The organism is Maricaulis maris MCS10, assembly GCF_000014745.1.
Classification (GTDB): domain Bacteria; phylum Pseudomonadota; class Alphaproteobacteria; order Caulobacterales; family Maricaulaceae; genus Maricaulis; species Maricaulis maris_A.
The window spans coordinates 1,414,123-1,471,793 of the sequence record NC_008347.1 but is presented as its reverse complement, the minus strand read 5'-3'; the positions used below and the strand labels follow the sequence as shown (position 1 = coordinate 1,471,793).

The window sequence follows — 57,671 nt, the reverse complement described above, 5'->3', positions numbered from 1 at the left end:
CCACCGCCCCCACCCGGGTTGCGTTGTCAAAATAGGCCGCAAAAAAGTACGTCGCATTGCTCATGAAACGGAGATTGGCCGCCCCCGACTGCACGGTCAATCCACTTTCTGCGCTTCGGGGCCGGATTTGCGCACAAAAATGGCCGGAGACGACGCCTCCGGCCAATATTGTTTCAAATGAAACCAGTTTCAGATGCTAGTGCGCAATCGCCTGTCCGGCTCCGCCATCACCACCCGGCTGTGAGGCAATCGCTGCCAGAGCCGCCTCGTCAGCCTCGGTCCATTCGACCGGCTCGACCGGTTCAACCAGCGCCCGCATCAGGACTTCATCAGCGGTCTCGACCGGAATGATCTCCATGCCCTCTTTGACATTGTCCGGGATCTCGGCGAGGTCCTTTTCATTGTCCTTGGGAATGAGCACGGTCTTCACACCGCCACGAAGGGCCGCCAGCAGCTTCTCCTTCAGCCCGCCGATCGGCAGGACACGACCGCGCAGGGTGATCTCGCCGGTCATGGCGATATCCTTGCGGACCGGTATGCCGGTCAGGACCGAGACGATCGCAGTCATCATGCCAACGCCGGCGGACGGTCCATCCTTGGGAGTCGCGCCTTCCGGCATGTGGACGTGAATGTCTGCGGCCCGGAAAATGGTCGGCTTGATACCCAGTGACGGGGCCCGCGACTGGACAAAGGAATTGGCCGCCGAGATCGACTCCTTCATCACGTCGCGCAGATTGCCGGTTACCATCATCTTGCCACGGCCCGGCATGCGGACGGCTTCAATGGTGAGCAGGTCGCCGCCGACTTCAGTCCAGGCCAGACCGGTAACAATGCCGACCTGGTCATGGTCCTCGGTCTCACCGAACCGGAATTTCCGGACGCCGGCAAACTCACCAAGATTATCGCCTGAAACCGTGATCGAGCTGGCCTTGCCGCGTTCGATCTGAACGACGGATTTGCGGGCCAGATTGGCGATCTCACGCTCGAGGCTACGGACACCGGCTTCGCGGGTGTAATAGCGGATCAGATCGCGCAGGCCGTCTTCTGTCAGAGACCATTCGCTCTCCTTGAGCGCATGGTTCTTCATCTGCTTGGGAATCAGGTGGCGCCGGGCGATCTCGACCTTCTCATCCTCGGTGTAGCCAGCGATACGGATGATCTCCATCCGGTCCAGCAGGGGCTGCGGCAGGTTGAGCGTGTTGGCCGTGGTCACGAACATGATGTCTGACAGGTCGTAATCGACCTCCAGATAATGATCGTTGAAATTGGCGTTCTGTTCCGGATCGAGCACTTCAAGCAGGGCCGAAGCGGGATCGCCGCGATAATCGGCACCCAGCTTGTCGATCTCGTCGAGCAGGAAGAGCGGATTGGACGAATTCACCTTCTTCATCGACTGGATGATCCGGCCCGGCATGGAGCCGATATAAGTGCGGCGATGGCCCCGGATTTCGGCCTCGTCACGCACCCCGCCCAGGGACATGCGTACGAAATCGCGTCCCGTGGCCTTGGCGATCGAGCGGCCAAGCGAGGTCTTGCCGACGCCCGGCGGGCCAACGAGGCACAGGATCGGTCCCTTCAGCTTTTTCGTCCGCGCCTGGACGGCGAGGTGCTCGAGGATACGCTCCTTGACCTTGTCGAGGCCATAATGATCCGTCTCGAGCACGCCTTCAGCGCGCTCCAGATCGTTCTTCAGGCGTTTGCGCTTGCCCCACGGGACCGACAGGATCCAGTCGAGATAATTGCGAACAACGGTGGCCTCCGCCGACATCGGGCTCATATTGCGGAGCTTCTTGAACTCGGCATCGGCCTTGGTGCGGGCTTCCTTGGAAAGCTTGGCCTCGGCCAGCTTTTCTTCCAGCTCGGCCAGCTCCTCGCGGCTGTCATCGCCCTCACCCAGCTCGCGCTGGATCGCCTTCATCTGCTCGTTGAGATAATATTCGCGCTGGGTCTTTTCCATCTGGCGCTTGACGCGCGAACGGATTTTCTTCTCGACCTGAAGAACGCCGATCTCGCCTTCCATCATGCCAAGGATGCGCTCGAGCCGGCGATTGACGTCCGGCTCTTCCAGCAGTGACTGTTTTTCCTCGATCTTGACGGCGAGGTGGGCGGCAATGCTGTCCGACAGCTTGCCCGGTTCGCGGATCTGCGACAAAGACGCCAGCGCTTCCGGCGGAACCTTCTTGTTCAGCTTCACGTAGTCATCGAACTTGGCCGAGACGGTCCGCATCAGCGCTTCCAGCTCCGAAACGTCACCGGGATCCTCATCAAGGACGTCGCACACGGCTTCGTAATAGTCGCTGCGCTCGGTGAAGGCGCTGATCTCGACGCGAACACCACCCTCGACCAGGACTTTGACCGTACCGTCAGGCAGTTTGAGCAATTGCAGGACAGATGCGATCACACCGGTCTTGTGGATGGCGTCGGCACCGGGCTCGTCGTCGGACGCAGTACGCTGGGTGGCCAGCAGGATCTGCTTGTCAGCCTTCATCACCTCTTCCAGAGCCTTGACCGATTTGTCGCGGCCCACGAAGAGCGGCACGATCATGTGCGGAAAGACGACGATGTCGCGCAGGGGAAGAAGGGGAAGGGTCTTCGTCGTGGACATGTTTTCTCCAAGCGCGCTCACTCGGGGGAGCGCGGGCAGACCTGTTACAGCGTTGGCCTACAATTCGTGACTGAACGGCTCACCGGACCGTCACGTCGAACGTGAGGCCCGGAGATCCGGCTTGCTACAGGAGGTGGCGATGCGACCTCGAAAGGTCAAGCGCCCTCCCGCTTGTCGTCCTTGCGCTCTGCATAGATGGACAGCGGTTTGGCATTGCCATCAACCACTTCGCCATTGACGACGATCTCTTCCACGCCTTCCAGACTTGGCAGATCGAACATGGTTTCGAGCAGAATGCCCTCCATGATCGAGCGCAGGCCGCGGGCACCGGTCTTGCGGGCAATGGCGCGATTGGCGATCGCCTTGAGCGCATCTTCGGTGAAGGTCAGGCCGACGCCTTCCATCTCGAACAGTCGCTGATACTGCTTGACCAGAGCGTTTTTCGGCTCGGTCAGAATCTGGACCAGGGCGCCGATATCAAGGTCTTCAAGGGTCGCAATGACCGGCAGACGACCCACGAATTCCGGGATCAGGCCGAAGCGCAGCAGATCGTCCGGCTCGACTTCGCGCAGGATCTCACCGGTGCGACGGGCATCCGGCTCACGCACATCGGCGCCAAACCCGATCGAGGACCCCTGGCCGCGCTGGGAAATGACCTTGTCGAGACCGGCAAAGGCACCGCCGACGACAAACAGGATATTGGTCGTGTCCACCTGCAGGAATTCCTGCTGCGGATGTTTGCGACCACCCTGAGGCGGCACAGAGGCAACCGTGCCTTCCATGATCTTCAAAAGCGCCTGCTGGACACCCTCGCCCGACACGTCGCGGGTGATGGAGGGATTGTCCGACTTGCGCGAAATCTTGTCGATTTCATCGATATAGACAATGCCGCGCTGGGCCCGCTCGACATTGTAATCGGCGGCCTGGAGCAACTTCAGAACGATGTTCTCGACATCCTCGCCGACATAACCGGCTTCGGTCAGCGTCGTGGCATCCGCCATCGTGAACGGCACATCGAGGATGCGGGCCAGCGTCTGCGCAAGCAGCGTCTTGCCGCAACCGGTCGGTCCGATCAGCAGGATGTTGGACTTGGCGAGCTCCACGTCGGAATTCTGCGATGCATGGTTGAGCCGCTTGTAGTGATTGTGGACCGCCACGGCGAGCACGCGCTTGGCATGCGCCTGGCCGATCACATAATCATTGAGGACGTTGAAAATCTCCTGCGGAGACGGAACGCCTTCCTTGGATTTGACCAGCGAGGATTTGTTTTCCTCGCGGATGATATCCATGCAGAGCTCGACGCATTCATCACAGATGAACACCGTGGGGCCGGCGATCAGTTTGCGAACCTCATGCTGGCTCTTTCCGCAAAAAGAGCAGTAGAGGGTGTTCTTCGACTCGCTGTCTCCGCCCGTCGTCTTACTCATGACCGCTCCATTTCAACCCGCAAGCATCGTTATGATACCTGCTTTCGCTTTCAGCCTCGTGCAAAATCAAGGCCGAACTTTAGCGAAAGGTTTCTGCCGCTGCGTATTCGATCACATGGATGCAGTTGCGATCAAGCACCAAGCCTGCATCCAGAATCATCGCTAGCTGTCAGAACCTTCCTTCTCGTCCTCGGCGCGACGCTCGATAACCTTGTCGACCAGGCCGAATTCCAAGCCTTCCTGCGCCGACATGAAGTTATCGCGGTCGAGTGCGCTTTCAATCTCGTCATAGGTGCGACCGGTGTGGTGCACATAGATTTCATTCAGGCGCCGCTTGATTTTCTGGATATCGGCCGCATGACGCTCAATGTCCGATGCCTGACCGCGGAAGCCACCCGAAGGCTGGTGCACCATGATGCGCGCGTTCGGCGCCGCAAAGCGCATGTCCTTTTCACCGGCCGTCAGCAGGAGCGAGCCCATCGAGGCGGCCATGCCCAGGCACATCGTCGACACCGGCGAGCGGATATACTGCATCGTATCGTAGATACCGAGGCCGGCGGAGACCACGCCACCCGGCGAGTTGATATACATCGAGATCTCTTTTTTCGGGTTCTCGGACTCGAGGAAGAGAAGCTGGGCGATGATCAGGCTCGCCATGTGGTCCTCGATCGGACCAGTGATGAAAATGATGCGCTCCTTCAGGAGCCGCGAATAAATGTCGAATGAGCGCTCGCCGCGGCTCGTCTGCTCGACGACGATCGGAACCAGATTCATCATTACGTCCTGGGGATCATGCATATCGCGCTCCTTGGGGTGACGGCACCAGGATCGGGCCGATTCTCATCAGACGGGACAGGGAACTATCGCGGGCGTCGAAGTTTCAGGCAAGGCGCGCGCTGCAGCGATCTCTGCCAATTCGTCCTGAAATGAAAAGCGCCGGCGCTTCTGGGAAGCACCGGCGCTGTATCAAAGCGAAACGCGACTGTGTCTACGCGTCTTTCTTGGCAGCAGCCTTCTTGGCCGGAGCCTTCTTCTTCGCCGCCGGCTTTTTGGCAGGTGCCTCATCCTTGGCGGCGGCTTTCTTGGCCGGAGCCTTCTTGGCCGGAGCCTTTTTCGCGGCCGGCTTGTCGTCGGACTTGGCAGCCGCCTTCTTGGCCGGTGCCTTTTTCTTTGCAACGGCCTTTTTTGCCGGCTTGGCGGGCGCTTCGTCCTCGTCAGCGTACAGCGCTTCCTTGGACACGGTGGTCTCGGTCACGTCAGCCAGCTCGAGGATGTAATCAACGACCTTCTCTTCGTAGATCGGCGCACGCATCTGGGCGACGGCGTTCGGGTTCTTCTGGTAGAATTCGACGACCTGACGCTCCTGGCCCGGATACTTCACCGCTTCCTGGTTGATGGCGCGGGACAGTTCTTCCTGGGTCACGTCGATATTGTTGCGGCGGCCGATCTCGGCCAGCACCAGACCAAGGCGCACACGGCGTTCGGCGATCTCGCGGTATTCCGACTTGAGCTCGTCTTCCGACTTGTTCTTGTCTTCGTCCTCGAGTTGGTCCTGCTCGATGGCGTGAGCCACTTCGCGCCAGATATTGTCGAACTCGGCGCCGACCATTTTCGGCGGCAGATCGAACTTGTGTTCCGCGTCCAGCTTGTCGAGCAGGTCACGCTTGACCTTCATGCGCGACTGCTGACCGTGCTCACCGGCGAAACGCTTCTTCAGCGCATCTTTCAGCCCGTCGAGGTTTTCGAGGCCGAGGCGCTTGGCCAGCTCGTCATCGACTTTTGCCTCCTGGGGAGACTCCAGTCCTTTGACAGTCACGTCGAACACGGCGGCCTTACCGGCCAGCTGAGCGGCCTGGTAATCTTCCGGGAAGGTGACGTTCAGCTCGCGCTCTTCGCCAACCTTGGCGCCAAGCAGCTGCTCTTCAAAGCCCGGAATGAAGGCGCCGTCACCGATCGCGACGCGCGCATCCTCGGCGGACCCACCTTCAAAGACTTCGCCGTCCAGCTTGCCAACAAAGTCGATCACGACGACGTCGCCGTCTTCAGCCTTGGCATTCTTGCCGCCCTTCTTGGCGGCAAATTCACGGCTCTCATTGGCCAGACGCTCGAGCGCCTCATCGACTTCCGCATCCTCGACTTCGGCAACCGGGCGCGTGACCGACAGCTTGGCCGGATCGGCCGGCTCGAAATCAGGCATGATTTCAAGGGCGATCTCGAACACGAAGTCGGCCTTGCCGGCGAGCACATCCTTGGCTTCGCTGGTCACCGAGATGTCAGGCTGGGACGCCGGACGCAGCTTCTTCTCGTCGAGCGTCTTCTGGGTGGTGTCCGGAACCAGCTCATTGAGCAGATCGCCCATGATGCTTTCGCCGAACATCTTGCGGATGTGGCTGGTCGGCACCTTGCCCGGGCGGAAGCCCTTCAGGCGGACTTCTGGGCGGATCTCTTCGATCTTCGCCGCCAGGCGAGCTTGCAGGTCGTCAGCAGGGATGACGATCTCATAGGTGCGGCTCAAGCCTTCGGAAGCTTTCTCGATGACGTTCATGGGTTAGCCTTAGATTTTCAAACAGACGGGCGGTCGAAACCGCGTGCAAAATCGAGCGCGCGTTATGTCACGCGGATTCGGCGTGTGCAACGCTGTGGAGCGGTTGGCCCGCATCACATCACACAGTTCGCTGCGTGCCGACCTGAAATCGACGTCCCGCTCTCAGTCAACAGATGACTTGCCACTCCAGAGAGTTGGCCAAGAAGATGGTGCGGATGGAGGGACTCGAACCCCCACGCCTCTCGGCACCAGAACCTAAATCTGGCGCGTCTACCAGTTCCGCCACATCCGCAGGTCGGGCGGGCGTTATGGCTTGGGTTTCGTGGCTGTGCAAGCGTCCCTTGTGCATGACCGGACGCGGGTGACCGGCGGATGCAGCGTGGTCAATCCTGCCTTAAGCATTGGGCGCCACCATGATCGGGACGCCAGCTGCCAGGACGCCCACGGATAGAGCATTCATGACTGCCGACCTCAAAACCTTCATCCGCCGGGCCCTGACACGCGGAGAGCGCATTGATGCCGGCCAGTTCCGCCTGCTCAATCTGGACGCCGTGCGCGAGCAGGCCGGTGACAATTGGCCGTCGGCGAAAAAGAAGATCATGACGGCCGGACAGCAATTCCTGTCCAAACGCCTACACGAGGATGACGCTGTGATCCCCTGCGAGGAGGGATTCCTCGTCCTGTTCGCAAGCCCGCCCGACGAACCGGCCGCCTTCCTGGCCGAGCTTGGCGAGGCGTTGATGACCTTTTTCCTCGGCAGTCCCGAAACCCAGTCAATGGCCGTGGAATCCCAGGCGTCGCGGGTTGATGCCAGCGAGATTTCGCAACTCGCCGCTACGACAGCAACAGCACCGCCAACGCCCGCAGAAAAGCCGTCACGCCCGGTCAAGTCCGAAGAAGACAGTCGCCCCCTGCCCCGCTCCCGCCCGGTTGCGGAGTGCGAGGAGGAAAGCGTGATCGCCCAGTATCGCCCGCTCTGGGACGCCCAGCGTCAATTGTTGGCGGCGAATGCCTGCCTGGCAAAGATCGTTATCGGCGGACGCGCCCTGGAGGGCCGCCGGGCCATTTCAACCCGGATGTCCGCAGCCCGTCAGTTCGACCTCGACCAGTGCGCACTCGGGGCCGCGACGGAAATGATCACGGCACTGGCCCGCAAACAGAAGCGCATGACACTGCGCACCGCCATCCATGCCTCCAGCTGGCAAGACCGGGACCAGCGCGCGGCCCTTACAGATTTCATCGAGCAGTTGCCGCAACCATTGAGGAAGTCCCTCCTCGTTCGGGTTGACGGCCTCAGCGACCAGCCGCGCGTGCAAGCTGACGCCCTGGCTGGTCTGGCGCCGCTGGGCGTTGGCCTGATGGCGGAAATCCCCTTCGGCGAATGCGAGCTGGGCCAATTTGCCGGCAAGGGCGTCAGCCTTTTTTCCTGCGCCTGCCCGCCACCGACCAATGCCAATTCCGAGGGCATGATGGACCATGACGCCCGCGCCCTGAATCTGATGGTGAAGGCAGCCGCCGAGCTGAAGGCCGCGACCTATCTGCATGACGTGCGCGACCTGCTCGTCCTCAAGGCGGCGATGGCCAGTGGCGTCCGCTTCTTTTCCGGCCAGGCTGTAGTCGCGGACCGGGCAACTCCCGCCCCGTCACAATCCCTCTCCATGGTCGACCTCTACCGCATGAACAAGGCAGCCTAGACGCGCCCTTTTGCGTCCCCGATAGTGCCGCCATGACACATGACGAAAACCGGTCCGCGTTTGATTGGGAAGCCCGCTTCATCGACGGCAATACGCCTTGGGAGCGCGGCGCATTGCACCCGGCGTTCGAAGCTTGGCAACATCAATCCGCATTCGCTGCCGGCGACCGCGCTCTCATTCCAGGCTGTGGCCGTTCTCCGGAACTCCTCGCCCTGGCACAGGCTGGCTTGGCGGTGACCGGCGCCGACCTTTCCGGGACGGCGATGGCATGGCAGAGAAAACTGTTCGCCGATGCCGGGCAACAGGTTGAGCTGATCACTGGCGACGTCTTCGATTGGCAACCGCAGCAAGCACTCGACCTGGTCTACGAACAGACCTTCCTGTGCGCGATCCACCCCCGCCTGCGAACGCGCTATGAGGAAGCCCTGGCCCGATGGTTGAAACCCGGCGGGCGGCTCTATGCGCTCTTCATGCAAAAGCCCGAGCGTGGCGGACCGCCCTTTGACTGCGCGCTCGACGCCATGCGCGCCCTCTTTCCCGCCGAACGCTGGACCTGGCCGGCTGAAGCGGACATCCAGCCCTGGCCTCATCCTCAGCTCAATGGCAAGGCCGAACTCGGCGCGGTCCTCATCCGCCGCTAGGGCGTATCCTGGGCCGCAACCGGATCGGCCTGCGGGTCAGCGCGACGTTTGCGCTGACGCCCATGCTTGGCGGTCATCGGCGCGCGGAGCAGCACGAAAAGCGCCGTCGCGGCTCCGGCAAGAACATTGGCGAAGGCGACACCCCAGATCACGCCGACCGGTGCGTCGAGATAGTAGGCACCAATAATGACCGCCGGGATCATCAGACCCAGCGCTCGACTGGCCGTGATCACCATGCCATGGGCCGGCCGGCCCAAACCGTTGAAGCCGGCAGAAGCGGCTATCGTGATGCCATAGCCGGCTATGGTCACCGGCACGATGCGCCAGTAGGCGATCGCCGCCGACTGACCGGCTTCACTGGGCAGGAACAGGTCAGCCAACCAGGGCGCCGTGATCCAAAGGATGGCGGCGATCGAGACGCTCCAGCCGATGCAGAAGAGGAAACTGGACCGGAAGGCCTCGCGGACCCGGTCCAGTCGATCTGCGCCGCCATTCTGGCCCGTAACCGCGCCGATACAGGCCGACAGCGCAAACAGGGGCACAATCGCAAATGCCTCGATCCGGCCCGCCACGCCAAGCCCGCCGACCGCCGCATCACCGAAACGCGCCATGGCCAGCCCGGACATGGCAACCGTCATCGCCAGGGGATTGAAAATATTCGACAGACAGGCCGGCAGACCGACCCGGGCCACATCCACCCAGTGATGCCAGACTTCACCGAGGTCTTCGGGTTTGAAGTCGATCAGCTTTTCCTTGAATACCAGATACCAGGCCACCATCAGGAAAGTCATGGCATTCGCCGCCACAGTCGCCAGCGCCGCGCCGGACACCCCCCAGCCAAGTCCGGGGAAGAGGCCAAAGACGTCATCCAGGATGAAAATCGGATCCAGCACCAGATTGACGACAGCAGCAGCGATCATCATCAGGCTTGGGACGATTGCATGACCCAGGGCCCGCAGGATATTGCCGGCAACCATCGGGCCGACGATCAGGACGATCCCGGCGAACCAGACCGTCATGTAGTCGACGACATGGGGCATCATGGTTTCGCTGGCACCGAGCCCGGCGAAAATCGGCTCGACAAAGATAACGCCGAGTAGCGAAACAGAGCCTACGGAGATCAGCGCCAGGGACATTGCGTCGGTGGAAATGCGGGCAAGGGTCGAACTGCCATCCTTGCGACCAGCCGCCCGTGACACGGCCGAAACCGCGCCGGCCCCCAGCCCGATCGACACGCTCATTACCAGCATGGTGACCGGAAAGCTCATCTGGACTGCGGCCTGCTCGGCCGTACCCAGCGTGCCGACCCAATAGGTATCGACAATGCCGACCAGCATCATGGCGAGGATGCCGAAACTCATCGGCATGATCATGCGCAGGATATGTCCGAATACCGGACCTTCCGTCATGTCATGGGCTGCACGTCCGGCCATATTGTCCCCTCTTCACTCACGCCGGAGCATAGATAGGAAGTGTCGGGCCTGTCTGCACTGCCTCGCTGTCAAATCGCTGTGAAGGGCCGGGCTTCGATTATCGCGTCCGCGTGACCGTCCAGACGATTTCGGCCTGAACACCGTCCATCGGCGGCATCGCACAGCTCGGCTCAGCGAGTTCCGCGCCGATCTGCGGCACCGAGAAGCCGGAACAGCGTGTGTCTCCGCTGGCACTGCCCCGCAAGCGAAGAAAGTCATTACGCCCGGCAAAGCTGGCAAGGTGGGGAATTCTTCTCAGACTTAGCGAGCTCCTGGCTGTCCCTCCGGATTCGCTTCGTGCAACAGCCTATCCCGCCAAACACTAAATTCGCACTCACAGTGAGATGGATGTCGCGTCTTCAGCCCGGGACCTTGTTCAGGTCGAAGGCCGCGATACCCGCCAAATTGACGATGTCGGTCACATTGGCTCCCAGTCGCGCGATCTGGACCGGCTTTTCCAGACCCACCAGCATCGGGCCGATCACCGTCGCTCCGCCGGCTGCCTTGAGTAGCCGGACCGCGATCGAGGCCGAATGAATGGCCGGCATGATCAGCACATTGGCCGGCTGGGTGAGACGTGAAAACGGGTAGAGTTTGTGGTGATCCGGGTCCAGAGCGACGTCGGCCGCAAGCTCGCCTTCATACTCGAAATCCGCACCCTGGGCGTCGAGGATCTCGACGGCTTGCTGGATCTTGGCGGTGCGCTCACCCGGTGGATTGCCGAAACTGGAATAGGACAGGAATGCGAGATGCGGGGTTATCCCGAAACGGCGTGCCGCATTCGCGGTGACCTCCGCAATTTCCGCGAGAGCCTGCGCATCCGGAAACTCCGTCACCGACGTATCCCCGATCACCAGGCTGCGACCACGGGTGATGGCGATCGTCACGCCAACCGGTCGGCTCCCCTCGATCGGGTCCAGAACCAGCTCGACATCCTTCATCACGACATTGGAATGGCGGGTCACACCGGTGACCATCCCGTCGGCATGACCCATTTTCAACATGCAGGCCGAAAACACGTTTCGGTCGTTATTGACCCGGCGCTGCACGTCCCGACGCAAATAGCCTTTGCGCTGCAAGCGCTCATAGAGATAGTCGGCGTATTCCGAATTGTGCTCCGACAGACGTGCATTGCACACTTCCAGCGAACCGGCCGGAATGCCCAATTCCTTCATGTTCGCGGCAACCACGTCTTCGCGTGCCACAAGGATGGCCTTGCCCAACCCCTGGACCTGGAAGGCATGGGCTGCCCGAATGACCGCCTGTTCCTCGCCCTCCGCGAAGACAATTGTCTTCTGGGCAGCGCGGATCGATGCCGTGATGCGCTGCTGGACAGCCGCGGTCGGGTCGAGCCGACGGGCCAGGACCTGCTTGTAGGCTTCGCTGTCCTCGAGGGGGCGCCGGGCGACACCGCTCTCGATTGCTGCCTGGGCGACAAAGGGCGGCACCCAGGAAATCAGGCGCGGATCGAAGGGCGTCGGAATGATGTAGTCCGGCCCGTACTGCAGCCGGTCGACCTTGTAGGCTTGCGCCACCTCGTCGGGAACATCTTCGCGGGCCAGCGCCGCCAGTGCCTGCGCCGCTGCAATTTTCATCTCTTCATTGATCGTACGCGCCCGCACATCCAGGGCGCCCCGAAAAATATAGGGGAAACCGAGGACGTTGTTGACCTGATTGGGATAGTCGGATCGACCGGTCGCCATGATCACATCATTGCGGACTTCCTTGACCTCTTCCGGCGTGATCTCCGGTGTCGGGTTGGCCATCGCGAAAATGATCGGGTTAGGCGCCAGAGACGCGACAATGTCCTTGGTGAAGACACCCGCAGCGGACAGGCCGAGCAGGACGTCAGCACCCTCGGCAGCGTCCGCCAGCGTCCGCTTGTCGGTCTTGATGGCATGCCTGTTCAGACGCTCATGGCCACCTGGCCGGCCCTCATAAACAACACCATCAATGTCGACCACGATCGTGTTTGCCGACTTCACGCCCATCGACTCGATCAGTTCGAGCACGGTCAGACCGGCAGCGCCGGCACCACAAAGCACGACCTTGAGATCTTCCATGCGCCGGCCGGTCAGGTCGCAGGCATTGATCAGCCCGGCCGCCGCAATGATGGCGGTGCCGTGCTGGTCGTCATGAAAGACCGGGATGTCGAGTTCCTCGCGCAGGCGCGTCTCGATTTCGAAGCATTCCGGCGATTTGATATCTTCCAGATTGATGCCGCCGAATGTGTCGCCGAATCCGCGCACGCAGGCGATGAATTTTTCCGGATCGGTGTAGTCGACCTCGATGTCGACAGCGTCGATATCCGCAAAGCGTTTGAACAGGACAGCCTTGCCTTCCATGACCGGTTTCGATGCCGCGGGACCGAGATTCCCCAACCCGAGAATGGCCGTCCCGTTAGACACGACGGCGACCATATTGCCCTTGGAGGTATAGTCGTAGACCGTGTCCGGATCGGCTGCGATGGCCCGAACCGGCGCGGCCACGCCCGGGCTGTAGGCCAGCGCCAGATCACGTTGGGTCGCCATTGGCTTGGTCGAGGCCACAGACAGCTTGCCAGGCGTCGGCTTCATATGAAAGGCGAGTGCATCCGCATCGAGTTGTGTGTCTGCGCGATAGGTCGATTCAGCCATGATTCATCCCGGGAAGTGTGCGGTTCCGACCATGTACCGCTCCGCGTCAGGTGCCAAGTCCCGCTAACGCCTAGCTTCCATGCGACAGGAGATGGCTCAGCGCTGCCGTTTGGCGCCTTCGTCGTTGCAGGGCTTGCAGCGCGCCTGGCAAGGCGTCGGGAAGGTCCTCGGCGGTCATTCCTGCCCCCTGGCGCAAGGCGGCATCTCCGTGCAGCCAGGTCGCGCCGGCCGCCGCGTCATGCGGCGACATGCCCGCCGCCAGTCCTGCCGCAATGATGCCGGCCAGGACATCCCCGCTCCCCGCCGTGGCCAGCCAGCGGCAGGCATGTCGGTTTATCCATGGTGTCAGCCCCGGCGTTGCGATGATGGTCGCCGGACCTTTGAGCAACACCGTGCAGCCACACCGGTCCGCCGCAGACTGGGCTTGCTCGAGCTTGTTCCAGTTCGGTCTGCCCTCCCCGAACAACCTGGAAAACTCGCCATGATGCGGTGTCAGGACGCACCGATCATGCAATTGGTCGACAAGACTATCCGCATCGTCGGCAAAACTGGTCAAAGCATCCGCATCGAGGACCAGAGGGACATTGGCCTCCAGGGCACCCAGCACGGCTTTGCGCGTGGCCGGACCAACACCCAGGGCCGGCCCCAGGACGGCAGCCTCGGCACGCAAGCCGGTCAGTACTTCACCAATCTGATCGTCACTACCCCACCTGGCCAGCATGATGGCGGTCAGATGCGCCGCATTGACCAGGCTGGCCGAGGGCGGCGTACAAAGTGTCACCACGCCGGCGCCGGCGCGTAGCGCGCCGGCCGCTGCCAGACGCCCGGCGCCTGAGGACTGGCTGCCCCCACTGAACACCGCCACGCGGCCGCGAGCATGTTTGTGCAAGCTGAGATATCCGGAGGGCTCGACCGGTTTCCAGTCGGGATTGTCGACCTCTCGCGCCACTGGCGTTACCCGGGCTTCCCAACCGTCCGGGATACCAATATCGACACAGACAGTTTCACCACACATTTCCGCAAAAGGCTCAACCAGGTGCGCCAGCTTTCTGCAATGAAAGGTGATTGTCAGATCGGCCGTCAGGTGGGGCGCTGCCAAGGGGCGCGCATCCCCGTTTATCCCGCTGGGCAAGTCGACTGAGACCACCGGCAGGCCACTATCACGAATTCGGACCAGCCAATCTGCCGCGCTTCCCTCGACAGGTCTCGACAAACCTGCGCCGAACAGGGCGTCGATCACGAGCGCTGCATCCCCCAAAAATCCCGAGGCTGGGGACTCAACCAGGCCGCCCCATCCCTCCAACGCTCTGGCTGCGTCTGTCGAAAGACCTTCCCGCGCTGCCAGCAACATCACGCGTACAGGCCAGCCCGCTTCGCGCAGGACCCGCGCGGCGACCAGCCCATCGCCACCATTATTGCCCGGCCCGGCCAGCACCAAGACAGGGACAGGCGCCCAGCGGGCCCGAATCGCATTCGCAACCGCGCGCCCCGCTCGATCCATAAGGGTTTGAACCTCAACGCCATTCTCAATAGCGAAGTGATCACAAACTGCGCTGTCAGCGGTTGCAAGGATAGCGGTGGTCATATGCGCCCCATTGTGTAGCAATCCTGCCCGATTGTGGGGCATATCTTGACCGGCCTGTCGAGGAGTCCGGTTTCTGTCTTGTCACCGGCCACACCGCGCCTAGCGTCCCGTCGAGATCATGGAGTCCGTGATGAAGAAAATCGAAGCGATCATAAAACCCTTCAAGCTTGATGACGTGAAGGAGGCCCTGCAGGAGATCGGTGTGCAAGGCCTGACTGTTATCGAAGCCAAGGGTTTCGGTCGACAAAAAGGGCATACCGAACTCTATCGCGGCGCTGAATACGTCGTCGATTTCTTGCCCAAGATCAAAATCGAGCTGGTCCTGCCTGCTGACCGTGTCGAAGCGGCCGTGGAAGCCATCCAGACCGCAGCCCAGACCGGGCGTATCGGGGACGGCAAGATTTTCGTCAGCCCGATCGAAAGCGTTATCCGCATCCGGACCGGCGAGACCGGTCGCGATGCCCTTTAGTCCAATCTGATCAAATATCTGGAGCCTGGCCCATGTCAGACGCAATTCTCAAAAAGCTCAAAGACGAAGACATCAAGTATGTCGACCTGCGCTTTACCGACCCGCGCGGCAAGCTGCAGCACGTCACGTTCGACCGCTCGGAAGTCAACGAAGACTTCTTCGAGGACGGCGTCATGTTCGACGGCTCCTCAATCGCCGGCTGGAAAGCGATCAACGAGTCCGACATGGTCCTCAAGCCGGATGCCAGCTATTGCGAGGTTGACCCGTTCTACCAGCAGCCGACCGCGGTTCTTCTGGCCGACATCCTCGAGCCGGGTACCGGCGAAGCCTATAACCGTGACCCGCGCACCACGGCGAAGAAGGCCGAGGCCTTCCTGAAGTCCACCGGCATCGGTGACACTGCCTATTTCGGGCCGGAAGCGGAGTTCTTCGTTTTCGATGACGTCCGCTACTCCACCAGCCAGCAGGACACCGGCTACAAGCTGGACAGTGAGGAAATGCCTCACAATACCGGGTCCAAGTTCGAAGGCGGCAATATGGGCCATCGCCCGGGACCGAAGGGCGGCTACTTCCCGGTCAATCCGGTCGATAGCGGCCAGGACATGCGTACCGAGATGCTGACCGTGATGGAAGAGCTCGGCCTCAATCCGGAGAAACACCACCACGAGGTGGCGCCAGCGCAGCACGAACTCGGCATGAAATTCTCGTCGATGACGACGATGGCCGACCGCCTGCAGCTGTACAAATACACCGTCCACATGGTGGCCCATGCCTATGGCAAGACCGCGACCTTCATGCCCAAGCCGGTCTGGAACGACAATGGCACCGGCATGCATGTGCACCAATCGATCTGGAAAGACGGCAAGCCGATGTTCGCCGGCGACCGTTATGCCGACCTGTCGGAAACCTGCCTTCATTACATTGGCGGCGTCATCAAGCATGCCCGCGCGATCAACGCTTTCGCCAACGCTTCGACCAATTCCTACAAGCGTCTCGTTCCCGGCTTTGAAGCGCCGGTCCTGCTTGCCTATTCGGCCCGCAACCGGTCGGCTTCGATCCGCATCCCATGGGTCGGTTCGCCGAACGCCAAGCGTCTCGAGACCCGCTTCCCGGATCCCGCCGGCAATCCATATCTGACCTTCGCAGCCCTCCTGATGGCCGGCCTCGACGGCATCGAGAACCGGATCGATCCGGGTGATCCCATGGACAAGGACCTCTATGATCTTCCGCCGGAAGAGCTCAAGGATATTCCGACCGTATGCCGGTCGCTCCGTGAGGCTCTGGAATCACTCGACGCTGACCGCGGCTTCCTCAAGAAGGGCGGTGTCATGGATGACGACCAGATCGACGCCTATATCGACCTCAAGATGGAAGAAGTGCTGCGCTACGAAATGCATCCGCACCCGGTCGAGTTCGACATGTATTACTCCTGCTAATTCAAACAGTTTCGACCGAGTTGTGGTCAAAAGCAGCGGCCGGGCATTTGCCCGGCCGTTTTCTTTTGACCGGAGAACACCTGACAAGGTCGACGAGCGCCCGGGCATTCGCTACAAATCGTGCACCAATCGACCCAACCCCGTTGGGAAGTCCTGTCAGGAGTTCGTATGCGTCGCCGTTTCTTGTTCGCCAGCGCCCTTGTTTCGCTGACCGTTACAGCTCCTGCCGCTTTTGCAGATCGCGAAATCACGGACGAGATCACCACCCCGATCGCAACGTCTACGGCAGGCGATGGCGGCGTTCCCGACAACATCGTCATCTCGGCAGGCGGCCGCGTTACCCTGGTTCCGGGCGCCACGGCGGTCACCATCGACAGTGATAACGACGTGACCAACAGCGGCAGCATCATCCTCGAAGGCGATGATGATGGCGGTGTCGGCATTCACGCGATCGGCGGCAATTCCGGTACGATCACCCATTCCGGCCTGATCCAGGTCCTGGCCGAGACCCGCGCCGGCGATACGGACGACCCTGCGGACGGCATGGTCGACGGGCCGCTTGCCGTCGGGTCGAACCGTGTCGCAATCCTTGTCGATGGCAACGCCGTGTTCACCGGCGACATCATCGCCACCGCCGGCAGCACGATGACGGTGATCGGCAATGATTCGGCGGGTCTGCGCGTGCTGACGGGTCTGGACGGAAATATCGACCTGGCCGGCAATGTTCGCGCCATCGGTGACAACAGCTTCGGGGTCGAAATCCGAGGCCATGTCACCGGCGATGTCGAAATCGACGGCCGGGTGGAGATCCAAGGTGAAGACAGCGGCAGCATTCTCATCGCCAGCGATGTGGATGGCGGTGTGAGTATCGGCGCGACCGTGACCGCAACAGCCTATCGCTTTGTCGGACGTCCGGGCGAGGAAGCGCGCGCCAGTCTTGAAGCCGAAGACACAGGCCAGAGCGGGTCCCCTGTCCTCATAAATGGCAATATCGGCGGCGGCGTCTTCTTCAGTGGCTATTCCGCGGATCGCCCGAGCACCCCGTCAACGAGCATTACAGTACGCGGTTCGGCTCCGGCCGCCCATATCCTTGCCAATGCGAGCTCCGGGGACATTGTTCTCGGTGAAGTCGTGCTGGAAGCGATTGCCGATGACCCGGATACAGCCGATGTCGACGAAAGCGTCGCTGCCGAGTTGATCGGCTACGCTCTCGTCAACCGTGGAGCCATCAATGCCCAGGGCAATCTGGACGGCATCGACACGATCGGGCTGCAAGTCAGCGGCGCGGACGGACACACGGTCAGCCTGACCGGCGGCTTTCTGAATGACGGCAATATCGGTGGTTCCGCCTGGTCCGCCACATCCACCGGTGTGGTCATGGGTATGGGCGCGATTGTACCAACCTTTGCCAATACCGGGGACATTCTGGTCCGGACCAATGGTGAAGGGGCTCTCGCCCGCGGTGTTTACATCGATACCGGCGCCAGCGTGCCAATGCTGGTCAACTCCGGCATCATCGACGCCACGTCCCTGAACGGGGGCGGCGCCGTCGCACTGACCGACCTGTCAAACTCGCTGACGATGATTGAGAACACCGGTGAGATTGCGGCCTACCATCTGAACTCTGTGGTCGGCACCGATCCGCAGGTTGATGACCTTGTCGCGATCGACCTGTCAGCGAACACGATTGGCACGACCATCCGTCAGTATCGCGCCGCCGATGCTGCAGACGATCATGTCGAGGAGATCATCGGTGAAGTCCGCCTCGGATCGGGTGATGATGTCCTCCAGATTGAGTCGGGCGTCGTGACCGGCGACATCGCTTTCGGCGACGGTGCTGATCAACTCATGATCACTGGCGGTATCGTGACCGGCGGGCTGACTGACTCCGACGGCAATCTTGTGGTTGAAGTTGATGGGGCCCAGCTGTCCCTCGGTGCCAATACAAGCGCCAACATCACAACCGCCCGCTTCGGTGATGGCTCGGTGATCCGATTCCAGATCGATGATGAGAGCGGTACCGCCGCGAACATTACGGCTTCGGGTGACATCACCTTCCAGTCCGGTTCCCGCGTTGCTGCGACCTTGGCCAATCTGATCGGTGACGGTGCAACCTTTGTGGTGGTCTCCGCCAATAATCTGGTGATCGAAGAAAGCCTGGATATTCTCCAGGACACGGAAGCACCCTGGCTCTATGAGTCCAATCTGGAGTTCGATCCGAACAATGCCAACGCACTGATTCTCACGCTGCGTCGCCGCACTGCGGACGAGTTGGGGATGAATGCGAACCAGGGCGCGGCCTATACCGCAGCGCTCGAAGGGTGGCAGAACAATGATGAACTCGGTCAGGCCATCGCGTCCTTGCTGACCCAGGACGAGTTCTTCGCGGCTTATGATCAGCTTCTGCCGGAATACTCCGCAAGTGCCATTCAATTTGCTCTTGCGGCCAATGACAGTGCGGTCGGCGCCCTCGCCAACCGCCTCGAGGCCGTTCGTCGCAGTCCTGAAGAGTCCGGTGGTCTCTGGGTTCAGGAATTCGGCTATTTCGCGGATCGGGCAGGAAGCGCATTTGGTCCGGGCTATCGTGGACATGGTATCGGCGTCGCCGTCGGCTTCGACCGCCCGGTCGGGCCGTTCTACGCCGTTGGTCTGAATGTGGTTGGCGCGGCGAGTGAAGTCTCGGAAGTCAATGGTGTTGACGAGCCGATGAGTGCCATCACGGCCCAGATCGGCTCCTATGCTGGCGCCCGTTTCGGGACGTTTGATTTCGATGTTTACGGAGCTGTTGGCTATGACAGCTTCGAGCACAATCGCCGGGTCCTCATTGGCGCCTTTGACGCCTCACCTACCGCAGACTGGACGGGTTGGCACACCTCGGCCTCGGCCCGGATCGCACGCGACATAGCCGTTGGCGACAGCTGGTTTGTCCGCCCGGCATTCTCGGTCGACTATTTGCGCCTGTCCGAAAGCGGATATACCGAAACCGGCGGCGGTGTCGGTGTTGATCTGACGGTCGATGATCGTGAGACGTCGAGCTTCTCCGGGACCGGCCTTCTGACCCTTGGCGCCCGCTTCGAGAACACCAATAGTTGGTGGTCGCCGAGTGTGCGCGTCGGTTTCCGCAACGAGTTCGGCGGTGGCGAATCGGAAACGGACGCTAGCTTCGCTGACTTCGACGACACCTTTACCCTGCGCTCGCAGTCAATGCCTGGCACTGGCGGGATATTCGGCTTCGGAATCGCAGCCGGTTCGGGTTATTCGACCTTCTCATTCGATTATGATGCCGATGTGCGCGAGGACTTCATTCGCCACACTGCCCGCCTCGTTATGCGGATGGTCTTCTAGGCCGCACGCCTTCTTCGTGGAACAAACGCCCCGGCTGCCCGTCAGCCGGGGCGTTTTTTATGTGGATGACCGATGAGAATTCCGCCCGGGGCTGTACAGGCAGGCTGATCAAGCACCATTCCCTGCGTAGAATTCCCTACCAACCGCCGACTCGTGCAAAGTGGATACATGTCGAACCAGAACTCCGATTCCGACCTGTTCTCAGGCGCACCAGCGCCGACGCCATCAAAAGCGCCGGCCCCCGGCTATTCAGCTGCCCATATCGAGGTTCTCGAAGGCCTTGAGGCGGTCCGCCGCCGCCCCGGCATGTATATCGGCGGCACGGATGAGCGCGCCTATCACCACCTGTTCGCGGAAATCCTCGACAACTCGATGGACGAGGCCGTCGCCGGCTGGGCTGATCGGATCGAGGTCGCAGTCGACGAAGACAGCTATATCACGGTCACGGACAATGGCCGCGGCATCCCCGTTGACCCTCACCCCAAATATCCCGACAAGTCCGCTCTGGAAGTCGTGCTGACCATTCTCCATGCCGGTGGCAAGTTCTCCGACAGCGCCTACAAGACATCCGGCGGATTGCACGGTGTCGGCATCTCGGTCGTCAATGCCCTGTCCGAGGTTCTCGACGTCGAAGTCGCTCGCGAGAAAACGCTGTGGACCCAGTCCTATTCCCGCGGTTTGCCGCAAGGGCCTCTGGTCAAGGTCGGGCCGGCACCGAACCGGCGCGGGACGAAAATCAGGTTCCTGCCGGATACCCAGATTTTCGGAGACAAGATGTCGGTCAAACCGGCCCGCATCTACGCCATGGCCCGCTCGAAAGCCTTCCTGCGCCGGGGCGTCAAGATCCAGTGGCGTTGCGCGCCCAGCCTGGTTGAAGGCACGGATATTCCAGCCGACGACATTCTGTGCTTCCCGGGCGGTCTCGCCGACCGTATGGCCGAGCTGGCCGAAAAACGCGCCCTGGTGACGGCCGAGGGTTTCAGCGGCCGCGTCGAGCGCGAGGATGGCGCCGGTGGCGTGGAATGGGCGATCACCTGGTCGGGGAATGGCTATGGCGGGGACGCGGACGGGTTTTGCCAGTCCTACTGCAACACCGTTCCCACGCCGCAAGGCGGGACACATGAGCAAGGGCTGCGCGCCGCACTCTCAAAGGGCCTGCGAGCCTATGCCGAGCACACCCATGCCAAGAAGGCGAGCCAGATCACGGCGGAAGACGTGTTGGGCGGCGCAGGCGCCCTGGTCTCGGTCTTCATCGGCGACCCTGAATTCCAGGGCCAGACCAAGGAAAGACTGGCGACACCGGAAGCAACCAAGCTTGTTGAGACAGCGGTCCGTGACCAGTTCGACCACTGGCTGGCTGGGTCACCGAAAGAAGCGGCCAAACTGGTCGAGTTTGCCATCGAGCGTGCCGACGACCGTATGCGTCGCCGCAAGGAGAAGAACGTCAAGCGCCAGACCGCGTCTCGGCGTCTTCGCCTGCCTGGCAAGCTGGCCGATTGTTCGCGGGCCGACGCCGACGGGACCGAACTCTTCCTGGTCGAGGGCGACTCGGCCGGCGGTTCCGCCAAACAGGCCCGCTCACGCCAGACCCAGGCCATTCTGCCGCTGCGCGGCAAGATCCTGAACGTGGCTTCTGCGACGGCCGACAAGATTTCGGCCAATCAGGAGATCAGTGACCTCCTTCTGGCGCTGGGCTGTCTGACCGGCAGCAAGTTCAAGCTCGAAGACCTGCGCTATGAGCGCGTCGTGATCATGACTGACGCCGATGTCGACGGCGCCCACATCGCGGCCTTGCTCATCACCTTCTTCTATCGCTCGATGCCGGAATTGATCCATTCCGGACGACTTTTCCTCGCCCAACCACCCTTGTACCGGCTCACCCAAGGCAGCCGTACGCTATATGCGCGCGACGATGCCCACCGGGAACAGCTGATCCGGGACGAGTTCAAGGCCAACAGCAAAATCGAAGTCGGGCGGTTCAAGGGTCTCGGCGAGATGACCCCGTCCCAGCTCAAGCAGACCACGATGGACCCGGCCGTGCGCACCCTCGCCCGGGTCGTCATCGACGAAAATGACATGCCGACGCTCGAGGCACTGGTCGAAACACTGATGGGCAAGAAGCCGGAAGCGCGATTCAAGTTCATCCAGGACAACGCCACCTTCGTGACAGAAGACCTGGATCTTTAGTCCCCGGACCAGGCCGCCTCGTTTCGTTACCTGACTGTCCGGTGAGTAGACAAGCGCCGGCAGCGCGCTAGCCTCCCCCTATGAGATGACCGACAGAATCACGAGGGGATTCCGATGATGAAGCGACGCTCTTTTCGTTCAGGACTTGCCGGCTGCGCGCTGCTCGCCCTTGGCGCGGTCACCATTGCCGGCATGGCAGCGGCCGAACCAATCGAATTCTTCCAGGTCGACGGCGTGTCCTACGATGCCGCTGTGCCGACACCGGAAGAGGTGATTGGCTGGGGTCTCGGCGACCGCCCGGTCCGCCACGACCAGCTGGTGAGTTATCTCTCGCAAATCGCCGACGGTTCCGACCGGATCTCCGTCGAGACCATCGGCTATACGCACGAACACCGCCCGATCCTCTTTTTTGTCGTCACCTCGCCCGAAAACCACGCGCGGATCGACGACATCCGGGCCGCTCACCTGGCCTCACTGGAACCCGGTGCAGCCGCCAATGACGGACCCGCGGTTGTCTGGCTGAATTATGGCGTACACGGCGCCGAGTCGGCCGGCATGGATGCGTCCATCCCGACGCTCTATCACCTGGCCGCTGCGCAGGGCGACGAGATCGAGGCAACCCTCGACCAAAGCGTCATCCTGATCACCGCCATATTCAATCCCGACGGTCACTCCCGCCGGGTCAACCATGTCGAGACCTTCGGCGGGGATATCCGCACCACCGATCCGGCCCACGAACAACACAATTTATGGACTGCGGCCCGGACCAATCACTACTGGTTTGACCTTAACCGGCAGTGGTTGCTCCAGACACAGCCTGAATCGCAAGCTTGGCTGGAACAATGGCACGAGTGGAAGCCGCAAGTGTCTGCCGACTTCCATGAGATGGGGACGGAAAGCACCTTCTATTTCCACCCGGGAGAGCCTCTGCGACGCAACCCTCTCATCCCGGAACAGGCCCGCGAGCTTACCCTCGGTATCGCCCGCCACCACATCAGCTTCCTGGACAGCGAGGCCCGCCTCTACACATCCGAGGAAGGCTTCGACAATTTCTATGTCGGCAAGGGCTCGACCTATCCCCAGGTCAATGGCTCGCTGGGCATCCTTTTCGAGATCGGCGCTGCCCGCGGTGGCCTGATCGAATCCCGGCGCGGGCTGGTCAGTCATGCGGACAATGTCCGCACCCATTTCCGGACCTCGCTGACCACCATTGCCGGTGGCCTCGCGGCACGCGACGAGATCGCGGCCTACCAGCGCGAGTTCTTCGCCAACTCGATGACCGCAGCGCAGCGGGATCGTGATCGGGGTTTTGTATTTACGGCCGAGGGTGACCCGGCGCGGGTCAACATGTTCATCGACCTGCTCAACCGCCACGATATACGGGTCAATCAATTGGCCCGAGACGTCCGTAGCAATGGGCGCACCTATCGGTCAGATGACAGCTTTGTCGTCACCCTGGCGCAACCCCAATACACAATGATCCGATCGATGTTCGACCGGCTCACGACCTTCGAAGAGAACGTATTCTACGACGTGTCGGGATGGACCCTGCCCCTCGCCTACGACCTCGATTATACCGCGCTGGGTCGCGACTGGTCGGCAGACCTAGTGGGAGCCGCGGCCCAACCGGCAGAGCTGGCAGCGCCGGCCCCGCCCCGCTCAAACTATGGTTACGTCCTGCGATGGTCAGATTATTACGCGCCGCGCGGCCTCTATCGCCTGCTGGATGCTGACCTTCGGGTGCGTGTTGCGACCGAACCGACCGCCATCGCAACCCATATGGGCGCGACAAGCTTCGGGCCGGGAGCCGTGTTCGTGCCGCTGATCGGCCAGGATGTCGACAATGACGCTATCCACCAATTGGTCACATCCATCGCTCGCGAAGACGGCGTTGCGGTCCACGCGGTGACGTCCGGCTCCACCGCCGCAGGGTCTCCGGATCTGGGCGATGGCAACGGTTTCAGGGCCGTCCGACGCCCCGAAATCCTGGTCCTGTTTGACGACGGTCTGGCCAGCTATGACGCGGGCGAAGTCTGGCACCAGCTGGATCACCGCATGCACATCCCGGTCACCTTGCGTCGCAAGAACGAGCTGGGCGGCATGGACTGGTCGCGATACACGCACCTGGTCATCGTCGGCGGCGGCAATACCGGCCTGTCGGACCGCACCAGAGAGCGGGTGAATCAGTGGATCCGTGAGGATGGCGGCATCCTTGTGACCATGCGCCAGGCCTCACGAATGGCACAGACCGAATTTCTCGGAATGGAAGCTGTCGATAACGATGCGGATGACGATGGGGAAGCACCAACCGAGCGCCGGAATTATGCCGATATGGGCGTCGACGATGCTGAACATGTGATTGGCGGCGCGATCTTCCAGACCGATCTCGACCCGTCGAACCCGATCGGTTTTGGCTATTCCGACCGTGATCTGCCTGTCCATCGCAACACCAGCTTCACGCTGCAACGACCAGAGGACAATCCCTTCGCCGTTGTCGCCGAATACACCGAGGCGCCGCTTCTGTCTGGCTATGCGTCGCAGCGCCGGCAGGATGAGATCGCTGGCACACCCGCAATCATCGCCCAGCGGCATGGTCGCGGAACGGTGGTCATGTTTGCCGATAATCCGACCTTCCGTGCGACCTTCCGCGGTACGGAACGGGCGTTCATGAATGCGATATTCTTTGGCGGATTGATCGACCGGCCTTTCGGCGAATACGAAGAGGAATAAACTCGTCCCGGCGCGAACACGCCTGTCCGCGCCGGGATTTCTCACCGGCCAGATTTTCACAAGGCGATCATTGGATCAGGGTTTGACGCCCCGGTCGTGAAGGCGTTCAATCATGCATCTCGTCCGGCCCCGTCACGCTGGACGCAAAGTGGGGAATAACAATGACTTTCAAGGCATGGATGCCAAGCTTGGCGGCAATAGCCGCTCTGGGTCTGGCAGCGTGCAGCTCGGGCACCGAAAGCGACGGTCCCGAAGCTGCCTCGTCAGATACCGATATCGTTCGACACAGTCTCGATCCCTATCCCTCGACCTACACGCCACGTCCCAGCGGCGTCACCCTCATCCAGGGCGGCACGGTGTTTGACGGCCTGGGCGGTGAGATCGAAGGCGGCGACGTGCTGATCGAGAATGGCCGGATCGTAGCCGTCGGCACCGGTCTGGAGGCGCCGGAAGGCGCCACCGTGGTTGACGCGACGGGGCGTTATGCGACGCCTGGCGTGGTCGACATCCACTCCCATCTTGGTGCTTACCCGTCGCCGAGCGTCAGCGCCCACAGCGATGGCAATGAAGCGACCCAGCCGGTGACATCGGAAGTCTGGGTCGAGCACAGTGTCTGGCCACAGGACCCCGGCTTCGAAGCGGCCCTCGCCGGCGGCGTCACCACGCTGCACGTGCTGCCTGGTTCCGCCAACTTGTTCGGTGGCCGTGGCGTGACATTGCGCAATGTGTCAGCCCGGACAGTCCAGGAAATGAAATTTCCCGACGCGCCCTACACGCTCAAAATGGCTTGCGGCGAAAACCCGTCGCGGGTCTACGGCAATCGCGGGCGCTCGCCGGCCACCGACATGGGCAATATGGCCGGTTATCGCACGGCCTGGATCGAGGCCTCTGAGTATCGCGACAGCTGGCAGGAGTACTGGGACGCTGCAGAAGCCGGCGAAGATGCCTCGGCGCCGACCCGCGACCTCGAGCTGGAAACCCTGATGGGCGTCCTCGACGGCGAGATCCTGATCCAGATGCATTGTTACCGGGCCGACCAGATGGCCCAGATCATCGATCTGTCGCAGGAGTTTGGCTATCAGGTGACGACTTTCCATCACGCTGTCGAAGCCTACAAGATCCCCGACCTGCTCGCCGAAAGCGGCACCTGTGCCGCCGTCTGGGCCGACTGGGGCGGGTTCAAGATGGAGGCCTATGACGCTATCCGTGAAAACCTGGCCATGACGCACGCCAACGGGGCCTGCGCCATGATCCATTCCGATAGCGACATGGGCATCCAGCGCCTCAATCAGGAAGTGGCCAAGGCCCTGGGCGATGGTCGCCGGGCCGGGCTGGACATTTCCGACGGTGAAGCCTGGCGCTGGGTCTCTTCCAATCCCGCTGAAGCGCTTGGAATCGCTGACCAGACAGGCAGCCTGCAGGCCGGATTGCGCGCCGATGTCGTGCTTTGGTCGGGCAATCCCTATTCAACATACACACGCGCGGATCTTGTCTGGATCGACGGAGCCTTGAGCTTTGATCGCCGCGACGAGAGCCAGCAACCGGTCCGAGACTTCATGCTCGGCCAGCCGGGTGAAGGAGATCAATGATGAAAACCATCCTTCCAACGCTCGCCCTGGTCCTCGCCAGTGCAACTCCCAGCCTCGCGCAATCCTACGCCGTGACCAATGGCCGCGTGGTGACCAATACTGAGCAGGGCGTCCTCGCCAGTGGCACCGTCCTCGTACGCGACGGAAATATCGTCGCCGTCGGAACCGATGTGAGCATTCCTGACGGCACCGAGATCATCGACGCTGATGGCGGCTGGATCACGCCGGGCCTGTTCGCCCCGGTCACCCAGATCGGCCTCATCGAGGTTGCCCTGGAAGGGTCGACGACCGATTCCGGCGCCGACGACTCGCCCTACTCGGTTGCCCTTGATGTCAGCGATGGCTTCAACCCGGCCGGTACGCACATTGCCGCCACCCGTATGCGCGGCGTGACCCGGGCCGCCATCTATCCGTCAACCGGCCACAATATCTTCGCCGGCCAGGGGGCTCTGGTGGAAACTGGCGGAGACGCCGACTCGCTGTTCGAGAGCGGCAGTTTTGTCTTCGCCGATCTGAGCCAGTCCGGCGCGTCTACCGCGGGTGGATCCAGGCCGGCAGCCTGGGCCTATCTGGAAGCGGCATTCAACGATGCCCGCGGCTATCCGGGTCGATTCTCGGCCGATCATGAAGGCGACGCGCTTAACCGCTTTGACGCACAGGCCTTGCTGCCGGTCGTCCGCGGACGAGTGCCGCTGGTCCTGAACATCGACCGCGCGGCCGACCTGCGTCGGGCGATCCGGTTCAAAGCGGAAAATGCGCCAGTCCAGATCATCATTACGGGCGGCGCCGAAGCCTGGCTGGTCGCGGACGAGCTGGCAGCGTCAGGCATTCCGGTCCTGCTGGACCCACTGCGCAACCTGCCGGCCTCTTTTGACGAGATCGCCGCCACGCTGGATGGAGCCCAGCGCCTTCATGCGGCGGGAGTCACGCTTGCCTACACAACGCAGACTTCTGACGGCTACTACAATGCCCGTCTGATTACCCAGCACGCCGGCAATGCCGTCGCCAACGGGGTTGCGTGGGATCAGGCATTCCGATCCATAACCTTGACACCGGCCGAGATTTACGGCGTCGGTGAACTTTATGGGGCCTTGGCCACAGGCTATGCCGGCGATGTCGTTGTCTGGGACGGTGATCCGCTGGAGGTGATGAGTTCTCCGGTAGCGGTGCTCATCGACGGTGAGTTGACGGCCATGGACTCGCGTCAGTCGCGCCTGCGTGACCGTTACATCAATATCACGGACGAGACGCCATTCGCCTATCGGCGTTAGCGGTTCAGCCTTGTTGCGTTGACTTGCAGCGGGGCCACCGTATTTTGCGCTCACCAAGCGGCCGCGCCACTACGGCGCGGCCGTCCTGATTTCAGGTCAAGCCAAAGGATGCCATGACGTTCGCAGAACTGGGTCTGAGCCCAAAACTACTCGAAGCCATCCAAGAGGCTGGCTATAGCGAACCGACCCCGATCCAGGCCGGCGCCATTCCTGCGGCGCTTGCCGGGCGCGACGTGCTTGGCATTGCCCAAACCGGTACCGGCAAGACGGCCTCCTTCACGCTGCCACTGATCGAGCGCCTGTCGCGTGGCCGGGCGAAGGCCCGCATGCCTCGCTCCCTGATCATTGCACCGACGCGCGAACTGGCGGCCCAGTGTGCCGAGAATTTCGAAACCTATTCCAAGGGCCAGAAACTCTCGATGGCCCTGCTGATCGGCGGCGTGGCCTTTGGACCGCAGGAAGAAATCCTCAATAAGGGCGCCGACGTCCTGATCGCGACCCCCGGTCGCCTGCTCGATCATTTCGGCCGTGGCAAACTCCTGATGACCGGCGTTCAGATGCTGGTGGTCGATGAGGCCGACCGCATGCTGGACATGGGCTTCATCCCGGATCTCGAGAAAATCTTCTCGCTGGTGCCGCCGGCTCCGCGACGCCAGACCCTGTTCTTCTCGGCCACGATGCCGAAGGAAATCCAGAGCCTGGTCGACCGTTTCCTGCGCGATCCCGAGCGTGTCGAAGTCTCCCGCCCGGCCCAGACCGGCGCCAATATCACACAGCTGATGATCCGCCTGACAGACAATTCGGCGAAGGCCAAACGCCTCGCCCTGCGTCAGGCGATGTCACGCGAAGGCGTGAAAAACGGTATCATCTTCTCCAATCGCAAACGCGATGTCGACGTTGTGGCCCGCTCGCTCCAGCGCCACGGTTTTTCAGCTGCGCCCATCCATGGCGATCTCGATCAATCGGCCCGCACAGCAACGCTCGCCGACTTCAAGGCCGGCACACTCCGCTTCCTGGTGGCCAGCGATGTGGCCGCACGCGGTCTCGACATTCCCGATGTCAGCCACGTCTTCAACTACGACATGCCCCACCATGCCGATGATTATGTGCACCGGATTGGCCGCACCGGGCGCGCCGGCAAATCCGGTGAATCGGTCACGATTTTTGCGCCGGGCGATGAAAAATCACTCGCCGCGGTGCTGAAGCTCATCAAGGAAGAGATTCCGGAGCTGGTTCTGGACGGCAATGGCGACGCGCCGGCGTCCAAAGCGTCGTCACCCGACGCCAAGTCAGAAGCGGCTGCGCCAAAAACAGCGTCGACACGGACACGCACAAGAAAGCCACGCGTTTCTCGCAAATCCGCTGAGGCCGAAGCCCCGCCGAAAACCCCTTCTCCGGCCGCTGAGCCAGAAACTGCGGACGCCGCAATCGTGGACACCGCCCCGGTCAAGCAGGCTCAGGACACTGAAACGGCTCGTGAAAACACATCTCCCAGCAAGCGGCAATCAAACCGCCGGTCCGGGTCGAAGCGCGACCGAGGTCAGGACAAAGAACGTTCGACCATCGGTTTTGGCGACCATGTCCCCAGTTTTATGAACGCAGATCGGTAAGCTCACCCCCGTCCCCTTGCGACAGGGTATTGGTCAGTGGGTGACTCCAACTCATACGCTATGACCAATTTTTACCTCTTCTTTCCGTTTGCCGGTTAGCTTCCTCGTTAACCGCAGGGCGAAGTTATTCGCCTCCGCAGGAAAGGACTTTCTGGTGAACGGTCGACTGCTTGGCAAAGAAGGACGTGAGTTCGCGCTCAAGGCGCTGGATCTCATGGATCAATTCGGCGTAGCGCCGACCCCGGAAAACTATTCCGTGTGGGTCTGCTTCGCCAGCGACACCAATCCAGAGCTTTGTGAAACACTCAAGAACCACATCGAATCGGGCGGCGATTTCTCGGAAACCGTCAACAACGAATTGTTCGAACAGTACTTCCAGTGGAAAGCCATCCAGGATGCTATTCTGGAAAGCGGCGGCGTCATGTGCCGCGAACTTGGCGCTGTTCAGGAAACACTTGAAGCGGCCGAGCGCGACACCGCTGCCTATGGGAAAGCTCTGGAAGGTGCGAGCCACGAGCTGACCGCAACTCCGGACGCACCGGGCATGAAAAAACTTGTCGAGAGCCTTGTCTCAGCGACCGCCCGCATGCAGCGTCGCAGCCAGGCCCTCGAGGACCGCTTGCAGGCGACCTCGAACGAAGTCACCCAGCTTCGGACCAATCTGGAAAAAGTCCGTGAAGAAGCGATGACGGATGCCCTCACCGGCATTGCCAATCGCAAGCGTTTTGACGAATCCCTGCGCCGCGCCCGCCGCGACGCGGATACCAAGAAACAGCCGCTCAGCCTGATTCTTTGCGATATCGATTTCTTCAAGCGCTTCAACGACACCTGGGGCCATCAGACCGGCGACCAGATTATTCGCTTTGTAGCCGGCTGCCTGACCCGACATGCTGGCGAAAATCACCTTGTCGCCCGATATGGTGGTGAGGAGTTTGGAATCGTGATGCCGAACACCGCACCGAATGTCGCCGAACAGGTTGCCGAAAAAATTCGCAAGACCGTTGAGTCGAAAAAACTTCTTCGCAAATCGACCAATGAAGACTTGGGCAATATCACCGTTTCTCTCGGGATCGCGACCTATCACGAAGGCGAATCGATCGAGGAACTGATTGAACGCTCGGACACCAATCTTTACCGATCCAAGACCGAAGGGCGCAACCGGACCACGGTCGACAACAGCCGCGCCCCGTCTCGCAGCGCGGCCTGACTCCATTGACTGCCATCATCAAATAAAAAAGCCGCCCCATCGGGCGGCTTTTTTCATATCAACCGGGAGCTGGCGGTCCGGTATTGGCAAAACTGGGCCTCGCCTCCCAGGCCTCGAGCATCGCCGTCAGGCGCGGCCGGCCAGATCGCCATTGGCTCTCCGGATAGCGGAAATCCATATAGGACAGAGCGACAGCCATCGTCAGAGGGCCCTGGGCGAGAACAGTACCGAGTGCGCCCATCCCCGCTTCCAATTCATCGACTGCACGCATGATCCCGCGTTCGCGGCGTCCGATCCAATAAGCGGACTGGATGCCCTCATCCCTTACCATTTCCACCCGTCGGGCCACGGTCAGATCAAGCAACCCATTGCCCAGAGCCTCAAGACGTTTGTCATTCCAGTCCCGTGGCCAAGCCACTTCCGCCTGTTCACACAAGTAATCAGCAATCAGCGCACTCTCAGTAAAGGCCTGACCGTCATCGAGCACGAGACAGGGCACACGGCCAAGCGGATTGGCCTGAAGCAGCGCCGGATCGTCATCAAACGGGTGTGATTCAATCTCCTCAACCCGGTCCGCAAGACCCAGCTCGTGCACCATGACGCGGCATTTGCGGGAATAGGGAGAGGTGGCAGATATAATGAGCTTCATGGCTGGTCAGACTTCCTTGACAGGCACAATCGTCACGCTCTCCCCGCACCCACACGCATCGGTCTGGTTGGGGTTGTTGAACACGAATTTCGCATGAAGAGGCGAAATCTCATAATCGATCTGGGTTCCAAGCAGGAACAGGAGGGCCTTGGACTCCAGGACGATCTCCACACCGTGGTCCTCGACACGCTCATCAAGCGGTCCGGGCGCATCCACATAGGCCATCTCGTATTCCATGCCGGCGCAGCCGCCATTCTTCACGCCGACGCGCAAGAAACCGGCGCCGCGCTGGGCCATCAATGCCTTGACCCGCTCAGCGGCGGCTTCGGTCAGGCTCACAGCCTTGGGTCGCTCACGAACAGCCACTTCGGTCTCCTAGAACATGTTGAGCGCAAGACGCGCTTCATCCGACATCCGGTCCGGCGTCCAGGGCGGTTCGAAGGTCAGGTCGACCAGAGCCTTCTCCACCCCGTCCACCTTCTCGACCGCTTCCTGGACCCATCCCGGCATTTCACCCGCAACCGGGCAACCCGGCGCGGTCAGGGACATCTGGACCTTGAGGGTCCGGTCGTCTTCCAGATCGACCTTGTAGATCAAACCCAGCTCATAGATATCAACCGGGATTTCCGGGTCATAGACAGACTTCAATGCCTCGACGACGGCGTCGGTGATCCGGGCCAGCTCGTCAGCCGGAATCGCGCCAGTTCCGTCCGCCGGCCTGGCAGGAGCGGTGGCCGGCGCATCGGCGGGCGTCGACAGATCGATCACGTCACGGGTGGATTGTTCGGTCATGGTCCTACCTAGATGAGGAAGTCGCGGGCCTTTTTCAATGCGTCGACAAACGCATCGGCCTCTTCAATTGTGTTGTAGATGGCGAAACTGGCGCGCGCGGTCGAGCTGACACCCATGCGGCGCATCAGGGGTTGGGCACAATGATGCCCGGCCCGCACGGCAACCCCGTACTTGTCGAGGATCTGCGCCACGTCGTGCGGGTGCGCGCCATCGAGGGTGAAGGAGATGATCGCGCCCTTGTCCTGGGCGGTTCCCACAACGCGCAGACCGTCAATTTCTGCCAGACCGGCCATCGCCCGATCCATCAGGGCGCGCTCATGTTCCAGCACCGCCATGCGGTCATGACGCTCGAGCCAGCGGATGGCGGCGCCCAGACCGATCGCGTCGGCAATGGCCGGCGTTCCGGCTTCAAATTTGTGCGGCACATCGGCAAAGGTGACCCGGTCCTCATACACGTCTGCAATCATCTCGCCGCCGCCCATATAGGGGGGTAGCCGGTCGAGCCAGTCACCCTTGGCATAGAGGGCGCCGATACCGGACGGGCCGTAGAGCTTGTGACCGGTGAAGACGAAAAAGTCGCAATCCAGTGCCTGAACATCGACGGGCAGATGGACCGCTGATTGCGAGCCATCGAGCAAGACCGGCACGCTGCGGGATCGCGCGATCTCGACGATCCGTGCCGCGTCGTTGATCGTGCCGGTGACATTCGACATGTGCGAGATGGCGATCAGTCGCGTCCGCTCATTAACCATGTCTGCCAATTGTGGATAATCCAGTTCACCACTATCGGTGACCGGTGCCCATCGCAAGTTCAACCCTTTTGAATCAGCGAGTAAGCGCCAGGGCACAATGTTCGAATGGTGCTCCATCTGCGAGATGATGATCTCGTCACCTTGCTGCAGTAATTGGCCGAAAGAGTGGGCAACCAGATTGATCGCTTCGGTCGAGCCGCGCGTAAAGACGATCTCCTCGCTGCGCGGCGCGTTCAAAAAACGGCGCACATCCTCGCGGGATTTCTCGAACTCCTCGGTGGTCTCATTGGCCAGCGTATGGAGTCCGCGATGCACATTCGCGTAGGAGGCCCGGTAGACGCCCGCAATGCTCTCGATCACGAATTCCGGCTTTTGTGCCGAGGCCGCATTGTCGAGATAGCGAAGGGGATAGCCGTTGATTTCCCGCTGCAGGATCGGGAACTCCGCGCGGATAGCATCAATGTTCAGCGGCGCCTTGATGGCGGACTGCGCGGTCATGACAGCGCTCCCAGTCGTTGACGCAGGATCGACTTGAGTTCCTCGCGCAAGGCTTCATCGCTGATCATGTCCAGTGGTTCGGCAAGATAGCTTTCAATCAGCAGGGCCCGCGCCTTGACTTCAGGTAGACCGCGCTGGCGCATATAGAAGAGCGCCGTTTCGTCCAGCGTGCCGAGGGCGTTACCGTGCGCGCACTGGACATCGTCGGCATAGATCTCCAGCTCGGGCTTGGCATCGATCTCGGCCTTCTCGCCGAGCATGAGGGCCCGGTGCGTCATCCGCGCATCGGTTTGCTGGGCGATCCGGTCGACGATGAATTTGCCCTGGAAGACGCCATGGCCGCCAGACGCGACTGCACCCTTGACGAGCTGCTTTGTCTGACAGCCAGGGCCGGCGTGATGGACAACAGTCGTAGTGTCAGCGTGACGCCCCGCCGCGAGGACATAGGCACCACCCAGATCGACGGTCGCGCCCTGCCCCGGATGATAGATATGGGTCTCGTTGCGCGACAGCTTCGCCCCGGTATCGATCATGGTCTGGTTCAGGTGAGCGCCCTCTGCCAGCGTGATCTCCGCCGACCCGACAAAAACCGCAGCCTGATGATGATCAGCGACAACGATGCGGTCGAGCCATGCGCCGGCCTCGATCCGGATGCTCATATGCCAATTGCCCAGCGCCCCGGCCTCACCGGCCAGGCGCTCGATCAGGGTAAGCCTGACGCCTGCAGGCACGACCAGTTCGGCCTCACCCGCACAGGCGCCGCCCGAGGCCGTGACAGACAACTCGATGCGATCACCCTCCGCGATGGTCGCCAGGGCATCGGCTCCCGTTACCTCGAGCATTCCTGCTGTCGTCACGTCATTGGCAGCGCGGCGCAGGTCGGACCATTTCCACAATTCGTGGCGACGGGTTGGCAGGCCGTCCTTGCGCGTCGCTTCGCGCAATTGTGCGCTCCAGCCGGTCGCGCCGTCGAGTACGTCGATCAGGGCCTGTTCGGCCGGTGTATGGGTCAGCGTTGCGGTCATGCGTCAGGCCGCCTCGCCGAGATATTTGTCATAGCCTTCGGCTTCCAGCTCGCGGGCCAGTTCCGGCCCACCGGATTTGACGATGCGGCCATTGGCCATGACGTGGACCACGTCCGGCGTGATGTGGTCGAGCAGGCGCTGATAATGCGTGATCACCAACATGCCGCGCTCAGGCGAGCGCAGGGCGTTGACGCCGTCGGACACAATCTTGAGGGCATCAATATCGAGGCCACTATCGGTCTCGTCGAGGATCAGGAATTTGGGTTCCAGCACCAGCGCCTGGAGGATTTCCATCCGCTTCTTCTCACCACCGGAAAAGCCGACATTCACCGCCCGCTTGAGCATGTCCATCGACACATTGAGCTGTTTCGCCTTCGCGCGGATCAGCTTCATGAATTCCGGCGCCGTGACCTCTTCCTCGCCGCGCGTGGCGCGCTGGGCATTGAGGGCTTCCTTGAGGAAGGTGATGGTCGGCACGCCCGGGATCTCGACCGGATACTGGAAGGACAGGTAAAGGCCCAGGGCGGCACGTTCTTCCGGGGCCAGCTCTGCAAGGTCTTCGTCGGCAAAGCGCATCTCACCGCCGGTGACCTCATAGCCGTCGCGGCCCGTCAGGACATAGGACAGGGTCGACTTGCCAGACCCGTTCGGCCCCATGATCGCGTGGACCTCGCCAGCCGGCACTTCGAGCGACAACCCTTTCAGGATCGCCTTCTCTTCGCCGTCCTGGGTTTCGACTTTGCATTTGAGGTCGTTGATCTTCAGCATCTTCGTCTCGTTCTTCTTGTCGGCGTGTCAGGTGTGTTCAGTCGGCGTCGCAAAAGCGCGCTGTGGCGTCGTCGAGTGTCATCCCGGCCTCGGCCAGTCCGCCATCCCAGTCATTGACCGCACAACTTCCGTCGGAGAAGTCGGTGGAGACGCTGAAAAGGCCAATCAATCGGTTGTCGCGTGCGATGTAGTAGGTCGTCTCCCACTCGGCCGCGCTGGACCGTGCCGCTACGGACATAAGGCCGCCGCCTACTGGTTCAATACCGATCCCGTTGATGCTCCCGGCCGCGACAAAGCCCGTTTCGCCTTGCAGCCAGACCTGGGAGGTCGTGTTCACATTGCCGGTCGCCTGCGGCAGCAGGAGGTCCAGATCGCCATCGCCATCAACGTCTTCTGCAGTCGGCTGCATGAAGCTCGATCCGAGCGTACCGTCGAAAGACTGGGTAAAGCCATCGGCCCGGTGGAAACTGAGATCCGCGCGCTCGATCGGATCGCCCCACTCATCAGTTCCACCTTCAGACACGCGCACGACGAGCAAGCCATTTGCGAGCTGCAGGACACAGTCCTGATGCGCCCCGTCATACTCGGCCTGATCGCAGGCCGGGACAGTTTCCTCGACAATCGACGCGCCATCGCGCCCGGACTGCGACACGGCAATCCCGGCGGCGAGACCGCCCAGCATCAGAACAGCAGCGGCTTGCATGAACACACCCATCTCAGTCCTCACCTTCCCAGTAATCCACCGGCTCGGCCGCAAAGGCGCGGTGCCGGAAAATGGCGTCATCATCGGTCGGCGACCAATGTACGGCCCCGACCTTGTTTGAGTCCGGATACTCGACCACATCGACCGGCTGTTGGGTCGAAACACAGATGTATTTGAGGTCGGCTGCACCGGTATTGAGCAATTGATGCGCTACGTCGCGGCCACCGGTCGGCGCGGCCAGGACATGGCCGGCGCGCACGGTGTGGCGGTCCTCGCCAAATCTATAGGTGCCCTCGCCTTCAAGGATGATGATCGCCTCCTCGATGGCGTGGTGATTGTGATAGGGAAAAGCCGTCTTGCCCGGCGGTACAATGGCCAGCGAACAGCCGAGTTGCTGCAGGCCGATCAACGGCCCGAGCGGTGCCAGGTCGGCCGAGAAGGTCTCGCCATGGGCCAGGTTTTCCAGCGGCGCGTCGTCTATATGGGTGATGGGAGAGCGGGCCATTGGTGTTACTCGTCCTCTTCCGACGAAGTGGTACCCGTTTGCCCGTACAAAATCGCGTCGCCACTCCTGCCGGGATACATCAAGCCTGGCGGCGGAGCTAGCTCACAGCCATCACGGCGATTGAACTCGATTTCGACATTCAATCTAACCGGACTTGATATGGACTCCGGGTCAGTCCTCAATGTGATCGCATTGATCATCGAACCAAGCCGGACACCGCAATACGTCACGATCGCTCGATCTTCATCCAGCCATGCGATATCAAGCCGTTCATCCTGCTCAAGTGGCAATAATTCGTCGTTCGCCGCGACGGACATGTAAGCGACGGGATGTTCTGTATCGTCTGCGACAAGCGTCAGGACCGACACAGGATCCGACCAGCTCGTTTCGCCATCTCTGACAATCCCGTTTGTGACTGTGCGTGCCCGCAACGAAAGCAAACCGGACGGCGACATGACCTGTCCAAGCTCATCGGCCCGGCGTTCAAATGAGAAATTCGGCTGCCAGAGCACTTCGAAGTACAGCCATTGGCCCGCCAGAGCGCACAGCACCAAAAGCCCCCAGACCGGAAGCAATCCTTGCCAGACAATGCGCAAGAGCCGCTTCACTAGCCCACACTCCCCTCAAGCGAGACCTTGAGCAAAGCCTGCGCTTCAACCGCAAACTCCATCGGCAATTGCTGCAGCACATCACGGACGAAGCCATTGACCAGCAAAGCCGTCGCCGCCTCTTCGCCGAGGCCGCGCTGGCGGGCGTAGAAGAGCTGGTCTTCGGAGAGCTTGGTCGTCGTCGCCTCGTGCTCGAGTACCGCCTTCGGCGTCTTGCATTCGACATAGGGCACGGTGTGGGCGCCGCATTGATCACCGATCAGAAGGCTGTCGCACTGGGTGAAATTGCGCGCGCCCTCGGCCTTGGCATGCACCGAGACCAGGCCGCGATAGGTCTGGTCGGAGCGGCCGGCAGATATGCCCTTGGAGATGATGCGGCTGGTAGACCCCTTGCCGAGATGGATCATCTTGGTGCCGGTATCGGCCTGCTGACGGCCATTGGTCACCGCGATCGAATAGAACTCGCCGCGCGAGTTTTCACCGCGCAGGATGCAGGACGGGTATTTCCAGGTGATGGCGGAGCCGGTCTCGACCTGGGTCCAGGAGATCTTGGAGTTCCTGCCCCGGCAGTCGCCGCGCTTGGTGACGAAATTATAGACCCCGCCCTTGCCGTTCTCATCCCCCGGCCACCAGTTCTGGACGGTGGAATACTTGATCTCGGCATCGTCCAGCGCGACCAGCTCAACCACGGCGGCATGCAGCTGGTTCTCATCGCGCATCGGCGCTGTGCAGCCTTCCAGATAGGACACATAAGCGCCCTTGTCGGCGATGATCAGCGTGCGCTCGAACTGGCCGGTGCCTTGCGCATTCATCCGGAAATAGGTGGATAGCTCCATCGGGCAGCGAACGCCCGGCGGGACATAGACGAAGGACCCGTCCGAGAAGACAGCCGTGTTCAGCGTGGCAAAGAAATTGTCCGAGGCTGGCACGACCGAGCCGAGATACTTCCTCACCAGCTCGGGGTGCTCGCGCAGCGCTTCGGAGATCGAGCAGAAGATCACCCCGGCCTTGGCCAGCTCGGCCTTGAAGGTCGTGACCACAGACACCGAGTCAAAGACCGCATCAACAGCGACCCGGTTCTCAGATCCCTTCACGCCCAGCAGGACCTCCTGCTCCTTCAGCGAGATGCCCAGCTTGGCGAAGTCGGCGAGGATTTCCTCGGGGACATCGTCAATGCTGTCATACTTGGCACCGTCCTTGGGCTCGGCATAGTAGTGGATGTCCTGATAGTCGATCTTGGGATAATTGACCTTCGCCCACTCAGGCTCCTTCATCGCCTTGAAGCGCTCAAGCGCCTCCAGGCGCCATTGCAGCATCCACTCCGGCTCGCCCTTCTTGGCAGAGATGAGGCGTACGATCTCTTCATTCAGCCCCTTGGGGGCGAGATCCTGTTCGATGTCCGTCGTGAAGCCGTACTTGTACTTGTCGGCTTCCAGATTGCGGACGTCTTCGATGGTTTCCTTGACTGCGGCCATGTTATCCTACCGCCTCCTCAGGCATTTGCTTTGATGGCAATGCGGCGCGCGCATACGCCGCCGTCCACGCCTTGATGAAGGCGTCTGCATCATCCGGTTTTGAATTCCAACCCAGGCTTACACGCACGAAGCCCTGTGACGCGTCTTCGGGCAGGCCGAGCGCGGTTCCGACCTTTGACCCTTTGGAGGTTCCGGACGAGCAGGCCGAACCGGCACTGATCGACACACCATCCAGATCGAGCGCCATGACCTGCGTCGCACCGGGCCAGCCGGGCAGGCTCATGCCAAGCGTGTTGGGCAGACGGGGTGCACCCGCGCCGATTTCGATCACCTCTGGCGCTACGGCGCGAATTGCCGTCGCCATGCGGTCACGCTGAGCTGCCAAAGCCGAATACTCATCAAGTGTGGCCACAGCCTCGTCGAGGGCCGTTGCGAGCCCGACAATGCCTGCGACATTGAGGGTGCCAGCACGGCGCCCCTTCTCCTGCCCGCCACCATGATGGTGCCTGGACATGGGCGAACCGCAGGCCGCCAGCAGGGCGCCGACGCCCTGGGGGCCGCCAAACTTGTGCGCCGAGATCGCCAGATAGTCACAGCCCAGTGCGGCGAAATCGACGTCGACCTTGCCAACCGCCTGGATCGCATCGACCACGCTCAGCCCACCGGCTCCGCGAACAAGCGCCGCAGCATCCCGGACCGGCTGGATCGTGCCGGTTTCGTTGCTCGCCAGCATCATCGCCAGAACCGGGCGGCCATCATCATCTGACCATGCGGACAGACGGTCCGCGAGCCAGCTGATTTCGACAATACCGTCGGCATTGACCGGCCAGGTCTCTACCGGAAGCCCGCTGGCCCGTGCCGTTGCAGCGACGGCTTCATGCTCCAGAGCCGTGACAATGATCCGGTCGGCGCCGCCGGCCGTGATCGCGGCATGAAGCGCCAGGTTCAACGCTTCGGTACCACCGGATGTGAAAATGACATCTTCGGGCCGTGCGCGCAGCGCCTTGCCGACCACCCGTCGCGCCGCCTCGACTCGCGCCAGGGCAGCCTGTCCGTCCGCGTGTACGGAGGACGGATTCCCAACCTGCGTCATAACCTCGGTCATGGCGGCCATCGCAGCTGGCCGGACCGGGGTGGTCGCGTTGTGATCAAGATAAGTGCGCATGAGGTCTATTCAGCCGCGCGGGTCGAACTGGTCGCTGCCGGCGCAAGGCGTCCGGTCGCGCCATTGGCAGACCCGAACAGCCGCCGCTCCAGCACGTCCTCCAGGGTGACCGATGACAGGTACAGATATATGTGCCGCCCCAACTCGTCCCACAGGTCGTGGGTGATGCAGCGCCGGCCATCGCTCAGACACCCCTTGGCCTCGGAGCAGCGAGTCGCGCGCAGAGGCTCGTCCACAGCCAGGATGATGTCGGAAATCCGGATTTCGCTGGCCGTTCGACTGAGCCGGTAACCACCGCCCGGCCCCCGCACGGACGACACGATGTCGGCGCGGCGCAGTTTTGCGAACAATTGTTCGAGGTAGGACAATGAAATCGACTGGCGCGAGGCAATGTCGCTCAAGGTAACCGGGCCAGCCTCGGCGGCATCCGCCAGGTCGGCCATGGCCATCACCGCATAGCGTCCTTTTGTGCTCAGCTTCATGCATTTACCTCCTTAAACACTCGCATCGAGCCGGTCGATCATGCTAAGACCCGCCTTTCCGGAGGAGAACGGGCCTCGTTGAGAGGCACGCTCGTCCAATATCCGAGTCAATTAGTCAAGAATATGGGCACACTTCTGCGCACTTGCAACGGACGAAATGCCGCATATTCACAGGACCCAGACGCAACGACCCAAAAGGCGGATTTGAATGCCTGACGTGATCATCCCCGGCCCAGCCGGCCGGCTTGAAGGGCGCTACAGCCCGAGTGAAGACCCTACTGCACCGATCGCCTTGATCCTGCATGCCCATCCGCTCGGCGGCGGGCATATGGAAAACCCGTCCGTCGACATGATGTACGACGTCTTCCGCAAACGCGGCTTTGCGACCCTGAGGTTCAATTTCCGCGGCGTTGGACGCTCCCAGGGCAGCTATGACCAGGGCCTAGGCGAGCTCTCAGACGCAGCGACGGTTCTGGACTGGGTTCAGGGCTATAACCAAGGCGCGCGCTTTTGCTGGGTCGCCGGCCACTCTTTCGGCGCCTGGGTCGGCATGCAGCTTCTGATGCGCCGCCCGGAGATTGCCGGCTTCATATCCGTGGCACCGCCCACAAACATGTATGACTTCACCTTTCTGGCGCCCTGCCCGGCCTCAGGCATCATCGTGCATGGATCGGCCGACAAGATTGTCCCGCCCGAAGACGTCGAACGCGTGATGTCCAAGGTCCGCGTCCAGAAGGGCATCGAGATCACGACTGAGGTCGTTCCGGATGCCAACCACCTTTTCTCCGAGCATCTCGATGTGCTCGAAGGCCATATCGAGACCTATCTGGAGTCCCGCCTGCCTCTGGTCGAGAAAGAGCGCTCCGAGCGAACCATCACCGGCAAGCGCTGAGGCCGACCTCAGGACAACAAGCAAAAGCTCCGGCTGGAAGGCCGGGGCTTTTTCATGTCAGGATCAGGCGTTATTGCGGCTGCGACAGTGTCCCGCCGGACACCGGCTCGCTGGCGCCGGTCGTGGACGGCAGGCTCGTAGGCAGCCCTGCTTCGACGCGGGCCGCCAGCCAGGCAAACGCCTCGGCCTCCAGCAGGTCGCCCCGCCAGCCAACCGCTTCAACGGGTTCCGGTTCAAGGCCGAGGCAAGCAGCCAGCATCGACATCAGGCTTGGATTGTGCCGCCCGCCTCCGGTCACCAGGACGCGGGAGGGATGCCCAAGGGCCGCGATGGCGCCCGCCACGGTCCGGGCAGTGAAGGCTGTGAGCGTCGCGGCACCATCTCCTGCCGACAGGCCTGACACGGGATCCAGCGTGAAGTCCCAGCGATCAAGGGACTTGGGCGGCGCGAGCTTGAAGAAGGGATGTGCCAGCAACGCCTCGAGCGCCGCTTCATTGACCGCCCCGGTCGCCGCAAGCGCGCCACCGGCATCATAGGGCGCGCTGATCATCCGCTGGCACCAGGCATCAATCAGCCCGTTCGCGGGCCCGGTGTCGAAAGCAATGGCACCCGATCCCGCCCCCAGCCAGGTAACATTGGCGACGCCGCCCAGATTGAGGACCGCGACAGGTCGCTCGAGGCCGGATTGCCGGGCCAGGGCGTCATGATAGAGCGTGGCAAGTGGCGCCCCCTGCCCACCCTTCTCCATGTCCGCCGATCGGAAATCATGGATGACCGGGATGCCGGTCGCTGTGGCGAGCGCCGTACCATTGCCGATTTGCAGGGTCTGACCATGACGGCCAGCGGACGGTGCCTTGTGCAACACGGTCTGGCCGTGAAAGCCGATCAGATCAATGTCCGACGCCGCCAGGCCGGCAGCATCAAGCACCCGCTGGACCGCCAGGCCATGGCGCAAGGTCAGGACCTGCTCCGCTGCGGAAAATTCGGGCCGCGGCCCGGCAAATCCCCAGGCAAGGGCCCGGTCCACCGCGTCCTGCAAAATGGAACGATCAGTGTCCGAGTAAGCCTGCGTGTCACCGGGGCCGAAACGGCCAATCCGGTCGCCATCGGTCTCGAGCAGGACGGCATCAATGCCATCGAGCGAGGTGCCGCTCATCAAACCTATGATCCGCTTCATGCAAGCCCCCTCTTTTCCCGGCGCGCCAGTCGACCTAGAAGCGTCCTATCAGGAGACATCTTCATGAGCGATTACAAGTCCCAGCTGGTGCGCGATCTCGTTGAACGCGGCTACCTCAACCAGGCCACCGACATTGAAGGCCTCGACCAGGCCGCCTTGGATGGCGTGGTGACGGGCTATATCGGCTTCGACGCAACGGCGACCAGCCTGCATGTCGGATCGCTGGTTCAGATCATGATGCTGCGCCGAATCCAGCAGGCCGGCCACAAGCCGATCATCCTGATGGGCGGCGGCACGACCAAGATCGGTGACCCGTCCGGCAAGGACAAGTCGCGCTCCATGCTGACCGACGAAGCAATCGACGCGAATATCGATGGCATCCTGCAAGCCTTCCGGCCGCTGGTGCAGATCGGCGACGGCCCGACCGATGCCGTTCTTGTCAACAATGACGAGTGGCTGTCCGAGTTCGGCTATATCGAATTCCTGCGCAAATTCGGCCCCCACTTCACCATCAACCGGATGATGACGTTCGATTCGGTCAAGCTGCGCCTTGATCGCGAACAGCCGCTGACCTTCCTGGAATTCAATTACATGCTCCTGCAGGCGGTCGATTTCCTCGAACTCAACCGACGCTATGGCTGTACCCTGCAGCTGGGTGGTGGCGACCAGTGGGGCAATATCATCAATGGTGTCGAGCTGTGTCGGCGTGTCGACCAGAAGGAAGTCTATGGCTTCACCACACCTCTGATCACCACGTCGTCCGGGGCCAAGATGGGCAAGACCGCCGATGGCGCCGTCTGGCTCAATGCCGACATGCGAAGCGCTTATGAATACTGGCAGTTCTGGCGCAATACCGAAGACGCCGATGTCGGTCGATTCCTGCGCCTGTTCACCGACCTCCCGCTGGCGGAAATCGCCCGACTGGAAGCCCTTGAGGGTGCCGAAATCAACGATGCCAAAATCCGGCTTGCCAATGAGGCAACGGGCCTTTTGCACGGCGCCGAAGCAGCCAGTGCGGCAGAAGCCACAGCGCGGCAGACCTTTGCCCAGGGAGGCAGCGGAGCCGCCCTTCCAACCGTCGAGTTCGAGGGTCTGGATTCGGGAGAGGTCACTCTGATGAGCCTCTTTGTCGCCGCCGAGCTGGCCGCCTCCAACGGCGAGATGCGACGTCACATCAAGGCGGGTGCCGCCAAGGTCAATGATCAGGTCCTGACCGACCCCTTCGCCATGGCGAGCGCCGATGATGTGGTCGATGGTGCGATCAAGCTGTCGATCGGCAAGAAGCGGCACGCCCTGGCCAAACCGGTCTGATCAATTGTCGTCCGGCGGTCCGTCGGTGGCTCCGGTGTCGGTTACGGCCTGATCCGGATTTGGCCGCTCAGGCTCAGTGGGCTCGACATCCACTGACTGTCCATCGTCAGCCACGTCAGTGGCCCGCTCCCGAGCCGCCCGCTCGGCGGCAGTTCCCTCGAACATGCGCCGAAAGACGCCCGGTGCCAGCGCAGAGAGCGGATTGGCGAAGACGGTCAGACTGTCAAAGGGCCCCTCCACCGAATAGGTAATTCCGATCACGCCCTCGCCCGGGCGGGAGACGAGCACCTCGCCAATTACCGGCAGACCGCCCAACATCGAGTTGATGACGTAGGACGGCGCCAGATTTCCGTCGATGGCCGCGCGCCTGTCCGCGAAATCGACAGTACCCGCAGCCGTCACGCCCAAGGCGCTTCCCTGGGCCCGCCCGTCACCAATGGTCAGCAGGCCATCCTCATAGGCGATATCCGCGTCAACGGCGTCAAAGCGGATCCCTTCGCCATTCAATAATGCACCCAACCCCTGGAAGGAGCCGGCAGCGAGGATCCGCGCCAGGACAGGAACCTGCACCAGGGTCAGATCGCGGATTTCAACGCGGGCGGTCAACGGACCATCCGTGCCAAGCGGAGGCGCGCTGCCCAGGACGGACACCTGCCCGCCACGCGCATATCCCTCCATTCCGAGCAGGGCGGAAATGCGTTGCAATGACTGCGCCTCGATCCGGAAATCTCGTTGCCCGCCGGTCTCGCTGGCGCCAAACGACGCCTGGAATGGGCCGTCGAACGCATTCCCGGACACCGAGACGGCACGGATGCCTGCCGCTTCGCTGCGCCAAATAAGATTGAATTGGTCGAGGACGCTCTCCTCGGACAGGGTCAGCCGACCGATATCCGCCTGCAGTGACAGGGGCAGCGTGATGCCGCCCTCACCGCCCATCGACGCCAGGTCGGGCATGAAGGCACTGACATCCGCATACTGCCCCGCCAGCCGGACCCGCACCGGCTGGCCGGGCGCAATTGCGGGCGATATTTCGCCCGCGATATCCAGCATCCCGTCCACAAACAGGCGGTCGAGCGTCAGATCCTCCAGGGCCCCGACTTCGCTCAACCGGGCGCTCGCCAGCAAGCCCGCCCCGTCTGCCTCCATCCTTATCGTTCCAAGATCAAACCCGCCGTCCTCACGTTGGACCAGATCGAGCAGCGCCAGGCCCGGCTCGCCCACCTCCTTGGCCCAGACATTTCCCGGCAGCTCCACCAAGGCATCGAGAAGGTCTGCCTCGATCTGCACCGATCGGAAATCCAGACCATCCGAAACCGCCTCGGCAGCGATGCGGATTGATCCGTCAAGAAAACGCCGGGCCGGCATGTTGAAACCGTCGAGCGTGCGAGCATTTATGACCGTTTGCAGGCCGATCCGGGTCGACGGGACGTCATCGGGAAGGCCGAAACTCTCGCGCCAGTCGATCCGCACCGGAGCATCGACGAGGCGCGCTGTACCCGTGGCCTGAAGCCCGGCCTGGCTGGCCTCCAACTCGACCTCGCCTTCACTCAGGGAAAAATCCGTTCCCGGTATGTCAAGCGAAGCACCGTTGAGCCGGCCGCTGATAAAAAAGGGAATGTCATCCGGCTCGACCTCGGTGAGCATGGCCCGATGGATCTCAAATCGCATGTCCCCCTGGCCCCCGACCAGGGCTGGATCCAGGCCATAATCAGACACCAGAAACAGCGGCTCCTCATCGATAAGCGCCAAGAGGTCGGAGGCCGCGCCCCGGGCAAGGCCTCCATAGCGGGCCATCGCCCCTTTCGGGTTCAAACGGGGAAGGTCGACGAAGGCCTCGGTCAGCTCAACTTCGCCGACCCACCCATGCTCCAGCATTACCTCAAAGGAATTGCCGCGCAGGACCGCCGCGCCGCGCCCGGCCGTCAGCGGGGTCATGGTCGAGATGTACAGGACATGCGCGTCCTCAAAATCGAAGCTCAACTGCATGCGATCATCTTCCAGCACACCCGCCTCAATGGCCGAGCCGGGCAGGTCCAGAAAAAACCGCGCATTGTAGAAACGCCCGCCCAGAATGCCTTCGCTAACCCATTCCCGGCCACCATCGGCGAGTTCAACCGGCCAATAGGCCAACACGGTTTCCGGCTGGATGTCTCCCGCGATCGGACCTTCCAGCTGCAGGCTGGGCAGCCAGCTGCCGTCCGGGCGCTGCTCCAGCTGCAGCCCGCCGGTCAGCTCGGCCCGGATCGTATCGATCTCGACGTCCAGCCGGTCCAGCGTCAACGCAAGCTCGTCCAGCCGTATCTCTCCGGAGGCCGCCAACAGGCCCCATTCGGGCGCACGTTCGAACACCGGGCCCACATCAACGAAGCCGGGGCCGATCGCCAGATCGAACCGCGCCCGGGTCGGCAGCGCCCCGTCATAATTGCCGATTTCGGTCAGCCGCCCCTCGATCGATGCGGCGAACAGGACGGAATTGGCCTGACCGCCATGCAGCGTCATGACCCGCTCGACCGGGTCAAAACTGGCATAGAGATTGGCCCCTTCGAATGCGTGATTCTCACCATCGACCAGAATCTGGCCGGCCCCGATATCGAGCTGTAGTGAGGCCGTGCGGATGCCGTTTTCGCGGGTCGCATCGACCACGAAGTCGAGCGCGATCGGGGCGTCGAGCGCCCTCAAGGCAGACGCCGGACCGGTATCTGGCAGAATGCCCGCCGGAGAAAGATCGCTGAAGCTCATCTCGAGCAACAAACTTTCCAGCCCTGTGCCGGCCCGAAGTCTCAGATCGACAGGCGCAAAGCCGGATGGGGTGGCCAGTCGCCCCTCCACTTCGGCCAGGATTCGCGCGTCATCCCGGTCCAGCGACACGCCTGCGGAATCAATGAACCAGGCCAGACCCGCCACATCGTCGACGACCCGCACTGCCGCATTGGAAATCCGTACATGCCGCAGGCGATCCAGTTGGGCCGGCGCACCGGACGACGCCAGGATCTCGAACAGGGATACACTGTCATCGCCGCCCCGCTCCGGCAGTCGGGCCGTCGAGGATATCCGGTCAACACCGCCCAGGCCGGCGCCTACAGCCCCGTCAGCGCGCCGCACAATCGAGACCGAGCCGCCATCAATGGTCAACTCAACCGGTTCGATTCGCCCGAAGATCAGGGCATCGGCAGCGAGACCCGCTTCGATTCGCGGTGCCCGGGTCACAACCTCGCCGGAGGCCTCGGCGACCGTGACATCGGTTGCGACCAGCACAATCGCACGAGTTGACGGTTCAAAGCGCGCCTGCAGCGAACCGAGCGCAACCACCTCACCCTCAAAGGCGGTGGCCAGCATGGCCTGCGCGTCCTCACGCAGGAATTCCAGCTCCACCGGTCCTGACGACAACCTCCAAAGCACAAAGCCGATCGCGAAAATCGTCAGCGCCAACAGGGCAGCGACGGCCTCGAGCAGATAGATCAGGGTCCATTTGGCGGACTTGCGCAGCATTCAGACCTGCCTTCCCGCAGTCCGCGCACTGGACGCAGCGACCTGGAACCGCACATTACTCGCCATTGACGGCCTTGCAGGCGAAACCAGACGGGGAAATGACATGAGTGAACTCAAAACCGGCGACCTTGCTCCGACATTCAAACTGCCCGCCGACGGTGGCGGCACGATTGACCTCGCGGACCTGCGCGGTCAGATCGTCGTCCTCTATCTCTATCCGAAGGACGACACCCCCGGCTGTACCACGCAGGCGCTCGATTTCACTGCCGCCAGCGCAGCTTTCCGCGAGGCCGGCGCCACTATCATCGGCCTGTCGAAGGATAGCGTCAAAAGACACGACAATTTCAAGGCCAAACATGGGCTTGAGGTGAGTCTGGTCTCCGACCCCGAGGCGGAGGTGATCGAAGCCTACGGGTCCTGGGTCCTCAAGAAGCTGTACGGACGTGAATATATGGGCATTGATCGCTCGACCTTCCTGATCGATCGCGATGGGCACGTCGCGCGCATCTGGCACAAGGTCAAAGTGAAGGGGCATGTCGACGAAGTGCTTGAGGCGGTCCGCGAACTTGGCTGATCCAACCGACATTACGGCACTCGCCCGGACCGTGCTGGAAACCGCCGACCCGATTGAGAAGGCCGAGCGGGCGCATGCTGTCGCCAGGGCCTGGCGCCGCGGCGGGTGCACGATTCCCGATACCGCAGAACCGCCGGCTGACCGACCGGCCCGTCCCGCCCGTCCGCAACTGGTCGCACCGGGCGATGTGCCGCGACGGCGCCTGAACGGGCCGGCCGGCCGGATCGCCCTGCTTCACGCCGTCGCCCACATTGAATTGAATGCGATTGATCTGGCCTTTGACCTCCTGGCGCGCTTCGCGACCGACCCGGCCATTGCTGACGAACGCCGCCATGACTTCATCACCGACTGGATTACGGTCGGTGATGACGAAGCCCGTCACTTCAAACTCATCACTGTGCGGTTGGCCGAGCTGGGCGGCGCCTATGGCGACATGCCAGCGCATGACGGCCTCTGGGACGCCGCCATGGCGACCCGGCATTCGCTCGCCGCCCGCCTCGCCGTAGCACCGATGGTGCTGGAAGCGCGTGGCCTGGACGTCACACCGGGCATGATCAACCGGCTCGTTTCGGTCGGAGACACCGACAGTGCCGACTGCCTGCGTGTCATCTACACTGAAGAAGTCGGACATGTTGCCGCTGGGGTCCGCTGGTTCCGGCATCTGGCCGAACGCGCCGATGAAGATCCGGCTGACTGGTTCAAAACCCTTGTACGCCGACATTATGGTGGCGCGTTGAAACCACCTTTCAACGTGGACGCACGCGCCTCGGCGGAACTTCTCCCCGAATTTTACCAATCTCTCACCTAGTCCGGCGCATCTCTTGCATCGGAGTTGTTGATATTCGGGCTGATTTTGTGTCACATGCTCGCCTTGGGGCCCGGGGCAATCGGAACAGAGCGGCGTACTGCATGTTCACACGAGTGAAAGAAGCTGTTTGGGGAACGGCTCAACGCTGGTTTCCGGACCGGCAAATCTACCATCGTTCCGATGGTCAGGTTCGCTATTTTGCGATCTCCACAACGGTACAGATTTCAGCCCTGCTCGGCGCGACCGTGCTGGCTGGCTGGCTGTGTTTTTCGACCGTATCTGTCGCGTTCCATGGCCAGGCCATGGCCGCCAAGGAACACGAGATCGAACTCGAACGGGTCGAGTCACATCGCCTGGTCGCCGAAGCGCGGGCCACAGAAGCGACTGCCATCTCGCTGATGGAATCGCGGATGGAAGAGTTCGATCGGACCGCCTACGAATTTCAGATGCGCCACGAGACGCTTCGTCAGCTGGTCGAATTTGCCGAACAGCTGACCGGCCAGGAGATGGAGCCCTCTCCCGCCCTTGCTGATGGCCGCATCCTGATGGCCGCGACACCGGCTGATCCGACCCCGCGCGAAGCGCGGGACCCGTTGATTGCAATTGCTGCAACTTCATCAGGCGAAGCCGAGGACCAGATCACCTATCTCATGGGCGAACAGGACAGCGTGCTCGCCCAGGCTGAAGATGCCACCGAAGCCCGCCTCCAGAATCTGCGGGCAGTGCTGCGTTTGACCGGGCTCGATCTGGAAACCGTCATTGCTGAGAACCGCGATACAACCGAGACCGGTGGCCCGTTCATTCCGATCTCTGAATCCGGCGCCTTCGCGACATCCTCGGTCAATCTGGATCAGGCCTTTTCGAGCCGAATCGCCCGAATCGCATCGCGGCTCCTGGAAGTCGAAGAACTGGAAGATTTTGTCGAAGTCGGCCCGCTGGGCGAACCTGTCGGCGACAACTATCGGCAAACCAGCGACTTTGGGGTCCGAATCGATCCGTTCAATGGACGGCCGACTTCGCACCGCGGAATGGATTTCGCTGCCTATCGCCGGGCACCCATTGAAGCAACCGGGCCGGGCCGTGTCATTTACGCCGGCTGGCGGGGCGGCTATGGTCGCACTGTGGAGATCGACCATGGCTATGGGTTTGTGACCCGTTATGCTCATCTCCATGAAATCGACGTGCGACGTGGTGATACTGTCGAACGCGGCCAGCGTATCGGGGGCATGGGGTCGACAGGACGCAGTACCGCCACACACCTGCACTATGAAGTCTGGTATAACGGATCGGCAATCGATCCTGAGCGTTTATTGAGAGCTGGCCAATATGTTCAACAAGGGTAACAAAGACTCTTCGTCTCCCGAGACCGGTGCGTTCAGCGCGCCCCCGAAAAGGACCGCCATGAAATCGAAAGCCCCCTCCATTCTCTCCGGTGACCTCGTCATGACCGGTTCGATTGTTTCCGACGGTGAAATCCAGCTGGATGGCACTGTGGACGGAGATGTGCGTGCCGGTTCATTGATCATCGGGGAAGACGCCACCGTTTCTGGCGAAGTCCAGGCTGAGACCGTCGTCATCCGCGGACGAGTGACCGGCAGCGTTCGCGCCCGCCAGGTCCAGCTTGCGGCGACCGCCCGCATCGAAGGCGACATTGTCCACGCAGCCCTCTCCGTCGAGAGCGGCGCCTTCTTCGATGGCCATTGCCGTCATTCTTCCGATCCGTTGAAAGACAGCGGCTCGTCCAACAAGCCCGCCGCCAAGGACAATGGCGTCAAGTCCGAACCGTCTGCCAAGGCCGACAGCAAGCCGCCGGCACCTGGCAAGGATCAGGACCCGCTGGGCTCGCTTGAGCCGCCCGTGGCATCGAAATCGGGCTTCTAGGCTCGGCGACATGCAAGTGAAAGAAGCCGGCACCCATCGGGTGCCGGCTTTTTCTTTGCGCCTATATCCCTCTGAACAATCACCTGTTTCAAAGGCATTCCGCCAACCAAAGGCCGGATGGTTCGGCCTCAGTTTCGAGCATCAAAAACAAGTTTGATTTATAAACTTGTTTTTGATAAACCGCTCCTGACGATAATTCGGAGCCATCCATGACCTACCCTTCACCGCCTCGCATCCACGCGCTTGATGCTGTCCGGGCCATCGCACTCTTTCTTGGCGTTGTCCTGCATGCATCCATGTCCTTTATCCCGGGCATCCCCATCTGGATCGTTCAGGACAGCCAGGCAGCGGCCCCATTCAGCCTTGCCTTCTATGTTCCCCATATTTTCCGGATGGCCCTGTTCTTCCTGATCGCAGGTTATTTCGGGCGCCTTGCCCTGCAGCGCCGCGGCCTGCTCGGTTTCCTCGCCGATCGGGGCCGACGTATCGCACTCCCGCTGGTGACCTTCTGGCTCCCGGTTTTCGCTGCCATTGTGGCTGCGCTGATCTGGGGGGCGGTCAAGGCCAATGGCGGAGAAATGCCTGAAGGGGAATCACCGCCCCTCACCCTGGAAACCTTCCCGCTGACCCATTTGTGGTTCCTCTATCTGTTGTTGATTTTCTATGCCGTCGCGACGCCGATTTCGGCTGTCATGAAGCTGGTTGACCGACAGGATCATGTCGGCCGCTTGATCGACCGCCTCACCGCTGTCCTGGCGCGCTCGCCGCTCGGCCTTTTCGTCTTGGCAACCCCGCTGGCGGCGTGGTTCATCACGACTCCCATGTGGATGAGCTGGTTTGGGATCCCGACGCCTGACACCGGCTTCCTGCCCAACACCGGCGCATTGATCGCCTACGGCACGGCGTTCACCGCGGGCTGGGCCATCCATCGACGCAGCGAGCTCGTCCTCAAGGCCTGGAAAAGCATGTGGCACATCAATCTTCTGGCGGCCCTCGGACTGACCAGCTGGTTGGTCATGGAAGTCGGGATGACGCCAAATTTCATGCCCGTTGCGGCCGGGATGGACCGCGCACCGGTCGCAATCGCCTATGCTCTGGCGGTCTGGACCTGGGGCTTCGGACTGACCGGTGCAGCCTTGCATGTTTTCGCCAAGGAGAACCGGGTCTGGCGCTATCTCGCCGATGCGTCCTACTGGGTCTATCTGCTTCACCTGCCGCTCGTCATGGCACTCCAGGTCGCCGTCTCGGACCTTGAACTGCCCGCCATGGTCAAATTCGCCGCAATCCTGACGGTGACATTCTCAGTCCTGCTGGCAAGCTACCAACTCCTGGTCCGCAATAGCTGGGTCGGTGGCTGGCTGAATGGACGTCGCCACGGACCGTCGCGCAAAATGGCGATAGCCATGCCCGCAGACGGGGCCACCTGAATCACGCCAGACTGCCGGCACGCCTCCCGTCTGGCGTGCCGGCCCCAACCCGAGGGAATAGCGATGTCTGATGATCTGGATAGTGCCCGCGCCGACCTGGCTTTCCTGCGAACGCTCGCCGAGGGCGACCCGAGACCGTCACCCGGTTTCGGTCAGCTGCTTTTGGCAGCGGGACTGCTGTATGGCGCTCAGACCCTTGTTCATTGGGCCGGGGCGAGTGGCGTATTTCCGGTTCCCGGCTGGATGCACCTGGCAGCGGCGATCGGGGGAACGGGCGGTTTTCTGGTCGTTCTGGTCATCGTTTTGTGGAATGACAGGCATCAACCCACCGGGACGACAACCCGCAAAGCCTATGAGGCGGCCTTCCAGGCGACCGGCCTGATGAATCTCGCCATGGTGTTCGTGTTCGGCTTCAATGCCATCCGCTTGGACGACTTCTCGCTCTGGCTCTACTACGTCCCGGTCGTTTTCGCGATCCAGGGCGGGGCCTGGTTTGTCGCGGCCAGACTGCAAAAACGCCTGTGGTACGGGCTGGTCGCGTTGGGCTGGTTTCTCGCCGCGGCGGCGCTGGGCCTGACCATGGGCCAGCCCCTGTTCAATCTGGTTGTCGCCCTGGCCTTGTTTCTGCTTATGGCACTGCCCGGCTTCGTGCTCCTGCGCCTTGCGCGTAAGGCTGACTGAGCGCAGCCGATGAGCACGCCCCCGATCGGCCAGATTGACGAAGTCATCCATGGACGCCTCCGACTGGGCGTGATGACGTATCTCGTTCAGGCAGAAGCCGCCGATTTCAATGAGCTCAAGGCTGCGCTCGAGGCGACCCAGGGCAATCTGTCGGTTCACCTGCGCAAGCTTGAGGACGCCGGATACGTGACGATCGAGAAAAGCTTCCTCGGCCGCAAACCGCTGACCCGCGTGCGCATCACCAAAGCCGGCCGTGCCGCATTTGCCCGATATGTGAATGCGATGTCGGACCTGCTGGCTGCAGGCCGCAATGACGGCGACGAGGACTAGGCCTCGTCCTCTTCGCCACCGACACGGGCCGCCAGCGCTGCCGCCATGAAGTCATCCAGATCACCATCAAGGACCCCGCCCGTGTTGGACGTTTCCACATTGGTGCGCAGATCCTTGACCATCTGGTAGGGCTGCAGAACGTAGGACCGGATCTGGTGGCCCCAGCCGATCTCGCTCTTGCTGTCAGCTTCGGCCTGCGCCGCCGCTTCGCGGCGTTGCAGCTCGATCTCATAGACCCGGGCCCGCAACATGTCCCAGGCCTGGGAGCGGTTTTTGTGCTGCGACCGGTCATTCTGACACTGCACCACAACAGGCTTTTCCTCACCCGGCATGTCGTAGGTCAGGCGCACGGCGGAATCGGTCTTGTTGATGTGCTGGCCGCCGGCACCGGACGCCCGATAGGTGTCGGTGCGGACCTTCGACACATCGATATCAACGTCGATGGCGTCATCGATCTGCGGATAGACACCCACCGACGAAAAGCTCGTATGCCGACGGGCGCTTGAATCGAACGGTGAAATCCGCACCAGCCGGTGAACGCCGGCTTCAGTCTTCAGCCAGCCATAGGCATTCTCGCCCTTCACCAGGATGGTCGTCGACTTCAGGCCCGCTTCCTCACCGGCCTGCTCTTCCATCGTCTCCACCTTGTAGCCATGGGCGTTGGCCCAGCGCGAATACATCCGCGCCAGCATGGCAGCCCAGTCCTGGCTCTCGGTGCCGCCGGCACCGGAGTGGATCTCGACGAATGCGTCATTGCCGTCGGCCTCACCGGACAACAGGGTTTCCAGCTGGGCGCGGCGCATGCGTTCTGCCAGGGCGTTGAGACCGGCGACAGCCTCCTCGACCATCTCGGCATCATCTTCCATCTCGGCCAGTTCGATGATCTCGAGACTGTCGGAATATTCCTGCTCGGCCTCGACCACGGTCGTGATTGCTGCCTCGAGGCGGTTGCGCTCGCGCATCAGCGCCTGGGCCTGCTGGGGCTGGTTCCAGAAATCCGGCGCTTCCGACTTGGCGTTCAGCTCGTCGAGACGTTTTTGTGCGGTATCCCAGTCAAAGACGCCTCCTCAGCAGGCCAACTGCCTGCTGGATTTCGTCGGACAGGGTCTGGATGTCTGCGCGCATGGGCAATCAATCCTGCGATTCGGCAAAGAGATCAGTCACAAGGAGATAATCAGAGCGACCTGCCTAGACAAGCCGCTCGATACAGGCCGAGAGCCGGGCCGCTCAGTAGAGCCCGCCCAGTTCATCGTCTTCTTCTTCCTCTTCTTCTTCCTGCTCATTGAGCAGGAAAGCCAGCGGATCATCGCTGACGGAGGATCGGGCAAAGCTCAGGCCGCTTTCTTCTTCATCGGTCTGACGCGACGGCTCGGTACCGGGGCGGAAAGCTTCCAGGATGACGCCGGATTGCCCCAGCACACCCGGTTCGCCGGTGACCCGGTTAATCGGCACAAGGCGCACGCCCGGCGGCACGCGGAATGGCGCAACCGGATAGCCTTCAAGAGCGACTTCCAGGAAGTCACGGGCGATCGGCGCCGCGACCCGGCCGCCGGCCTCGCCGGAGCCAAGCTGGAAGGGTGTGTCGAAGCCGACATAGACGCCGACGACGAGGTCCGGACCAAAACCCATGAACCAGGCATCGCGGAAATCATTGGTGGTGCCTGTCTTGCCAGCCAGGGTCCATGGCAATGGCCGCAAAGCTGTACCTGTACCGCTCTGCACGGCGCCTTCCAGCATGTGCACGACCTGATAAGCGGTGACGGGATCGATCACTTCCTCGCGGGTTTCCGGGAAGAGCGGTTCCAGGACTTCCTGCTGATCCCAAGCGTCAACATCGCAGGTTTCACAAGGCAGGACTTCATGAGCAAAAATCGTCGAACCGCTCCGGTCCTGGACCCGATCGATGATGGTCGGCTCGACACGGCGGCCGCCATTGACCATGGACGCATAGGCCGAAACCAGTCGGTAAAGCGTTGTCTCGCCTGCGCCCAGCGACATGGCCAGGACAGGCTCCAGCTCATCATAAATGCCAAAACGGGTGCCGTAATCGACGACTGGCGCCATGCCCATTTCCTGGGCCAGGCGGACCGTCATCACATTGCGCGACAGCTCAAGGCCCAGCCGCAAGGTCGACATGCCGTAATAGCGATCAGAATAATTGGACGGCATGTAGAAGCGCTCATCGCCGCCACCGGAGGCGATAAAGGGCGCATCAAGGATCAGGCTGGCTGGCGTATAGCCATTGTCCAGCGCGGAGGCATAGACGAAGGGTTTGAACGCGGAACCGGGTTGGCGGCGGGCCTGGGTCGCGCGGTTGAACTGGCTGTGCTGGAAGGAATAGCCCCCCATCATCGCCAGCACACGACCGGTGTGCGGGTCCATCGCCATGATGCCGCCATTGATCGCGGGCACCTGACGCAGGCCGTACTGCCCGTCTGAATAGCCTTCTTGATCCGCAATGCTTTCCACCAGGACGACGTCGCCTGCGGTCAAAACCTCGGACGGCCGGGAGACCGGCTCACCGATCTCGCCATCCGGCAGGGTTTCGCGGGCCCATTCAAGCGCCGCCATCGGGATCGAGGCTTCCTCGCCATTGAGCAGGCCGATCCGGGCCGCGTCAGAAGTCGTCTCCAGCACGACGGCTTGCAACCACCCTTCGTCGAGATCACGGGGGATCTCGGCGGCAGCGAGGCGTTCCATCCACCCCTCACCCAGCTCGATGGTTTCCAGCGCACCGCGATATCCGTGGCGGCGATCATAAGTTTCGAGACCGTTGCGCAGGGCGCTGCGGGCCGCCAGCTGCATGCGGGTATCGAGTGTGGTCCGGATCGACAGTCCGCCATCATAGAGTTCGTCTTCGCCATAGAGAGAAAAGACTTCGCGGCGGACATTTTCGACGAAATATTCTGCGGCCGTATAGGTCGCACCGGACAGGCGGTCGACGGTCTCAAGCGGACGCGCCATCGCCTCGCGAGCGGCCTCTTCGGTGACATAGCCATTCTCGGCCATGCGCGAGAGCACCCAGTTTCGGCGTTCCAGCGCGGCCTGGTGGTGGCGGTCGGGATGATAATTGGCCGGGCCCTTCGGGAGGGCCGCCAGGTAAGCGATCTCGTGCAGTTCCAGCTCATCCAGCGAGCGACCGAAATAATTCAGTGCCGCCGCTGCCACGCCATAGGCGCGATTGCCGAGATAGATCTCGTTCAGATAGAGCTCGAGGATCTGGTCCTTGGTGAAGGCACGCTCGATCCGGCGCGACAACACCATCTCGCGAACCTTGCGCTCGAGGCGTTGCTCGCTCGACAGCAGGAAATTCTTTGCGACCTGCTGGGTGATCGTGGAGGCGCCTTCGAGGCGCCGGCCCTGCAGAATATTGGAGATATTTGACAGGCCGGCGCGGATAATGCCGCGGAAGTCCAGGCCACCATGCTCGTAGAAATTCTTGTCCTCGGCCGAAATGAAGGCATGGACGACATTTTGCGGGATATTGGCAATCGGCACGAAGACGCGATGCTCGCGGGCATATTCAGCGATCAGCAACCCGTCGCCGGCATGGACCCGGCTCATGATCGGCGGTTCATACTCGGCCAGTTGCTGATAGTCGGGCAGATCGTCGGTCACACGCACGACGTAAACCGCAACGGTGATGAAGCCGATGACGGCCAGAACAGCCGCCGCGACACCGCCCCAAAGGGCCGCCCGCAACACATTACGCAAGGTGAAGAGTTTCATTTTGCCCTCTGGCCGCTCTACCCGCTGGTCAGGGTGTCATTCGAGCATGACTACACGTCGGCATTATGGCCGCGCTTGACAGGAGTTGAAAGGGAGTCAGCGAGCCGGAAGTGCAATCGCTGTCTGCTCCAGCAGCTCGCCATCATCCCCGCGCCGGGCAAAATAGCTGTCGATGCCCCTTGTCACAGCTTCCATCTGGCGGCGACGGGCCGAGGCGGAGTTGAGATTGCTCTCATCGGTCCGGTTGGTCACGAAACCCATTTCCAGCAGGACAGCCGGCACGCGCGGGTCCAGAAGGACAAACAGATTGGCCTGACGGTGCGGGTTGGCCAGAAGCGGGCCGGCATCATCGAGATGCTCCAGCAGGACTTCGGCAAAGGCCGAGGACTGGTTGCGCTTCTCACGCAATTCCAGTTCGACCAGGATGTTGTTCACGTCGGCCTGTTGGGTATGGCTGGAGTCCTCGCGAGCCCGGGCCCGGGCCCGGTTCTCGGCCCGGTCATTCAGTGTGTAGACCGCGGCGCCACGGACATCGGCATTGCTTGAACTGTCGGCATGGATCGACAGGAACAGGTCAGCACGCGCGTCTTCCATGACGCCGACGCGCTCTTCCCAGGACGGGTAGATATCGCGATCCCGGGTCATAAGGACTTCATACCGGCCGGTCGCTTCCAACTGCCGGCGCAGCTCGCGCGCGGCTTCAAGATTGACCTGGCTTTCATGCGTTCCACTGCGGCCGATGGAGCCCGGGTCGCGGCCGCCATGGCCAGGGTCGATCACGATCACACGGCGATCACGCTGCGGCGGCACATACACCGCCTCGACACGCTCTGCGATCAGCGAATCGAGTGAGTCGGCGCGGGTGTGGTTGAATCCGGAGGCCGTCTGGAAACTGTCTGCGCTGGTTCGCTCGACATCGATCACGAGGCGATGATTGCCACCGGGTGTTGCCGGGTCGAGTGCGAACTGATTGACGATGACAGCGGGATGTTCGAGTTCAAACACGACGCGGGAACTCGTCATCGAGTTGTCGAAAAAGCGAAAAGCATCAACCAGACCATGACCGACGCCCTCGCCCGAAACGAGACTCGCGACCGACCACCGCGCCTGCGGCAGATCGACGACGAGACGGTCGGACAAGCCATCAAGAGTAAAGGCGCGAAACTCGGTCGCCTCGGACATCTCGATGACCACACGGGTTGTCGCGACCTCCACACCAAAGCGGACGTCCCGAACTTCCTGGTCCGCAAGGCCGGCGCCACATAGCGCCAGACCGGCTGACAAAGCCAAAAATAACTGTTGAACCCGCATCACTACACCATCGCACATGCCGCGGTTCTGTCCACGGCTTTTGCGTAACGCTAGCGCATGGAACTTGACGTTTGGTTGATGCCCGGCAGAAATTTCCCGTTGTTTTCGCCGACCGCGCGAAAGCCTTTTCTTCCGCATTCGAATGTTGCATGTTGCCAAGGCCTTGGCGTCGCACCACCGGATTTGCCGG

The 57,671-nt window shown here is 61.7% G+C and carries 44 protein-coding genes and 1 tRNA gene; 20 read left to right on the top strand and 25 right to left on the bottom strand.

Annotated elements, in window-relative coordinates; translation table 11 throughout:
• Positions 1-196: 196 nt before the first annotated feature.
• From lon to MMAR10_RS06940, 5 genes are all read right to left on the bottom strand, one after another.
• Complete coding sequence (gene lon / locus MMAR10_RS06960; protein ID WP_011643279.1) at positions 197-2,605, bottom strand: endopeptidase La; 2,409 nt, start codon at positions 2,603-2,605, stop codon at positions 197-199.
• A gap of 155 nt (positions 2,606-2,760) precedes the next feature.
• Positions 2,761-4,032, bottom strand: coding sequence for an ATP-dependent Clp protease ATP-binding subunit ClpX (clpX, locus tag MMAR10_RS06955; RefSeq protein WP_011643278.1), 1,272 nt, complete (start codon positions 4,030-4,032; stop codon positions 2,761-2,763).
• A 162-nt stretch (positions 4,033-4,194) separates the two neighbouring features.
• Positions 4,195-4,830, bottom strand: coding sequence for an ATP-dependent Clp protease proteolytic subunit (locus tag MMAR10_RS06950; protein ID WP_011643277.1), 636 nt, complete (start codon positions 4,828-4,830; stop codon positions 4,195-4,197).
• Positions 4,831-5,020: 190 nt separating this feature from the next.
• Complete coding sequence (gene tig, locus MMAR10_RS06945; RefSeq protein WP_011643276.1) at positions 5,021-6,577, bottom strand: trigger factor; 1,557 nt, start codon at positions 6,575-6,577, stop codon at positions 5,021-5,023.
• Positions 6,578-6,784: 207 nt separating this feature from the next.
• Positions 6,785-6,869 (bottom strand) — tRNA-Leu (locus tag MMAR10_RS06940).
• A 166-nt stretch (positions 6,870-7,035) separates the two neighbouring features.
• Here MMAR10_RS06940 and MMAR10_RS06935 point away from each other — a divergent pair.
• Positions 7,036-8,271, top strand: coding sequence for a hypothetical protein (locus MMAR10_RS06935; RefSeq protein WP_041636852.1), 1,236 nt, complete (start codon positions 7,036-7,038; stop codon positions 8,269-8,271).
• Positions 8,272-8,303: 32 nt separating this feature from the next.
• Positions 8,304-8,912: a methyltransferase domain-containing protein gene (locus MMAR10_RS06930; protein WP_011643274.1), complete on the top strand. Its 609-nt coding sequence runs from the start codon at positions 8,304-8,306 to the stop codon at positions 8,910-8,912.
• Here MMAR10_RS06930 and MMAR10_RS06925 read toward each other — a convergent pair.
• The 3 genes from MMAR10_RS06925 to MMAR10_RS06915 form a co-directional block, all read right to left on the bottom strand.
• Positions 8,909-10,345, bottom strand: coding sequence for an MATE family efflux transporter (locus MMAR10_RS06925; RefSeq protein ID WP_011643273.1), 1,437 nt, complete (start codon positions 10,343-10,345; stop codon positions 8,909-8,911). The two genes, MMAR10_RS06930 and MMAR10_RS06925, sit on opposite strands and share 4 nt — an antisense overlap.
• 398 nt (positions 10,346-10,743) lie before the next feature.
• Positions 10,744-13,020: an NADP-dependent malic enzyme gene (locus tag MMAR10_RS06920; protein ID WP_011643272.1), complete on the bottom strand. Its 2,277-nt coding sequence runs from the start codon at positions 13,018-13,020 to the stop codon at positions 10,744-10,746.
• A gap of 70 nt (positions 13,021-13,090) precedes the next feature.
• On the bottom strand, positions 13,091-14,605 hold the full coding sequence (locus MMAR10_RS06915; RefSeq protein ID WP_190273963.1) for an NAD(P)H-hydrate dehydratase: 1,515 nt from the start codon (positions 14,603-14,605) through the stop codon (positions 13,091-13,093).
• A gap of 130 nt (positions 14,606-14,735) precedes the next feature.
• On the opposite strand from MMAR10_RS06915, the gene MMAR10_RS06910 reads away from it, so the two are divergent.
• From MMAR10_RS06910 to MMAR10_RS06870, 9 genes are all read left to right on the top strand, one after another.
• Entirely contained in the window at positions 14,736-15,074 is a 339-nt protein-coding gene (locus MMAR10_RS06910; RefSeq protein WP_011643270.1) for a P-II family nitrogen regulator, read from the top strand.
• A gap of 32 nt (positions 15,075-15,106) precedes the next feature.
• On the top strand, positions 15,107-16,510 hold the full coding sequence (glnA, locus tag MMAR10_RS06905; RefSeq protein WP_011643269.1) for a type I glutamate--ammonia ligase: 1,404 nt from the start codon (positions 15,107-15,109) through the stop codon (positions 16,508-16,510).
• Between the two features lie 168 nt (positions 16,511-16,678).
• A complete protein-coding gene (locus MMAR10_RS06900; protein ID WP_011643268.1) occupies positions 16,679-19,855 on the top strand; it encodes an autotransporter outer membrane beta-barrel domain-containing protein in 3,177 nt (1,058 codons plus the stop codon).
• Between the two features lie 168 nt (positions 19,856-20,023).
• Positions 20,024-22,042, top strand: a complete 2,019-nt coding sequence (gene parE / locus MMAR10_RS06895) for a DNA topoisomerase IV subunit B (RefSeq protein ID WP_011643267.1) — start codon at positions 20,024-20,026, stop codon at positions 22,040-22,042.
• 114 nt (positions 22,043-22,156) lie between these two features.
• Positions 22,157-24,772, top strand: a complete 2,616-nt coding sequence (locus MMAR10_RS06890) for a M14 family zinc carboxypeptidase (protein WP_011643266.1) — start codon at positions 22,157-22,159, stop codon at positions 24,770-24,772.
• A 161-nt stretch (positions 24,773-24,933) separates the two neighbouring features.
• Positions 24,934-26,361: an amidohydrolase gene (locus tag MMAR10_RS06885; protein WP_011643265.1), complete on the top strand. Its 1,428-nt coding sequence runs from the start codon at positions 24,934-24,936 to the stop codon at positions 26,359-26,361.
• On the top strand, positions 26,361-27,632 hold the full coding sequence (locus MMAR10_RS06880; protein ID WP_150099729.1) for an amidohydrolase family protein: 1,272 nt from the start codon (positions 26,361-26,363) through the stop codon (positions 27,630-27,632). Before MMAR10_RS06885 ends, MMAR10_RS06880 begins: the two co-directional genes overlap by 1 nt.
• A gap of 113 nt (positions 27,633-27,745) precedes the next feature.
• Positions 27,746-29,242 carry a DEAD/DEAH box helicase gene (locus MMAR10_RS06875; protein ID WP_011643263.1) on the top strand — a complete coding sequence of 499 codons (1,497 nt, stop codon included), beginning with the start codon at positions 27,746-27,748 and terminating at the stop codon, positions 29,240-29,242.
• Between the two features lie 154 nt (positions 29,243-29,396).
• Positions 29,397-30,449, top strand: coding sequence for a GGDEF domain-containing protein (locus MMAR10_RS06870; protein ID WP_011643262.1), 1,053 nt, complete (start codon positions 29,397-29,399; stop codon positions 30,447-30,449).
• 58 nt (positions 30,450-30,507) lie between these two features.
• Here the strand turns inward: MMAR10_RS06870 and MMAR10_RS06865 are convergent, their stop codons facing one another.
• Genes MMAR10_RS06865 through MMAR10_RS06810 form a run of 12 tightly spaced genes read right to left on the bottom strand, consistent with a single transcriptional unit; the run spans position 30,508 to position 39,871 of the window.
• Positions 30,508-31,098, bottom strand: coding sequence for a glutathione S-transferase N-terminal domain-containing protein (locus MMAR10_RS06865; RefSeq protein ID WP_011643261.1), 591 nt, complete (start codon positions 31,096-31,098; stop codon positions 30,508-30,510).
• A 6-nt stretch (positions 31,099-31,104) separates the two neighbouring features.
• Positions 31,105-31,464: a HesB/IscA family protein gene (locus tag MMAR10_RS06860; protein WP_011643260.1), complete on the bottom strand. Its 360-nt coding sequence runs from the start codon at positions 31,462-31,464 to the stop codon at positions 31,105-31,107.
• A 9-nt stretch (positions 31,465-31,473) separates the two neighbouring features.
• Positions 31,474-31,890, bottom strand: coding sequence for an SUF system Fe-S cluster assembly protein (locus MMAR10_RS06855; RefSeq protein ID WP_011643259.1), 417 nt, complete (start codon positions 31,888-31,890; stop codon positions 31,474-31,476).
• Positions 31,891-31,898: 8 nt separating this feature from the next.
• On the bottom strand, positions 31,899-33,140 hold the full coding sequence (locus tag MMAR10_RS06850) for a cysteine desulfurase (protein ID WP_011643258.1): 1,242 nt from the start codon (positions 33,138-33,140) through the stop codon (positions 31,899-31,901).
• Positions 33,137-34,165: a Fe-S cluster assembly protein SufD gene (gene sufD, locus MMAR10_RS06845; protein ID WP_011643257.1), complete on the bottom strand. Its 1,029-nt coding sequence runs from the start codon at positions 34,163-34,165 to the stop codon at positions 33,137-33,139. The genes MMAR10_RS06850 and sufD overlap by 4 nt, the downstream gene beginning before the upstream one ends.
• 3 nt (positions 34,166-34,168) lie before the next feature.
• The gene (sufC, locus tag MMAR10_RS06840; RefSeq protein ID WP_011643256.1) at positions 34,169-34,933 is read right to left on the bottom strand and encodes a Fe-S cluster assembly ATPase SufC; all 765 of its coding nucleotides are present in this window, start codon (positions 34,931-34,933) and stop codon (positions 34,169-34,171) included.
• A 37-nt stretch (positions 34,934-34,970) separates the two neighbouring features.
• Positions 34,971-35,636, bottom strand: coding sequence for a hypothetical protein (locus tag MMAR10_RS06835; RefSeq protein ID WP_150099728.1), 666 nt, complete (start codon positions 35,634-35,636; stop codon positions 34,971-34,973).
• A gap of 13 nt (positions 35,637-35,649) precedes the next feature.
• Complete coding sequence (locus MMAR10_RS06830; RefSeq protein ID WP_011643254.1) at positions 35,650-36,141, bottom strand: cupin domain-containing protein; 492 nt, start codon at positions 36,139-36,141, stop codon at positions 35,650-35,652.
• Between the two features lie 5 nt (positions 36,142-36,146).
• Entirely contained in the window at positions 36,147-36,749 is a 603-nt protein-coding gene (locus MMAR10_RS06825; protein WP_011643253.1) for a hypothetical protein, read from the bottom strand.
• Positions 36,749-38,224, bottom strand: a complete 1,476-nt coding sequence (sufB, locus tag MMAR10_RS06820) for a Fe-S cluster assembly protein SufB (RefSeq protein WP_011643252.1) — start codon at positions 38,222-38,224, stop codon at positions 36,749-36,751. Before sufB ends, MMAR10_RS06825 begins: the two co-directional genes overlap by 1 nt.
• 1 nt (position 38,225) lies before the next feature.
• On the bottom strand, positions 38,226-39,389 hold the full coding sequence (locus MMAR10_RS06815; protein ID WP_011643251.1) for a cysteine desulfurase family protein: 1,164 nt from the start codon (positions 39,387-39,389) through the stop codon (positions 38,226-38,228).
• 5 nt (positions 39,390-39,394) lie between these two features.
• Positions 39,395-39,871, bottom strand: coding sequence for an Rrf2 family transcriptional regulator (locus MMAR10_RS06810; RefSeq protein WP_011643250.1), 477 nt, complete (start codon positions 39,869-39,871; stop codon positions 39,395-39,397).
• A gap of 208 nt (positions 39,872-40,079) precedes the next feature.
• Between MMAR10_RS06810 and MMAR10_RS06805 the strand changes: the two genes are divergently transcribed.
• Positions 40,080-40,763 (top strand): alpha/beta hydrolase, encoded by a 684-nt coding sequence (locus MMAR10_RS06805; protein WP_011643249.1) that lies wholly within the window; start codon positions 40,080-40,082, stop codon positions 40,761-40,763.
• 70 nt (positions 40,764-40,833) lie between these two features.
• On the opposite strand, the gene MMAR10_RS06800 is transcribed toward MMAR10_RS06805, so the two are convergent.
• Positions 40,834-41,940, bottom strand: a complete 1,107-nt coding sequence (locus MMAR10_RS06800; protein WP_011643248.1) for an anhydro-N-acetylmuramic acid kinase — start codon at positions 41,938-41,940, stop codon at positions 40,834-40,836.
• A 63-nt stretch (positions 41,941-42,003) separates the two neighbouring features.
• Between MMAR10_RS06800 and tyrS the strand changes: the two genes are divergently transcribed.
• Positions 42,004-43,251, top strand: a complete 1,248-nt coding sequence (gene tyrS, locus MMAR10_RS06795; RefSeq protein WP_011643247.1) for a tyrosine--tRNA ligase — start codon at positions 42,004-42,006, stop codon at positions 43,249-43,251.
• Here the strand turns inward: tyrS and MMAR10_RS06790 are convergent, their stop codons facing one another.
• Positions 43,252-46,740: an AsmA-like C-terminal region-containing protein gene (locus tag MMAR10_RS06790; RefSeq protein WP_011643246.1), complete on the bottom strand. Its 3,489-nt coding sequence runs from the start codon at positions 46,738-46,740 to the stop codon at positions 43,252-43,254.
• 103 nt (positions 46,741-46,843) lie between these two features.
• Between MMAR10_RS06790 and bcp the strand changes: the two genes are divergently transcribed.
• From bcp to MMAR10_RS06755, 7 genes are all read left to right on the top strand, one after another.
• Positions 46,844-47,314: a thioredoxin-dependent thiol peroxidase gene (gene bcp / locus MMAR10_RS06785; protein WP_011643245.1), complete on the top strand. Its 471-nt coding sequence runs from the start codon at positions 46,844-46,846 to the stop codon at positions 47,312-47,314.
• Positions 47,307-48,122 (top strand): ferritin-like domain-containing protein, encoded by an 816-nt coding sequence (locus MMAR10_RS06780; protein WP_011643244.1) that lies wholly within the window; start codon positions 47,307-47,309, stop codon positions 48,120-48,122. The genes bcp and MMAR10_RS06780 overlap by 8 nt, the downstream gene beginning before the upstream one ends.
• Before the next feature lie 101 nt (positions 48,123-48,223).
• Positions 48,224-49,465 carry a M23 family metallopeptidase gene (locus tag MMAR10_RS06775; protein WP_011643243.1) on the top strand — a complete coding sequence of 414 codons (1,242 nt, stop codon included), beginning with the start codon at positions 48,224-48,226 and terminating at the stop codon, positions 49,463-49,465.
• 58 nt (positions 49,466-49,523) lie between these two features.
• On the top strand, positions 49,524-50,003 hold the full coding sequence (locus MMAR10_RS06770) for a bactofilin family protein (protein WP_233353878.1): 480 nt from the start codon (positions 49,524-49,526) through the stop codon (positions 50,001-50,003).
• Positions 50,004-50,212: 209 nt separating this feature from the next.
• Positions 50,213-51,430, top strand: a complete 1,218-nt coding sequence (locus MMAR10_RS06765) for an acyltransferase family protein (RefSeq protein WP_011643241.1) — start codon at positions 50,213-50,215, stop codon at positions 51,428-51,430.
• 63 nt (positions 51,431-51,493) lie between these two features.
• On the top strand, positions 51,494-52,111 hold the full coding sequence (locus tag MMAR10_RS06760) for a hypothetical protein (RefSeq protein ID WP_011643240.1): 618 nt from the start codon (positions 51,494-51,496) through the stop codon (positions 52,109-52,111).
• A 9-nt stretch (positions 52,112-52,120) separates the two neighbouring features.
• On the top strand, positions 52,121-52,441 hold the full coding sequence (locus tag MMAR10_RS06755; protein WP_011643239.1) for a winged helix-turn-helix domain-containing protein: 321 nt from the start codon (positions 52,121-52,123) through the stop codon (positions 52,439-52,441).
• Here the strand turns inward: MMAR10_RS06755 and prfB are convergent.
• From prfB to MMAR10_RS06740, 3 genes are all read right to left on the bottom strand, one after another.
• Positions 52,438-53,566, bottom strand: a protein-coding gene (gene prfB / locus MMAR10_RS06750; RefSeq protein ID WP_150099727.1) for a peptide chain release factor 2 whose coding sequence is annotated in 2 segments (ribosomal slippage) — positions 52,438-53,496 and positions 53,498-53,566 — 1,128 coding nt in all. Because the reading frame shifts where the segments join, the coding sequence is not laid out codon by codon here. The two genes, MMAR10_RS06755 and prfB, sit on opposite strands and share 4 nt — an antisense overlap.
• Before the next feature lie 102 nt (positions 53,567-53,668).
• Complete coding sequence (locus tag MMAR10_RS06745; protein WP_011643237.1) at positions 53,669-56,170, bottom strand: penicillin-binding protein 1A; 2,502 nt, start codon at positions 56,168-56,170, stop codon at positions 53,669-53,671.
• A 96-nt stretch (positions 56,171-56,266) separates the two neighbouring features.
• Positions 56,267-57,460 (bottom strand): N-acetylmuramoyl-L-alanine amidase, encoded by a 1,194-nt coding sequence (locus tag MMAR10_RS06740; protein ID WP_190273962.1) that lies wholly within the window; start codon positions 57,458-57,460, stop codon positions 56,267-56,269.
• Positions 57,461-57,671 lie beyond the last annotated feature (211 nt).

Bases quoted from the DNA above. Each gene is read 5' to 3' on its own strand.
- MMAR10_RS06765 (WP_011643241.1), top strand. From the start codon at position 50,213: ATGACCTACCCTTCACCGCCTCGCATCCACGCGCTTGATGCTGTCCGG.
- MMAR10_RS06885 (WP_011643265.1), top strand. From the start codon at position 24,934: ATGACTTTCAAGGCATGGATGCCAAGCTTGGCGGCAATAGCCGCTCTG.
- MMAR10_RS06805 (WP_011643249.1), top strand. From the start codon at position 40,080: ATGCCTGACGTGATCATCCCCGGCCCAGCCGGCCGGCTTGAAGGGCGC.
- clpX (WP_011643278.1), bottom strand. From the start codon at position 4,032: ATGAGTAAGACGACGGGCGGAGACAGCGAGTCGAAGAACACCCTCTAC.
- tig (WP_011643276.1), bottom strand. From the start codon at position 6,577: ATGAACGTCATCGAGAAAGCTTCCGAAGGCTTGAGCCGCACCTATGAG.
- MMAR10_RS06890 (WP_011643266.1), top strand. From the start codon at position 22,157: ATGATGAAGCGACGCTCTTTTCGTTCAGGACTTGCCGGCTGCGCGCTG.
- MMAR10_RS06865 (WP_011643261.1), bottom strand. From the start codon at position 31,098: ATGAAGCTCATTATATCTGCCACCTCTCCCTATTCCCGCAAATGCCGC.
- MMAR10_RS06835 (WP_150099728.1), bottom strand. From the start codon at position 35,636: ATGCAAGCCGCTGCTGTTCTGATGCTGGGCGGTCTCGCCGCCGGGATT.
- sufD (WP_011643257.1), bottom strand. From the start codon at position 34,165: ATGACCGCAACGCTGACCCATACACCGGCCGAACAGGCCCTGATCGAC.
- MMAR10_RS06935 (WP_041636852.1), top strand. From the start codon at position 7,036: ATGACTGCCGACCTCAAAACCTTCATCCGCCGGGCCCTGACACGCGGA.
- MMAR10_RS06770 (WP_233353878.1), top strand. From the start codon at position 49,524: ATGAAATCGAAAGCCCCCTCCATTCTCTCCGGTGACCTCGTCATGACC.
- MMAR10_RS06900 (WP_011643268.1), top strand. From the start codon at position 16,679: ATGCGTCGCCGTTTCTTGTTCGCCAGCGCCCTTGTTTCGCTGACCGTT.
- MMAR10_RS06815 (WP_011643251.1), bottom strand. From the start codon at position 39,389: ATGCGCACTTATCTTGATCACAACGCGACCACCCCGGTCCGGCCAGCT.
- MMAR10_RS06775 (WP_011643243.1), top strand. From the start codon at position 48,224: ATGTTCACACGAGTGAAAGAAGCTGTTTGGGGAACGGCTCAACGCTGG.
- MMAR10_RS06920 (WP_011643272.1), bottom strand. From the start codon at position 13,020: ATGGCTGAATCGACCTATCGCGCAGACACACAACTCGATGCGGATGCA.
- MMAR10_RS06950 (WP_011643277.1), bottom strand. From the start codon at position 4,830: ATGCATGATCCCCAGGACGTAATGATGAATCTGGTTCCGATCGTCGTC.
- MMAR10_RS06810 (WP_011643250.1), bottom strand. From the start codon at position 39,871: ATGAAGCTGAGCACAAAAGGACGCTATGCGGTGATGGCCATGGCCGAC.
- lon (WP_011643279.1), bottom strand. From the start codon at position 2,605: ATGTCCACGACGAAGACCCTTCCCCTTCTTCCCCTGCGCGACATCGTC.
- MMAR10_RS06880 (WP_150099729.1), top strand. From the start codon at position 26,361: ATGAAAACCATCCTTCCAACGCTCGCCCTGGTCCTCGCCAGTGCAACT.
- MMAR10_RS06925 (WP_011643273.1), bottom strand. From the start codon at position 10,345: ATGGCCGGACGTGCAGCCCATGACATGACGGAAGGTCCGGTATTCGGA.
- sufC (WP_011643256.1), bottom strand. From the start codon at position 34,933: ATGCTGAAGATCAACGACCTCAAATGCAAAGTCGAAACCCAGGACGGC.
- parE (WP_011643267.1), top strand. From the start codon at position 20,024: ATGTCGAACCAGAACTCCGATTCCGACCTGTTCTCAGGCGCACCAGCG.
- MMAR10_RS06800 (WP_011643248.1), bottom strand. From the start codon at position 41,940: ATGAAGCGGATCATAGGTTTGATGAGCGGCACCTCGCTCGATGGCATT.
- MMAR10_RS06755 (WP_011643239.1), top strand. From the start codon at position 52,121: ATGAGCACGCCCCCGATCGGCCAGATTGACGAAGTCATCCATGGACGC.
- MMAR10_RS06875 (WP_011643263.1), top strand. From the start codon at position 27,746: ATGACGTTCGCAGAACTGGGTCTGAGCCCAAAACTACTCGAAGCCATC.
- MMAR10_RS06915 (WP_190273963.1), bottom strand. From the start codon at position 14,605: ATGACCACCGCTATCCTTGCAACCGCTGACAGCGCAGTTTGTGATCAC.
- MMAR10_RS06850 (WP_011643258.1), bottom strand. From the start codon at position 33,140: ATGACCGCGCAGTCCGCCATCAAGGCGCCGCTGAACATTGATGCTATC.
- MMAR10_RS06855 (WP_011643259.1), bottom strand. From the start codon at position 31,890: ATGACCGAACAATCCACCCGTGACGTGATCGATCTGTCGACGCCCGCC.
- MMAR10_RS06790 (WP_011643246.1), bottom strand. From the start codon at position 46,740: ATGCTGCGCAAGTCCGCCAAATGGACCCTGATCTATCTGCTCGAGGCC.
- MMAR10_RS06745 (WP_011643237.1), bottom strand. From the start codon at position 56,170: ATGAAACTCTTCACCTTGCGTAATGTGTTGCGGGCGGCCCTTTGGGGC.
- MMAR10_RS06830 (WP_011643254.1), bottom strand. From the start codon at position 36,141: ATGGCCCGCTCTCCCATCACCCATATAGACGACGCGCCGCTGGAAAAC.
- MMAR10_RS06930 (WP_011643274.1), top strand. From the start codon at position 8,304: ATGACACATGACGAAAACCGGTCCGCGTTTGATTGGGAAGCCCGCTTC.
- bcp (WP_011643245.1), top strand. From the start codon at position 46,844: ATGAGTGAACTCAAAACCGGCGACCTTGCTCCGACATTCAAACTGCCC.
- tyrS (WP_011643247.1), top strand. From the start codon at position 42,004: ATGAGCGATTACAAGTCCCAGCTGGTGCGCGATCTCGTTGAACGCGGC.
- MMAR10_RS06910 (WP_011643270.1), top strand. From the start codon at position 14,736: ATGAAGAAAATCGAAGCGATCATAAAACCCTTCAAGCTTGATGACGTG.
- MMAR10_RS06760 (WP_011643240.1), top strand. From the start codon at position 51,494: ATGTCTGATGATCTGGATAGTGCCCGCGCCGACCTGGCTTTCCTGCGA.
- glnA (WP_011643269.1), top strand. From the start codon at position 15,107: ATGTCAGACGCAATTCTCAAAAAGCTCAAAGACGAAGACATCAAGTAT.
- sufB (WP_011643252.1), bottom strand. From the start codon at position 38,224: ATGGCCGCAGTCAAGGAAACCATCGAAGACGTCCGCAATCTGGAAGCC.